This window comes from Loigolactobacillus rennini DSM 20253, from assembly GCF_001436505.1.
Taxonomy (GTDB): Bacteria; Bacillota; Bacilli; order Lactobacillales; family Lactobacillaceae; genus Loigolactobacillus; species Loigolactobacillus rennini.
Map to the genome: position 1 here is coordinate 1 of NZ_AYYI01000061.1, position 40,690 is coordinate 40,690.

35 protein-coding genes are annotated in these 40,690 nt (G+C 40.3%); 3 read left to right on the forward strand and 32 right to left on the reverse strand.

Annotated elements, in window-relative coordinates; all coding sequences use genetic code 11:
• Nucleotides 1-135: 135 nt before the first annotated feature.
• Genes cbpB through racE form a run of 3 tightly spaced genes read right to left on the reverse strand, consistent with a single transcriptional unit; the run spans nt 136 to nt 2,866 of the window.
• Entirely contained in the window at nt 136-618 is a 483-nt protein-coding gene (cbpB, locus tag FC24_RS07820) for a cyclic-di-AMP-binding protein CbpB (protein ID WP_057874335.1), read from the reverse strand.
• A gap of 57 nt (nt 619-675) precedes the next feature.
• Nucleotides 676-2,037, reverse strand: coding sequence for a ribonuclease PH (rph, locus tag FC24_RS07825; protein ID WP_057874336.1), 1,362 nt, complete (start codon nt 2,035-2,037; stop codon nt 676-678).
• Nucleotides 2,021-2,866: a glutamate racemase gene (racE, locus tag FC24_RS07830; RefSeq protein WP_057874337.1), complete on the reverse strand. Its 846-nt coding sequence runs from the start codon at nt 2,864-2,866 to the stop codon at nt 2,021-2,023. Before racE ends, rph begins: the two co-directional genes overlap by 17 nt.
• Before the next feature lie 199 nt (nt 2,867-3,065).
• On the opposite strand from racE, the gene FC24_RS07835 reads away from it, so the two are divergent.
• Complete coding sequence (locus FC24_RS07835) at nt 3,066-3,668, forward strand: DUF2507 domain-containing protein (RefSeq protein WP_057874338.1); 603 nt, start codon at nt 3,066-3,068, stop codon at nt 3,666-3,668.
• Nucleotides 3,669-3,796: 128 nt separating this feature from the next.
• Here the strand turns inward: FC24_RS07835 and trxA are convergent, their stop codons facing one another.
• The 29 genes from trxA to groES all read right to left on the reverse strand — a co-directional run bounded on the left by trxA (nt 3,797) and on the right by groES (nt 38,303).
• Nucleotides 3,797-4,117: a thioredoxin gene (gene trxA, locus FC24_RS07840; RefSeq protein WP_057874339.1), complete on the reverse strand. Its 321-nt coding sequence runs from the start codon at nt 4,115-4,117 to the stop codon at nt 3,797-3,799.
• Between the two features lie 103 nt (nt 4,118-4,220).
• Nucleotides 4,221-6,578 (reverse strand): endonuclease MutS2, encoded by a 2,358-nt coding sequence (locus FC24_RS07845; RefSeq protein WP_057874340.1) that lies wholly within the window; start codon nt 6,576-6,578, stop codon nt 4,221-4,223.
• A gap of 154 nt (nt 6,579-6,732) precedes the next feature.
• Nucleotides 6,733-7,266, reverse strand: a complete 534-nt coding sequence (locus FC24_RS07850; RefSeq protein ID WP_057874341.1) for a CvpA family protein — start codon at nt 7,264-7,266, stop codon at nt 6,733-6,735.
• A complete protein-coding gene (locus FC24_RS07855; protein WP_057874342.1) occupies nt 7,266-7,568 on the reverse strand; it encodes a cell division protein ZapA in 303 nt (100 codons plus the stop codon). The genes FC24_RS07850 and FC24_RS07855 overlap by 1 nt, the downstream gene beginning before the upstream one ends.
• Nucleotides 7,569-7,829: 261 nt before the next feature.
• Nucleotides 7,830-8,138: a DUF1292 domain-containing protein gene (locus FC24_RS07860; RefSeq protein ID WP_057874343.1), complete on the reverse strand. Its 309-nt coding sequence runs from the start codon at nt 8,136-8,138 to the stop codon at nt 7,830-7,832.
• A gap of 42 nt (nt 8,139-8,180) precedes the next feature.
• Nucleotides 8,181-8,615 carry a Holliday junction resolvase RuvX gene (gene ruvX, locus FC24_RS07865; RefSeq protein WP_057874344.1) on the reverse strand — a complete coding sequence of 145 codons (435 nt, stop codon included), beginning with the start codon at nt 8,613-8,615 and terminating at the stop codon, nt 8,181-8,183.
• Nucleotides 8,615-8,875 (reverse strand): IreB family regulatory phosphoprotein, encoded by a 261-nt coding sequence (locus FC24_RS07870; protein ID WP_057874345.1) that lies wholly within the window; start codon nt 8,873-8,875, stop codon nt 8,615-8,617. Before FC24_RS07870 ends, ruvX begins: the two co-directional genes overlap by 1 nt.
• A gap of 114 nt (nt 8,876-8,989) precedes the next feature.
• Nucleotides 8,990-11,635 carry an alanine--tRNA ligase gene (alaS, locus tag FC24_RS07875; RefSeq protein WP_057874346.1) on the reverse strand — a complete coding sequence of 882 codons (2,646 nt, stop codon included), beginning with the start codon at nt 11,633-11,635 and terminating at the stop codon, nt 8,990-8,992.
• Between the two features lie 316 nt (nt 11,636-11,951).
• On the reverse strand, nt 11,952-13,292 hold the full coding sequence (locus FC24_RS07880; protein ID WP_057874347.1) for a DEAD/DEAH box helicase: 1,341 nt from the start codon (nt 13,290-13,292) through the stop codon (nt 11,952-11,954).
• A gap of 11 nt (nt 13,293-13,303) precedes the next feature.
• The gene (locus tag FC24_RS07885; RefSeq protein WP_057874348.1) at nt 13,304-14,257 is read right to left on the reverse strand and encodes a DHH family phosphoesterase; all 954 of its coding nucleotides are present in this window, start codon (nt 14,255-14,257) and stop codon (nt 13,304-13,306) included.
• Nucleotides 14,258-14,259: 2 nt separating this feature from the next.
• On the reverse strand, nt 14,260-15,573 hold the full coding sequence (locus FC24_RS07890; protein ID WP_057874349.1) for a DRTGG domain-containing protein: 1,314 nt from the start codon (nt 15,571-15,573) through the stop codon (nt 14,260-14,262).
• Nucleotides 15,574-15,654: 81 nt separating this feature from the next.
• Nucleotides 15,655-16,791 carry a DNA polymerase IV gene (gene dinB, locus FC24_RS07895; RefSeq protein WP_057874350.1) on the reverse strand — a complete coding sequence of 379 codons (1,137 nt, stop codon included), beginning with the start codon at nt 16,789-16,791 and terminating at the stop codon, nt 15,655-15,657.
• A gap of 196 nt (nt 16,792-16,987) precedes the next feature.
• Nucleotides 16,988-18,478 carry a glucose-6-phosphate dehydrogenase gene (gene zwf / locus FC24_RS07900; RefSeq protein WP_057874351.1) on the reverse strand — a complete coding sequence of 497 codons (1,491 nt, stop codon included), beginning with the start codon at nt 18,476-18,478 and terminating at the stop codon, nt 16,988-16,990.
• A 330-nt stretch (nt 18,479-18,808) separates the two neighbouring features.
• Nucleotides 18,809-21,430, reverse strand: coding sequence for a bifunctional acetaldehyde-CoA/alcohol dehydrogenase (adhE, locus tag FC24_RS07905; protein WP_420805255.1), 2,622 nt, complete (start codon nt 21,428-21,430; stop codon nt 18,809-18,811).
• A 318-nt stretch (nt 21,431-21,748) separates the two neighbouring features.
• The gene (gene yajC, locus FC24_RS07910; RefSeq protein ID WP_057874353.1) at nt 21,749-22,183 is read right to left on the reverse strand and encodes a preprotein translocase subunit YajC; all 435 of its coding nucleotides are present in this window, start codon (nt 22,181-22,183) and stop codon (nt 21,749-21,751) included.
• 76 nt (nt 22,184-22,259) lie between these two features.
• Nucleotides 22,260-23,402: a tRNA guanosine(34) transglycosylase Tgt gene (tgt, locus tag FC24_RS07915; RefSeq protein WP_057874354.1), complete on the reverse strand. Its 1,143-nt coding sequence runs from the start codon at nt 23,400-23,402 to the stop codon at nt 22,260-22,262.
• A 449-nt stretch (nt 23,403-23,851) separates the two neighbouring features.
• Nucleotides 23,852-24,886 (reverse strand): tRNA preQ1(34) S-adenosylmethionine ribosyltransferase-isomerase QueA, encoded by a 1,035-nt coding sequence (gene queA, locus FC24_RS07920; protein WP_057874355.1) that lies wholly within the window; start codon nt 24,884-24,886, stop codon nt 23,852-23,854.
• Nucleotides 24,887-24,908: 22 nt separating this feature from the next.
• Nucleotides 24,909-25,919 (reverse strand): Holliday junction branch migration DNA helicase RuvB, encoded by a 1,011-nt coding sequence (gene ruvB, locus FC24_RS07925; RefSeq protein ID WP_057874356.1) that lies wholly within the window; start codon nt 25,917-25,919, stop codon nt 24,909-24,911.
• Between the two features lie 24 nt (nt 25,920-25,943).
• Nucleotides 25,944-26,552, reverse strand: a complete 609-nt coding sequence (gene ruvA / locus FC24_RS07930) for a Holliday junction branch migration protein RuvA (protein ID WP_057874357.1) — start codon at nt 26,550-26,552, stop codon at nt 25,944-25,946.
• 91 nt (nt 26,553-26,643) lie between these two features.
• Nucleotides 26,644-26,961 carry a DMT family transporter gene (locus tag FC24_RS07935; protein WP_057874358.1) on the reverse strand — a complete coding sequence of 106 codons (318 nt, stop codon included), beginning with the start codon at nt 26,959-26,961 and terminating at the stop codon, nt 26,644-26,646.
• A 5-nt stretch (nt 26,962-26,966) separates the two neighbouring features.
• Nucleotides 26,967-27,290 (reverse strand): DMT family transporter, encoded by a 324-nt coding sequence (locus tag FC24_RS07940; protein WP_275453139.1) that lies wholly within the window; start codon nt 27,288-27,290, stop codon nt 26,967-26,969.
• A gap of 94 nt (nt 27,291-27,384) precedes the next feature.
• Nucleotides 27,385-27,957, reverse strand: coding sequence for a Maf family protein (locus FC24_RS07945; RefSeq protein ID WP_057874360.1), 573 nt, complete (start codon nt 27,955-27,957; stop codon nt 27,385-27,387).
• On the reverse strand, nt 27,954-29,840 hold the full coding sequence (gene mutL / locus FC24_RS07950; RefSeq protein WP_057874361.1) for a DNA mismatch repair endonuclease MutL: 1,887 nt from the start codon (nt 29,838-29,840) through the stop codon (nt 27,954-27,956). The genes FC24_RS07945 and mutL overlap by 4 nt, the downstream gene beginning before the upstream one ends.
• A 21-nt stretch (nt 29,841-29,861) precedes the next feature.
• Entirely contained in the window at nt 29,862-32,516 is a 2,655-nt protein-coding gene (mutS, locus tag FC24_RS07955) for a DNA mismatch repair protein MutS (protein ID WP_057874362.1), read from the reverse strand.
• Nucleotides 32,473-32,889: a YlbF family regulator gene (locus FC24_RS07960; RefSeq protein ID WP_057874363.1), complete on the reverse strand. Its 417-nt coding sequence runs from the start codon at nt 32,887-32,889 to the stop codon at nt 32,473-32,475. Before FC24_RS07960 ends, mutS begins: the two co-directional genes overlap by 44 nt.
• A gap of 12 nt (nt 32,890-32,901) precedes the next feature.
• Nucleotides 32,902-33,711, reverse strand: coding sequence for a TIGR00282 family metallophosphoesterase (locus FC24_RS07965; protein WP_057874364.1), 810 nt, complete (start codon nt 33,709-33,711; stop codon nt 32,902-32,904).
• 160 nt (nt 33,712-33,871) lie between these two features.
• The gene (locus FC24_RS07970; RefSeq protein WP_057874365.1) at nt 33,872-35,698 is read right to left on the reverse strand and encodes an APC family permease; all 1,827 of its coding nucleotides are present in this window, start codon (nt 35,696-35,698) and stop codon (nt 33,872-33,874) included.
• 515 nt (nt 35,699-36,213) lie between these two features.
• Nucleotides 36,214-37,869, reverse strand: coding sequence for a chaperonin GroEL (gene groL / locus FC24_RS07975; RefSeq protein WP_057874366.1), 1,656 nt, complete (start codon nt 37,867-37,869; stop codon nt 36,214-36,216).
• Between the two features lie 149 nt (nt 37,870-38,018).
• On the reverse strand, nt 38,019-38,303 hold the full coding sequence (gene groES / locus FC24_RS07980) for a co-chaperone GroES (RefSeq protein ID WP_057874367.1): 285 nt from the start codon (nt 38,301-38,303) through the stop codon (nt 38,019-38,021).
• A 191-nt stretch (nt 38,304-38,494) separates the two neighbouring features.
• Between groES and FC24_RS07985 the strand changes: the two genes are divergently transcribed.
• Both FC24_RS07985 and FC24_RS07990 read left to right on the forward strand, forming a co-directional pair.
• Nucleotides 38,495-39,130, forward strand: a complete 636-nt coding sequence (locus FC24_RS07985) for a CPBP family intramembrane glutamic endopeptidase (protein ID WP_057874368.1) — start codon at nt 38,495-38,497, stop codon at nt 39,128-39,130.
• A 128-nt stretch (nt 39,131-39,258) separates the two neighbouring features.
• A complete protein-coding gene (locus tag FC24_RS07990) occupies nt 39,259-40,599 on the forward strand; it encodes a glucose-6-phosphate isomerase (RefSeq protein WP_057874369.1) in 1,341 nt (446 codons plus the stop codon).
• Nucleotides 40,600-40,690: the final 91 nt, after the last annotated feature.

Sequence of the window (40,690 nt, forward strand, 5' to 3'; positions counted from 1 at the left end):
ATCTGCCATCAATAATAGATAAATCTATTACCAACAACAGATATTGTAGAGCCAAAAATGGTATCGCCTCTATTTTTGATTACAACAATATTGATAAACTAACTGAATTTCTTGTTTTACACTAAAGACGTTAGATTAGTTCGTTTTCTTATCACGTGCGACAATATTTGGATAGATATCTTCAAAATTATGCACTAAATAATTAACGCTTTTCATCACTTCACGTCGCGTTACAATTCCGGTAAAATCTCCCTCACTACTGACAACAGGTAAAAATGGATTATCCACTAACAAATGGAGAATCAATTCAATATCATACGGATTTTCGACTGTCGGAACATCGCGCTCACAAACATCCCCTACAGTTAACGCGTTAATCCGATTTAAATCAAAATCATCTTTTCCCATCATTGCTTCTGTAATCATCGCTAGCGAAATTAATCCCACAAACTTAGAGTCATTAGCCAGTACAGGAATTCGGGCATAATGAATTTTAGTTAACATCAAAAAAGCATGGTTTAAATTATTATCAACCTGCACGTTTGCAACTTTTTCAGCAGGAATCAGAAAATGTGCTTTGTTTTGTAGTAAACCATTCAAAATTGGTTGACTTATCATGAGTTCCTCCTCAAATCAGGGCTTAATGCGATTGGATAAATCGCAAGCCACACGCAACTAAGACTGACTTAACCAATCACGCCAGACTTTTTCTAATTGTCGCAAAGCATTTCCCCGGTGACTAATTTTATTCTTTTGTGCTTCAGTAAGTTCCGCTAAGCTTTTACCTAGTTCTGGTACATAAAACAACGGATCATAGCCGAAGCCATTCTCGCCCCGCGGAATTCCTAAAATATACCCGTTAACTTCCCCTGACACAACCAAATCTTGCTTAGGCTGATCGGGTTTAGCAAACACTAATGTTGTATGAAAAGTTGCATTTCGCTTTTCACGGGGTGTATCGCTGAGCTCATACAATAATTTAGCATTATTAGCCGCATCATTATGATCACCAGCATAACGGGCCGAAAAAACGCCTGGTCGCCCATTTAAAGCGGCGACTTGCAAGCCAGAATCATCTGCTAATACTGGTAAATTCAATAAATGTGCAACAGTATCCGCTTTAAGCCGAGCATTTTCTTCAAATGTTCGCCCAGTTTCTTCAATCTTTGGTAGTTCAGGAAAATCACGTAACGTTTTAACTTGTATGCCTTCTGCAGCAAACATATCTTTAAATTCACGTGCTTTACCTAAATTACGAGTTGCAATGACAACTGTATTTCCAGCTAATGAACTTGTATCATAAGGTTGACTGAGTTGCTTAAACTGGTACTGTTGTGCCGTAATCAACTGCTCAATCCCTTTTGTTCCTAAATATAATAAATCATTTAGTTGGCTTCCGGAAAACGTTGCTTCTTCCCCGGTTCCCTGCAACTCGACAAAATCACCTGCTGCTGTCATCACAATATTCATATCTACTAAAGCTTGCTGGTCTTCCGACGCATCTAAATCTAAAACCGGTCCTATTTTTGATAACATGCCAACGCTAATTGCAGCAAGATCTGTTTTTAAAGGGTTTTGCGAAACTATCTTTTTAGTCACTAATTTAGCTAAAGCGATTTTTAAAGCTAAAAATGCCCCTGTGATGCTAGCAGTGCGAGTGCCGCCATCTGCTTGGAGCACATCACAATCCACTACAATGGTACGCGGTCCCAGTCGATTTAAATCAACTACGGCACGTAACGATCGCCCGATTAATCGCTGGATCTCGATGGTGCGACCATCTTGATGACCTTTGGTCGCTTCTCTTCGATTGCGCTGGGGCGTTGCTCGCGGCAACATACTATATTCCGCATAAATCCAGCCCTTATCTTGATCTTGTAAAAACGGGGGCTGGGTTTCGGACACCGTTGCATTACAAATCACTTTGGTTTCACCCAAAATCATTAAAACCGAGCCTTCAGGATTTTTTAAATAATTAGGAATCATTTTGAAGGGACGTAATTCATTGGTCTTCCGCGCATTATTTCTTGTTTTCATCTTTAACCTCACTGTATGTCATTAATTCAGGCAACGCAATGTGACGAACATCTAAAGCAGTTAATTTCAACCAATCATCTGCAATTTCCTGAAACATTTCAGTATTGCCAGTAGTATAAAACTCATGATGTGGCTGCCGTGTTGGTGCTGCCAAATGATTATAGTTCAGCAATGCCGATACTTGGTTAATGGTTTCCCGGCTAGGATCCACTAATTTAACTTGCGCCCCCATTTTATTTTGAATTAATGGCCGCAATAGCGGGTAGTGAGTACAGCCTAAAATTAATGTATCCAGCGGAACTTTATCAAATGGTGCCAATGATTCAGCTACAACTTTTTTTGCTACCGCAGTTTTATATTCATTACTTTCAACCAAGGAGACAAACTTAGGGCAAGCTAAACCGGTTACTTGGGTGTTAGGTGCCTGCTGTTTAATTGCCTGTTGATAAGCACGACTTTTAATCGTCCCTTCGGTGCCAATGACACCGATATGATGATTTTTTGTGGTTTTGATTGCAGCTTGACTGCCTGCTAAAATGACTCCGACCACAGGAATCGTTAATGCAGCCTGAATTTCTGGCAAAGCCGCTGCAGTTGCTGTATTACAAGCAATCACGATCATCTTAACGTGTTTACTACGTAAAAAATTCGTCATTTGCCAAGTAAACGCCTTAACTTGTTCAGTTGGCCGTGGTCCGTAGGGCATACGAGCCGTATCGCCAATATAAATGATTTGTTCATTGGGTAGCTGGCGTAGTGCTTCCTTGGCGACAGTTAAGCCACCTACCCCTGAATCCATAAAGCCAATACCTTGCTTGACATTCACCATTTATCTCTTCTTCTTTCTATAAAAATTAAACGTTGCTTTAATTTCTAACTCATACCCATATCTAGATTTTCACCTTTTTTTTACTTAAGTTCAAGTTAAACGTAATTGTTAGTCAATTTTTAAGAATTGCTGCACAACTATCCAAATCTGCTATGATTTTGCTATAATGAATGGGAAAACAAATGAGGTGATTGGGCTTATGGCAAAAAATTATTATGACAGTTTATTACACGCGGTTACGCAGCCAGAAACGTTAGGTTACGAATTATTGCGTGATATTTTATTACCTGATCTCCTAGGCCAAGAAGCGCCGGGTATTTTATATTGGGCTGGTAAAGACCTTGCCCGCCGCTTACCTTTACAGAAATTAGCGGATCTGCCTACTTTTTTTGAACAATTTAACTTTGGCCACTTAACGCTTAGCCAGCAAACTAAAAATCGCTATATTTACCGACTAGCTGGTGGACAAGTTAAACAACGCCAAAAGGCTTTTGCACAGGCTGATTTCCAACTTGAAGCTGGTTTTCTTGCACAACAAACACAACAAATTACGCAAGCAGTTGCAGAAGGGCAATTACAACCTGAACGGGATGCAATAACTATCATTATCCAAACTGATCAAACTGACCGTCCAGCCGATTCATCAACTGGACAACCGATTCAACTTCATCATTTTGGTGAAGCAACCAGATCCCAATCAAAAGCACCCACTGCTAAAACGCCTAAGAAAACTTCAACACCGGTTTCAGAACTCATGCCTAAGCGAACAGAACGACACCGCCGTTCTTGGTTTCGGCGTTAACGTTCCTCTCAATTATCATAACGGTATTTTGACCAATAAAATGGACCACCAAACAGTTTTTAAGCTGCCTGGTGGTCCAAACTTTTATTTAAAGTGTTGCATTAATACACTTAACAAAGTGATGCTACTTAATCTGTATACTGATCAAGTACTTGTTGTAATTGGTCTTTAGTGTGATAACCAACTAAAGTTTCAACAACTTGGCCATCTTTTTTAACCATTAATGTTGGAATACTCATAATCCCAAAGTTTTGTGCCGTTTCTGGGTTAGCGTCAACGTCCATTTTAGTAAACTTAACTTTGCTACCATAATTTTCGTCTTCATCTAACTGCTCAACAACAGGTGATTGCATCCGGCAAGGACCGCACCAAGTTGCCCAGAAATCAGTTAAAACAACGCCTTGGCCAGTTTCTTTATCAAAATTATTATCGGTGATCGCTTGTACCATAAAGTCATACCTCCTTTAATTGCTTATAGTCTAGCAGAAATCCCAGTGGACAACAACTAATTTGCTTACTAAAAATTAGTTGATCCATACTGATCAATAAAATTTATTTAAGCGTTACCACGGTTGCCCCATTGCCACCCGCATTTGCAGGGGCAAATTTAAATTTTTTAACTTGTCGATTAGTTTTAAGGTAATCGGTAATTCCCTGGCGCAAAGCACCAGTTCCTTTGCCATGCACAATGGTGACTTGCGCATAACCGGCTAGTAAGGCCGCATCAATATAACGATCCACATCTGCCAGTGCTTCTTCATAGCGCTCCCCACGTAAATCCAACGTGGGACTGACATGATTTCCCGTGTGAACAGTGGCAAATTGACGTCTAGGTTTAGGTTGTGCTTTAGGCGCAGTTTTTTCTAGATCACGGGTTGCAACTTTCATTTTTAAAATACCTAACTGAACTTCCCAATGATTTTTATCGAGTTGTTCTAATAAAACACCTTGTTGGCCGTAGGTTGTCACCAACACATCATCGCCAACTTTAAGTGCCTGCCGGCGCTTTTCATGTTGTAATACCTTGTTTTTAGCTAACGCTTTTTCCTGTTTCAAATTAGCTAAATTAGTTTTAGCCGCAATCAACTGATGCTCTTTGACACCATTTTTCTGATTCAGCTGTAACTGGCGCAATTGACGAATAATTTTGTCACTTTCCGTTTGGGCCCGACTGACAATTTGATTAGCCTTATCTTTTGCCTTATTCATTTGTTCTTGCCGAGCTGTGACAAATTCTTGACTAGCAGCAGCTAAATCCTGATGCAAAGTCGTCGCTTTAGCCAGCAGTGTCTGTGCTTGTGACCGGGCTTTTTCAGCAGCTTTACGTTGTGCTTCTAAATCGCTAATCATATTATTTAAATCCTGATCGTCAGCATTGATTAACTGCTTTGCCTGTGCCACGATCTGATCGGCCAAGCCTAATCGTGTCGCAATATCAAATGCATTCGATCGCCCTGGAACCCCAATTAACAACCTATAAGTTGGTTGCAGGGTTTTAACATCAAATTCCATGCTCGCATTAATCGTCTGTGGTCGGTTATAACCATAAGCTTTTAACTCAGGATAATGCGTGGTGGCCATGACATAACTATCCGTTGCACCTAATTGGTCTAAAATCGCAATTGCTAGAGCAGCTCCTTCTTGTGGATCCGTACCAGCACCTACTTCATCTAGCAACACTAAACTGTTTTGATCGACTTGTTTTAAAATGGTCACAATGTTCGACATGTGAGAAGAAAACGTACTCAGATTTTGTTCAATTGATTGTTCATCACCAATATCAGCAAAAATATTGTCAAAAACACCGACTTGACTTTCTTCCCGTGCTGGGATGAACAACCCGGCCTGGGCCATTAACTGCAGTAATCCCATAGTCTTTAACGTAATGGTTTTCCCACCTGTATTCGGGCCAGTGATAATCATTGCATGGTAATCTTCACCTAAGAAAATATCATTTGCAACAACCTTATCCGCATCAATTAAAGGATGCCGAGCCTGGCGCAAAGCAACATGATTGTCTAGGTTTAACAACGGCTCTGTTGCTTTTAGCGCTTTGGCATAACGCGCTTTGGCATTGATAAAGTCTAATTGGCCTAAAATTGTGGCATTTTGTTTGATTTCACCTTGGTAAGGGGCGATGGCTGCTGATAATTCTGCCAAAATTCGTTGAATTTCTTGTTGTTCTTGTACTTGTCGCTGACGCAACCGATTATTCAAACTTAAAACACTTTGTGGCTCAATAAATAATGTTAAACCACTTGCACTTTGGTCATGGACAACTCCGCCAAAATGCCCCCGATACTCTTGCTTCACAGGCAGTACATACCGATCATTACGAATTGTCACAATGGGTTCGCTTAAATATTTTGCGTTATTACCCCGTGTATAGGCAGTCATTTTAGCCCGAATATCGCCCTGTAATTGCTGAATGCCATCGCGAATCCCCCTCAGCTTAGTGGACGCATCATCGGTAATGTGCCCATCGCCTTCTACTGAAATCCGCAATCGCTTAGTTAGTTTAGGCAGTGTTACCAACTGTGCTTGAATTTGATCTACCTGACGCAAAGTGACTTCTTCATCCGCAAAGTCAACAAAAAAGCGGGTGACTTCATTAGCGGCACGTAAAACGCGACCAACCTCAGCTAATTCCTTGCCGTTTAAAACCGCCCCAATTGCCAATCGGTGTAAATGTGGTGCAATACTAGCTAATTCTGGAATTGGGATGGGCCCTTTCAACCTTAAAATATCCGCACCATCTTTGGTTTGATCAATCTGTTGCTGAATTTTTTGACTATCCGTCAAAGGCACTAACTGTTCAAGCTGAGCCTGCCCTAATGCAGATACCAAATAGCGTTTCAACGCTTGTTTAATTTTAGCAAATTCTAGAATCTCTAAAATTTTTGTATTCAAAGTAAACCTCCCTAACAACCTAACCTTTACTCACAAATTCTAAATGAGTTTGGGTAAATAATAGGGCTGTACTAGACAGCAAACATCTGCACAACCCTTACGATTTTATAAAAACGATCAATTTTATGTTTAAAATCTGTTACTGACATTGTCATTAAATGGCCTGCAACCACCAGTGCAAGGCAGGAATCGGTGTAAAATTCACCATTCCCTTGGCTAATAACGAGTGCCCCAATAATGCTTGAATACTTGGTGCTGGAATCAGTGCCAAAATTGTGAGGACTAAAAAGAATCCGACATACATTGTTATTAACCCAAGCACACCGCCTCCAACCGTACTTAATTGTCGTGGTAACGGATAAAACGTTAGATCTTGCAATAAAACACCAATAAACCGTGTCAATCCCCAACCAATAAATAACACGAATAAAAAAGCCACTGCAGCATAAAAAGCTGCATCTAACTTCAATCCAGTCTTTTGACTAAAAAAGACAAAACGGCTAGTTTCAGTAGCCGATTGATAAGGAACTAGCAGGGTCAGACCAGGGGCAATTTTTAAGTAACTCAATCGAGCAATAATAAAAGCAAGCAAAAAACCTAACGTGTAAACTGCTTGCATAGCCAAACCTCGACGCGTCCCCATATAATAAGCATAAGCTAAAAATATGATAATTATGATAGTTAGCATTAGTTTCCTCTTTGCTTTTCATCAGAATCATCTGATGCTGATGATTGTTGCTTTAACTGTTTATTTTCTTTTTCAAGCTGTTCAATCGTTGCTTGTTGTTTCAACTGGTCTGAGACAGTATTGATTGCAAGCAAAATTGCTGCTTGTTCGTCATCCAAGTTAGGCACTAAAGACTTAATCTGTTTTAGTTGCTCATTGACCAGCTGAGTAACCGCCTGAATGTGCGCATCAGTGGCATCTCCAATGATAATGTAAGACTTACCATCAATGACGACTTTAAACCGCCGTTTTTGCTCTGCCATCAAACGCTCCTCCTCACCAAAACACTGTTTAACTGCTTAGCATTATAACATAACCCAAGCTAGCGCAAAATAATTCAACGCCTATTATTTTAGCATGAAAAAATGTAAATAAACAGCACTTTAATTAATCATTAACCTTTTACAGGTACATTACTATCAATTCATCCAATTAAAGCCATCAAAAAAGCGAACATTCTATTTACCATAGAATATTCGCTCACAATTAGCATCAAACCAGTCATTCAATTAGCATGGGATGTTTTAGGCTTGTTCATCATCAGCCAAAAAAGTATTGAGCACTTCTTCAACCATATCCCATTCCTTATCTGATTCAATTGGATAAAGGTCCCCTTCTGCTGGATCACCTTTATCGCCAGTTTTATATGAAAAAGCCTGAATATCCACTTCTTCATCTTCAGCAGCACTGGCCGGATAAAGTAAGACATAAGATTTGCCGTAATCTTCAGAATCAAAGGTAAACAAGATTTCGTACAATTCCTCATTGCCATCCTCATCAACCAGTGTAATCTGGCGTTCATCTTCATTTTCGGGTTGTTGTTTATCGACCATATTTATTCTCCTACTTTAATTTGACAATTATTGAGCAGTGACTTAGTCTCTAGCACGTTGTGCTTCACGATCCAAAAAATTTTGTAAAATCATCACTGCTGCCAATTTATCAATCACTTGCTTGCGCTTTTTTCTGGAAGCATCAGCTTGGTCAACTAGCATCCGTTCAGCTTCAACTGTAGTTAAGCGCTCATCAATAAAATGGACTGGTAATGCAAATGTTGCGGTTAACAAACGGCCATAAGCCTGTGCTGCCTCTGCACGGGGACCAATTGTATTATTCATATTTTTAGGCAAACCAACAACAAAATCTGTTACCGTATACTGATCAACCAGCGTTTTGACCCGTTCAATTCCAAACCGTTTTTGCGCTTCATCAATCTGAATAATTTCTAAGCCTTGTGCTGTCCAGCCAAACGGATCACTCACTGCGACACCAACGGTTTTAGAACCGACATCTAATCCTAAATAACGCATTATTGCGCATCCCGATTAAGATAATGCCGCACTAGTTCTTCGATGATTTCGTCACGCTCATGTTTACGAATTAAATTACGCGCATCGTTATACCGGGGAATATACGCTGGATCACCGGATAATAAATAACCAACAATTTGGTTAATCGGGTTATACCCTTTTTCTTCCAATGCTTGATAAACAGTTTCTAACGTTTGCTGCACATTTTTAGGCTGCTCGCGACCAAATTCAAAATTAACTGTTTTATCTGATGAACTCACCTCAAACACCTCATCCTTCTCACAAAAGCTTTATGTGCCTGATAATTAAGATTACCAAGTAAAGCGCTACGACTTCAAGATACATTCTACTAGAAAAGCGCACTAGTTACAATTTTATTTTTCTGCTAAAAACTGACTAGCTGCCTGCAATGCCGCTGGTAAGCCAGCTGGATTCTTACCACCAGCCTGAGCCATGTCTGGACGACCACCGCCGCCACCGCCAACTTTTGCAGCAATTGCTTTAATCAAATCACCAGCTTTAATTCCTTTTGTAATCCCAGCTTTTGAGACAGCAGCAATTAAATTAACTTTTTTTCCACCAATGACAGTTCCTAAAACTAAAACATCCGAAAGTTGTTCTTGTTTCCACTTATCTGCTAATTGTCGCAACTGTGTCATGTCCGCACCTTTTACTGGTGCGGCAATTAAAGTAATGTCATTGATAGTTTGAACTTCTTGAAAAATATTTGCTGCTTGTTGCTGAGCAGTTTTGGCTTGTAGTTGTTCAATTTGTTTTTTGCTTTGCTTTAACTCAGTTTGTAATTGATCAACTTTGCTGACGACTTTTGACAATTGTGGTGCTTTAATCAAATCTGCAATTTGCTGCAACCATTGTTCTCGCTGCTGCAAATAATCAAAAGCTGCTTTAGAGGTGACCGCTTCAATCCGCCGTACACCAGCACCAATACCAGTTTCATTGGTAATCTTAAATAATCCTAACTCGGCCGTGTTTTTAGCGTGCGTGCCACCATCGAACTCACGTGAATAATCCCCAATTGAAACAACTCGTACTTGTTTACCATACTTTTCTTTGAAAATTGCAATGGCACCCATCTTTTTAGCTGAATCAATGTCTGTAATTATCCAATTAATTGGCAGTGCAGCCCAAATTTTTTGATTAATAATCGTTTCTAATTGATTGAGTTGTTCTGGCGTTGTTTGTCCAGCGTGTGTAAAATCAAAGCGAAGATAATCTGGCTCCACTAAGGATCCGGCTTGGTGAACGTGTTCGCCCAACACATCGCGTAACGCTTGGTCCAACAAATGGGTTGCAGTATGATTACGCGAAACATCCCGCCGGAAAGTCGGATCAACTTTTAATTGATAAAATTGGCCCTTAACTAGCGGCGCTAAAACTTTAACTGTATGCAAATTTTGACCATTAGGAGCATGTTGTACATCAGTTACTCGGGCAACCAGATTGCTTTGATCATCTAAAATTTGACCATGATCGGCAACTTGTCCACCCATTTCGGCATAAAATGGTGTTTCATCAAATATCAATTGTGCTTCACCAGTTTTAACTTGGGCCACTAATTGATCATCTGCAACAATTAATTCCAGCTTTGCCTGCTTTTTAGTTAAGTGCTCCCAGCCAATAAACTTACTTGCAACTTTAACATCTAGTAAAAGACCATGTTGTACGCCCATGCCATTATTTTGACTACGCGCAGCCCGAGCCCGTTGTTTTTGCTTTTGCATTTCTTCATTAAAACCAGCTTGGTCTACCGTTAAACCAGCATCAGCAGCATATTCTTTAGTCAACTCAAATGGAAAACCAAAAGTGTCAAACAGCATAAATACAGTCTTGCCAGTCAGTACATTTTGGTTAGCTTTTTTAGCAGCTTTAATCTGCTTATCCAATAATTTCAAGCCATCATTTAACGTGTGATTAAAGCGGTCTTCTTCAGCTTTAATTACTTTTGCAATGTAAGCTTTTTGCTTTAAGATTTCTGGGTAATAACTTGCCATAATTTTCCCGACAACAGGCACTAATTGATACAAAAATGGTTGATCGATTCCTAATTTTTTGCCATGGACCGTTGCACGCCGGATTAAACGCCGTAAAACATAACCACGCCCCACATTAGAAGGTAACGCACCATCTGAAATTGCGAAGGTCACTGCACGCGCATGGTCAGCAATTACCTTAAATGACACATCTGTTTGCCGATTTTTACCATAATGCTTATTTGCACTTAATTTTTCTGTTGCCTGAATAATTGGCAAGAACAAATCTGTTTCAAAATTTGTTTTAGTCTGCTGTACAACTGACACTAAACGTTCCAATCCCATGCCAGTATCAATGTTTTTATGTGGTAAAGGTGCGTAAGTGCCATCTGGTTTATGGTTGAATTCAGAGAACACAATGTTCCAAACTTCTAAATAGCGTTCATTTTCACCACCAGGATAATTTTCAGGATCATCTGGTGCAACATTATTAAATGCTTGTCCACGATCATAAAAAATCTCTGAGTCTGGGCCACTAGGGCCTTCCCCGATGTCCCAAAAATTGCCTTCATCTTCTAAAATATGATCCGATTGAACGCCTGCTTGCTGCCAAAGCTTTTTAGCTGCTGTGTCCTTAGGATACACGGTTACGTAGAGCTTTTCCGGATCAAAAGCCATCCATTTTGGACTGGTCATAAATTCCCAGGCCCAGTTGATCGCTTCTTTTTTAAAATAATCACCAACTGAAAAATTACCTAACATTTCAAATAGCGTTTGATGACGTGCTGTTTTACCAACATTTTCAATATCATTAGTCCGAATACTCTTTTGCGAACTGGCTAAGCGTGGATTCTTCGGGACTACCCGACCTTCAAAATATTTCTTCATCGTTGCAACACCAGAATTAATCCACAACAAAGTGGGATCAGCTTCTGGAATCAACGAGGCAGAAGGCTCAATGGAATGTCCCTTTTCTTTAAAGAAATCAAGAAACATTTGCCGAATTTGACTACTACTTAACTTTTTCATGTGTGACCCCTTTTTCTTGATACAACAAAATTAATATAAAAAACACCGCTGCCACTCAAGGACGCCTTAGCGCGGTACCACCTTGATTGCAACGATGTCTCGTTTCCTCTTAAACTCGATAACGCAGAGTTTGCGATCGCAACCGGTAGCATCAGCGGCACCAGCAACAATGTGCTCACAGTCAAAGGCACATTTCCCTGCAGAAGCTAAATCACCACGATATATCCGGTCTGATGTTTTCTGAAATCATTATAGCGAGCCAGCAACAGACTGTCAACTGCTTAGGCCCCTGGACTACCTACCAAGGCAAAGCTTACTAGCGTTTATTTTTACGCCGCTGTTCTTGCAAACTTTGACGGTGTTGCCGCCGCTGCTTTTGCTGGCTATCTTTTTTGATTGCACTATGAATGCGTTTTTTATAACCTGGTTTATGCTGCTTTTTTTGCTTTTTAACCATTCCCACCATATCTGGTGACAATGTCTTTTTCGTTTGTTGTCGTTTAAACCGCCGATTACGGTCATAGCCATCGACCAATTGCCCTCCTTTCAACCGTTTGGGTTGGAAAGTGATGCCTAATTTCTCAAGATCAGCAATGGCCCCTTCTTGTCCAGGCTCATAAATGGTAATGGCAATCCCAGATAAACCATTACGGCCAGTACGACCAACTCGGTGAATGAAAAATTCCTGATCCTTTGGCAATTCCGTGTTGATCACGTGAGAAATGCCTTGAATATCGATCCCACGTGCTGCCAAATCCGTTGCCACAATGTATTGAAACTCTAAATGTTTAATCTGACGCATTGTTCTTTTACGTTCTCGTGGTGTCAGTTCACCAGAAATTTTAGCCACTTTAAGTCCTTGAGTGCTTAAATAATCCGCAATTTCGTCAACCCGCTGTTTAGTGTTGGCAAAAATCAACTCTAAATATGGATTAGTGCTTTTAGCTAGCCGGTAAATCAAATGGTTCTTATCCCGACCGCGCGTGGAAATTAGCCAATTTTTAATGGTGGGGCTGATCACCGAAGCGGGTTTTAATTTTTCAACCACCGGATGTTTCATATATTTACGTAAAAATGGCTCTAACTTTTGCGGGATAGTCGCTGAAAATACGAGCATCTGCAATTCCTCAGAAAAAGTTGCAGCAATTTTATCAACTTCATTTAAAAAGCCCATGTCCATTGTCATGTCTGCTTCATCCACAACAAAGGTCGTCGCAGTAAAACTTTTTAATGCCTGACTATTAATTAAATCTAAAATTCGTCCTGGTGTCCCAATTACAATTTGTGGCTGATGATGATGTAGTTTATCAACTTGGCGTTGTTTATCCGTACCACCCACATAACAATGGACATGAATCGCATCAGGACTAAAATCAGCAATTTGCTTAGCCGCTTGATAAAGTTGTGTTGCTAATTCCCGACTAGGAGCTGTAATTACTACCTGAACTGCTTCATTTTTAGGGTCAAGACGATTGAAAATGGGCAGTAAGAAAGCGTGGGTTTTCCCACTACCAGTTTCTGACTGACCGATAACACTTTTACCTGCCATAACTAAAGGAATTAATTTTTGTTGAATCGGAGTCGGTTGTCGAAAATGTTGTTTGTCTAGTGCCTGCAAAATGTACGGCTTTAACTTAAATGCTTTAAATGTTGTCATAATAACCTCTTTTATTTACTCTTTTGCACAATTTGATCAAGCTGATGAATGATAGTTTCAATCTCGGTTTGACTGTAAGCACGAGCACCACTCGCCAATTCATGGCCCCCGCCTGCATGGGCTTTTGCTAACTGATTGATCACTGGTGCGTTTGAACGCAAATGTACCCGGTAATTATCGGGCGCTTGTTCAACAAAAATGCTCCAAGCGCTAACCCCAGAAATACGCCCTGGTAGCGACACAATAGCATGCGCTTGCGCAACACTGATTTGCAACTTGTTTAAAGTGTCAGCGGTCAAAACAATGTAAGCCGCACCACTAGGCAAAATCGTGATGTTTTGTAACACATAGGCCGACAAACGCGCTTGTTGCGGTGATAACGTATTTAATTGTTGGTTAATCTGCGTTGGATCAAAATCAGCCTTAACTAATTCAGCAGCAACATTTAGCGTATGCGCGCTAGTATTAGCATACATGAATCGACCGGTATCCCCCACAATGCCTGCATACAATAAACGGGCTGCACTAGCTGGTAATTGCCAATCAGCAGCTGCTTGTAGTAAGTCAAAAATTAATTCTGAGGTGCTGGACGCTTGTGGGTCCACTAACTGAACATCACCATAGGCATCATCGTTAGGATGGTGGTCAATTTTAATCAATTTTTCACCCGTATTAAACCGTTGATCATCGATCCTAGGGGTATTAGCCGTATCTGTCACAATGACCAAAGCACCTTGATAAGTTTGGTCTGTAATCTGATCCATTTGGTTAAGCCAATCTAAATCAGCAGTGGGGTGACCAACAACGTAAACTTTTTTGTCAGGAAAATTAGCCCGAATAATTTCCGCCAGACCACCTTGGGCTCCAAGTGCATCTGGATCCGCATTTTCGTGACGATGAATGATAATCACATTAAATTGTTGAATTTGTTGAATGATTTGCTGTTGCTGTGCATTTTTTTGCATGGTTATTTCCCCCGGTATCCTTCCAAAAGTTGACAAATTACAATTGCTTTAGCTACTAAACCGCCTGCTTGATGAATGTTGACATCTAACTTAGCAGAGTGTCGGCCGCTTTCCATTACTAGTGGCGTAATGGTTAATTTTGTGTCCAATTGAATGAGGCGCAAATAATGCAAGTCGACTTGATCAATGGTCGCTTGGCGTTTTAATTTGGCAACTGTTAAACGTTGACAAGCACTCACAACTAGTTCGCTGAGTACACCTAATGAAATTGTCCCAATCTGGTTAATCATCTGCGGTGTCACCACAGTTTGAAACATACCTGGATTGACCTCATTCATTTTACTAACCATTTGATCAGAAAATGTATCTTGTAGTTTTAGCGTCCCATGGCCTTCATCTAAAGCTGCCATTACATCTTGACGACTGACAATTCCTAGCAGGTGTAACCGCCGATCAACAACTGGAATTAATTCATAACCATCGTAAACCATCATGTGGCTAACGCTAGCTAAACTTGTAGACTCCGTTACACTTGCAGGTGTCGGTGTCATGACTTTATCTAATGTGGTCTGTCCACTGTAATCTAAAATATCTTTGCTAGTCACAATACCTACCAGCTGCTGGCTTTGTGTAATGACAGGGAAGCGTGAATGACTAGTCTGGCGGTTAAGTCGCTTATAATCGGCAACCGTTTGACGACTATATAAAAAACGGGTTTGTGAAACTGGAATATAAATATCTGCTACTGTTGCGATTTTATGCTTAATGGCCTGATCTGCCAAGGCTCGGTTAATCAAAGTCGCCACTGTATAAGTATCAAATGGCGTCATTAAAACAGGCAGCGCTTTTTGATCCGCTAGTTGAATGATCTCCGGTGCTGCACCTAAATCCCCAGTAATCAATACGGCAGCATCATGTTCCAATGCTAAGCGTTGGATTTCTTTTCGGTTACCCACGATTAAAAGGGAATTTTGTGTAATGTAAGGGACCATTCGATCACCGGTCATTGCACCAATTAAAAAGCGATGCAAACTTTTACCTAAACCAGCTTTACCACCTAAAACAACCCCATTTATTATTTGTAATAAAGCATGATAAGTTAAAGTTTCAATTTGAGCAGCAGGAATTTGATCAATTCGAATGGTGCCAACACGCTCAATAGTCGAAACTAAACCGCGCGTTTCAGCCGTCTTAATTGCTTGATAGGCAGTACCTTCGCTAATTGAAAGTTCTCGTGCTAATCCGCGAACAGAAATTTTCTTACCAATCGGTAATTTTTTGATGTAGCGTACGCCTTTTTCCCGTTTTGATGCCATGAATTTTCCTCCATCACTTGTGACCATCCACGTTAGTCGAATCTCAGTATACTGGTTTTAACTTTAAATTACAAAGCAAGCTTAACGCTGGTTTGATGATTTAAACAACGGTAGACGAATTTCTTCAAACGCAATGGGATTTAACGTTGTAAGTGTAATTCCTAATAATCTGATTCCCTTGCTCAGATCACCGCTATCTTGCCACAGTTGCTGTGCATAACGATTAATTGACCTTTCATCAGCAATGTAATCATTTAAGGTTAATCGCTTGGTCACCGTTTCAAAATCCCGATTACGGGTTTTTAAAACAATCGTTTTACCATGTAACTGTGCTTTAGCTAAATTAGCAGCAACCCCTTTGGCCAAACGGCGCAATTCAGCTTGGACCTGTTCTTCAGTCATTAATGGCTGCCCAAAGGTTTCCTCACGGCCAACTGATTTACGCTGCCGCTGATATTCCACCGGCCGTAAATCTACGCCATGTGCGTGCCGATACAATTGATCTCCCATTTTACCAAAGCGTTGAATCAAAGTCAGTTCCGTTAATTTTTGTAAATCAGCACCGGTATAAATATCTAATTCGTGTAATTTCGGAACCGTTTTCTTCCCCACACCATGAAATTTTTCAATGGGAAGATCATGTAAAAACGCTAAAGCTTGTTTAGGCATAATTACGGTTGTCCCCGCTGGCTTACGGTAATCTGATGCCATTTTAGCCAAAAATTTATTGTAGGAGATACCAGTAGAACTGGTTAACTGTGTTAATTGTTTAATTTGTTTTTGAATGCGCCGGGCCAACATTACGGCACTAGCCAGATCAGCTTTATTTGCTGTAACATCCAGATAAGCTTCATCTAAGGCAACATATTCGATAACATCAGTATATTGTTTAAAAATTTGGTGAACTTGTTGCGAAACTTGCCGGTAAAGCGTAAAATCCGGCCGTTTAAAAATTGCTTTAGGGCAAAGCGCCAGTGCTTTTTGTGCAGCCATTGCCGAGTGAACGCCAAAGCGGCGCGCCGAATAATTAGCTGTTGTCACCACCCCTTTACCACCAGTATCACTAGGGTCCCGAGCGATGATCAAAGGCTTCCCGACAAATTCTGGATGCTCCCGTTCCTCAATGGATGCATAAAAAGCATCCATATCAACATGAATAATCTTGCGCGAAAAATCATTGGTTAACGGAATTTGTAAAAGACCTAAGTTTGCCGTCATACTGGCACCCCCTTTTACATTTAACTTCATTATAACGCAAGGAACATGCATTCGCCTACCAGCGGCAGAACTCACTAGACACAAAAAAACAGTGAATAATTCTTTATCTGAACCATTCACTGCTTTTAACACTATTAAATGCGATTAAATTAAAAATAACTTGGCCAAATCTTTTCCTCAAAGTTGGCGCATTAATTTATTTAGGTTGAGCAGAAAATATCCAATGGCGTCCATCTCGCGCAAGCAATTCATCAGCTGCTTTAGGACCCATAGAACCACTGGCATAATTAGGAAAATCTGTCGGCGTATTTTCAGACCAAACTTTTTCAACCACGTCAGCGAATTTCCAAGTTTGTGATAACTCGTCCCAATGGGTAAAATTGGTGGAATCACCATTCATTGCGTCTAATAATAAGCGTTCATAAGCTTCTGGGCTATTACCCGTAGCTGCGGCACTATGCCGGAAATTAAGGTCAACTGGCCGCGTCGCAAAACCTTGGCCTAACCTTTTAGCATTGACTCGCAAGCTAAAACCTTCTGTGGGTTCGATAAAAATCGTCAAAATATTATGACCTAATTTATTATCATCCTGAGCAGCTTTGAAAATATTGGTGGGTAATTGTTTGTACACAATATCGACCCGCGTTTCTTTTTTAGCTAATCTTTTTCCGGTGCGAACATAAAACGGCACACCCGCCCAACGATAATTTTCAAATTCCATTTTACCTGCTACGTAGGTTTCTGTTTTAGAGTCAGAAGCAACATTATTGGCCTCTCGATAACCCTCTAAACGTTGACCATCAATCACTGCAGGACCATATTGGCCACGAACAAAATTATGCTGTGCTTCTTCAGGCGTATCAATGTGCAAACTGCGTAAGACTTTAATTTTTTCATGACGGATATCCCGGGCTGAAAAAGAAACCGGCGGCTCCATTGCTAATAACGTGGCAATCTGTGAAATATGGTTTTGCACCATGTCACGCATCGCTCCAGCACTTTCATAATAGCCAGCACGTTCTTCAACACCTAAAGCTTCACTTAACGTAATCTGAATATTATCAATGTAGCGGTTATTCCATAATGATTCGATGATATTATTTCCAAAGCGGATTGCTGCAATGTTTTGCACCATTTCTTTACCTAAATAATGATCAATCCGATAAATCTGATCTTCTTCAAAAGACGCTCGGATTTGCTGGTTTAACTCAGCTGCACTTTCATAATCATGACCAAATGGCTTTTCAATAATTAGACGGTTAAATCCTGCAGTTGTCAGTATTTGTTCAGACTTAAGGTGTTTGGCAATCGTTCCAAAGAAGTTGGGTGACATTGCAAGGTAATAAATACGGTTATGCTGCAACTGATACTTTTGATCTAAAGTATCTGCTAATTTTTTTAATACAGTATAATGTGCTGCGTTGGTCACGTCATGGGATTGGTAATAAAAATGACCAGCAAACTCAGCAATTTGTTCATCCGTTGCTTGAATATCATTTAAAGAATCAACCACAATCTGCCGATAATAATCATTTTCCCAAGGCCGTCGTGCTGTCCCAATGACCGCAAAATGCCGGCTTAAATACCCTTTTTGGTACAGGCGGAACAAAGAAGGATAAAGTTTGCGCCGGGCCAAATCACCTGAGCCACCAAAAATAATAAATAAAGCTACTTTTTCGTTTTGCATGCCTGACACCACTTCCATTATGTTTTAAAACTCAACTTAATCATTTCACACTTATCATTGGGGCTAACCACCGTTACACCCAGCACATGACATCTGGATGCACCAAGCAAATATGTTAGTTAGTCCATCTCCATGACACTTTATAATTGTACCTATTCACTACAGTAACAGCAAGTTAACAAGCTTAAAATTCTCAATTACTCAGTTAAATTTAAATAAATTCAAACCTTTTTGATTAAAGAAATAGCCAAACGGTTCTGAAGACACCGTTTGGCTTAAATTTATCAATTTAAATTAAAGCAAAAAAACAAAATTTTATTAAACAAGCCATTATTTTTCAACGCCTTGACCATCCCATTCACGGCGCATAATCGTCTCAAGCTCACTAATCAACGGCTCACGTGGATTAGTTGGTGTGCATTGATCTTCGTATGCTAATACTGCCAAATGACCCACAACTTTTTCAAAGTGTTTGTGTGCAACACCGTTAGCCTGTAAACTCAATTTCACTCCCACTGAATGTGCTAGTTCAATAAAGCGTGCAACCAATGCTTCCTTCAATGCTTCATCATTATCACCCTTTAAACCAAGGTAGCGCGCGATGGTTGCATAGTCTGCCAAAGCAGTATAATGCGAATATTTAGGCCAGATCGCGATTTTGGTTGGTAATGTTGCGTTGTAACGGACCACCTGTGGATAGGTGATGGCAATTGCTAATCCATGCGCTAAATGAAACTCGCCACCTAACTTATGTGCAATCGCATGATTAACACCTAAATACGAACTGGCAAAGGCCATGCCGGCCATTGTTGCTGCATCATGCATTTTCTGTCGGGCTTGACGATTACCTTCATAAGAGGCTTTTAAGTTATCAAATGCTAGTTTCAATGCCTGAAGTGCCCAGCCTCTAGTATAGTCAGATGACATAACAGAAACATAAGCCTCAGTTGCATGAGTAATCGTGTCTAAACCAGTCCAAGCAACTGTTCGTGGTGGCAATGTTTCAACAAATTGTGAATCAACAATCGCAACGTCAGGCTGCATCGCATAATCCGTAATCGGATACTTAATTTGTGTCTCAGCATCAGTGATAACCGCATATGGTGTCACTTCAGAACCTGTTCCTGAGGTTGTTGGGATGCCAATATATTTTGCTTTATTAGGAATTGGCAGCCGATATGCACGTTTCCGAATATCCAAGAATTTTTGTTTTGCTGCAAAAAACGACGTTTCTGGATGCTCGTACAATAGCCACATAAACTTAGCTGCATCCAATGCTGATCCACCACCAAGTGCGATAATCGCATCAGGATTAAAAGCCCGCATTCGGGTAACACCAGCATCAACAGTAGTCGTTGCAGGATCCGCTTCTACTTCAGAAAATATCGCGATTTCAATGTGATTCGGTCGCTGGTGTAAAACATCAAGCACACGATCAACATAGCCTAGTTTAACCATACCGGGATCACACACTAAAAATACACGGTTGATGTCGTGCATATGTGCTAAATAGCGTAGTGAATTACGTTCAAAATAAACTTTTGGTGGCAATTTAACCCACTGAATATTATTACGTCGTTTAGCAATAGTTTTAATGTTAATCAAATCTTTATCCGTTACATTATGCGACACCGAATTTTTACCATAAGATCCTGTTCCCAAAGTCAAGGACGGCGTCATATTATTATAAAGGTTTCCAATACCACCTAAAGCTGAGGGCGAATTCACTAAGATCCGACAAGCTAGCATTTGTGTCCCAAATGCGCTAACCAGTTGATCATCTCGAGTGTGAATGGCAGCAGTGTGACCTAAACCGCCAAATTTCAATAATGCTTTGGCTTGCTTAAAGGCTTGCGCATGGTCGGCTGCTTTATAAAGTGACAGCACCGGTGACAATTTCTCTTGTGACAACGGATAATTCGGTCCAATTCCGTCAATTTCAGCAATCAATACTTTAGTATCTTTTGGTACTGTAATACCAGCTAACTGTGCAATGGCATAGGCAGATTTCCCAGCAATTGGGCCTTTGACGCCGCCGCGTTTCGCGTCGAACATCGCTGCTGCTAAGGTAGCTTGTTCCGCTTCTTTGACAAAATAACAATTCCAGTCATTAAATTCTTTTTTTACCGCTCCATAGATCGCATCATCTACAATCACACTATTTTCAGCCGCACAAACCATGCCATTATCAAATGTTTTTGATAAAACAATATCATTAACTGCTTGTTTAATGTCAGCCGTTTTTTCAATGTAGGCTGGCCCATTTCCGGAACCCACTCCCAAAGCTGGATTTCCACTAGAATAAGCTGCCTTAACCATGCTGGGCCCACCGGTCGCTAAAATGGTTGCAATATCAGGATGATGCATCAACGCATTAGTTGCTTCAATACTGGGCTGACTGATCCACTGAATACAATTTGCTGGGGCTCCTGCATTAATTGCTGCTGCTTGAATAATTTCTGCCGTACGGACACAAGCTTTTTGTGCTTGTGGATGAAACCCAAAAATAATCGTGTTCCGTCCTTTTAGTGCCAATAATGTTTTAAAAATAACGGTCGAGGTCGGATTAGTCACTGGCGTCACACCGGCAATAATTCCTAAAGGTTCTGCAATTTGCATTATTTGTTCTTCATCGTCGTCTCGGATGATACCCACTGTTTTATCATGACGAATACTGTTCCAAACAAATTCACTGGCATAGATATTTTTAATCGCCTTATCCTCAACAACCCCACGATGCGTTTCTGCTACTGCCATTTTAGCTAATTCCATATGGTGATCTAACGCTGCCAATGCAATGGCTTCACAAATTTGATCAACTTGCTTTTGTGAAAATCCGTTCATATTAACTAACGCCTGCTGCGACCGTTGGACTAGTCGCGCGATCATAGGTTTAACAGATTCTGATTTTGACTCGGTTTTCACCGTTGTTGTCGCCGTTTTTAACATCATGCAAACCCCATTCTTATTGTTAATTATTTCACAATTAAATCTTACTATATCTCTTCTTTATTGTAAAGCATTTTCATTACATGATATAAAAACTTCATTAAAGCGTTTTCATAATAAACATCGCTATAGTTTCATGAAAAAATGTGCTCATATTTTGAAATATTATTGTGATTTATTGAACAAAATCGGCAAATAAAAAAGCATTAAACTAATCTTAATTAGTTTAATGCAAATACTAGTGGTACAAAAGTGTTAAGTAAGAAGTCATTACCGGTACTAGCAATAAACTAACCAACTGCACTTTTATTTACCATTAGATTATGCTTGTGATTTGTCGTCAGACTTTGCTTCTTCACTAGTTGCAGAAGATGCAGGTTCTGTTGCAGCAGAGTCAGAAGAATCCGATTCTGCTTCACTAGTTGCAGGAGCAGCACTATCGACTGTTGTGGCTGCACTAGCGCCTTTTTTAGCCACCCGTCCAATTGCACGGATATCAAAAGTTAAATAGACGCCTTCAATATCTAATTCAACAGTGTGGGCTTGTTCGTCAATCCGACTGATAACACCATGTAAACCGCCAATGGTGACGACAGCGTCACCTGGCCGCATGGCACCCATCATTTCCTTCTTCTTTTGTTGTGCTTTCCGTTGTGGCCGGATCATCATAAAATACATCAGGCCAAACAAAATCACAATCATCAAAATCGAAGTCAGGCCACCACCTGCATTAGCAGCGATTAAAAAGTCATTCATTAACTGGACACCTCAATCATTATTATAGATTCCCTTATATAGGGTAACAGACTTAACTCGAGACTTCCAGATGTAACTAGAAATTACGGGCATTTTTTTGGTTAAAACCGTACTGTTCAAAGAAATGCGCTCGAAAATCCAACAAATTATCCATCCTGATGGCTTGCCGGACTTGTTGCATTAAATGCAACAAGAAATATAAATTATGGTAGCTAGTCAAGTGAATGCCAAAAATTTCATTGGCTTTAATCAAATGTCGAATGTAAGCACGACTATAATTACGGCACGCATAACAATCACAGTTATCATCTAAGGGGCCAAAATCATGCGCATAGCGAGCATTTTTAACTACTAACCGACCATGACTAGTCATGACAGTGCCATTACGGGCAATCCGCGTCGGTAAAACACAGTCAAACATATCAACTCCCCGTAATGCACCATCGATTAATGCATCTGCTGAGCCAACTCCCATTAAATAACGTGGTTTATTTTCAGGTAGTAAGGGGGTGGTAAACTCTAGCACGTGATTCATTTCTGCTTTTGATTCCCCCACTGATAAACCACCGATCGAATAACCCGGAAAATCCATGCTAACTAGATCACGGGCGCTTTGAACGCGTAAATCCTTAAAACCAGCCCCTTGAACAATACCAAATAAGCCTTGCGTATCAGGATGACGGTGCGCCTTCAGGCCACGTTCTGCCCAACGACTAGTGCGAGCCACAGAATGGCGGACATAATCATAACTTTGAAAAAATGGTGGACATTCATCTAAACTCATCATAATGTCTGGGCCCAAATCATTTTCTATTTGGATCGCCTTTTCTGGCGACAAAAACATTTTTGCACCGTTTAAATGATTTTTGAAATGAACGCCTTCTTCTGTAATATCCCGCATTTTTGCTAGCGAAAAAACTTGAAAGCCACCAGAATCGGTTAAAATACCTTGCGGCCAATTCATAAATTGATGCAGTCCACCAGCTTCTTTGACAATTTGTTCCCCCGGTCGTAGCCACATATGATAAGTATTAGCCAAAATAATGGTTGCTCCCATTTTTGCTAGTTCTTCCGGGGCCATAGTCTTAACGCTCGCATTTGTTCCTACTGGCATGAACATCGGTGTTGGAAAGGTGCCATGCGGCGTGATAATTTCACCTAAACGAGCACCAGTATGTTTTTCTTTTTTAATAAGGTGATATTGAATTGCTGGTTTCATAAATACTCCTTCATTAGCGTTCAAATTTAATTTAAACTGACTGTCATATTTTACCATCTAAGCTTAAAAGTACAAGTCCAGCAGTTTATCCGCTGATTAATTTTAAGAGACAAAGCTAGGTTCGAAAAAAGTTTGTCTATCTGCTAGTAATTAGTTTTGTAAGCGCTTTGAAAATATGTTAAAATTCATTTGTGGTGTATTGCCAGTACAAGTGTCAAGGTTACGTTTAGAAAGTCACTTGATGATTTCAAATAGATAACTGTTAACGTATTTCTCCATTAGCTTGTGATGATTTTACGTGTTTGATGTACACTTGATTATTATCTAAGTACAATTGAAAGACATGATGTCAGACCCACGTAATGTTACCATTGCGTTTTAGTAAAAATCTTGTACTGGCTTACCACATGAAAACGCCGTGACAGTCGTCACGGCGTTTTTTTAATTAACTATTTTATAAACATTGCGTCTCCAAAGCTAAAGAAACGATACCGTTCTTTAATCGCATGTTGGTAGGCATGTAAAATTTGATCGCGGCCTGTAAATGCTGCAACTAACATTACTAATGTAGATTTTGGTAAATGAAAGTTTGTAATAAACGCATCCACCACACGCCATTGATAGCCAGGTTTAATAAAAATATCTGTCCAGCCACTATCTGGCTTAATCTGACCATCAAATTTAGTGCCTATGGTTTCTAAGGTCCGAATTGAAGTTGTTCCGGTAGCAATAATCCGACCACCATTTTGACGTACTTGGTTTAAAGTTGCGGCAGCTTCAGGTGTCAGCCGGTAAAACTCACTGTGCATTTTATGTTCGTCGATATTATCCTCTAATACTGGTCGAAACGTCCCTAAACCAACATGAAGCGTTAAGTAAACTAATTTAACTCCCTTAGCCTGTACTTTATCTAGCAATGCCTTGGTCCAATGTAAACCAGCAGTAGGTGCTGCTGCCGAACCACTTTCTTTAGCGTAAACTGTTTGATACATTTCTGGATTATCCAATTTAGCCTTGATGTAAGGTGGTAATGGTGTCTCGCCTAATTGTTCCAAAATTTCCATAAAAATACCATTATAATGAAATTCAATTAAACGGCCCCCATGATCTAATTCCTTAATCACGGTTGCTTTTAGTTGACCATCACCAAAAACCAGCTCTGTTCCAACTTTAGCCCGACGCGCTGGTTTCATCAATGTTTCCCACTGATCACCTTCCGTATTATTCAGCAATAATACTTCCTCGTGGCCGCCCGTAGCTGGTTTAACACCGTATAACCGCGCTGGCATCACCCGGGTGTCATTCATCACTACAGCATCTCCAGCGTGCAACTGATCTAAAATATCATAAAAATGTTTATCCTGTAGTCGCCCAGTCTGATGATCCAAAACTAGCAGACGCGACGCATCACGCTCTTTCAACGGTGTTTGGGCAATAAGTTCTTGCGGTAAATCATAATCAAAATCTTCCAAGGTCAATCCCATTTGGCAGGTTCCTTTCAACTATTTAATTCTTAGTTTTAAATGGTATCCCTAAATGGGCATAAGCCTGCGGTGTTACCACACGCCCACGGGGGGTCCGCTTAAGAAAACCAATTTGTAATAAATATGGTTCATACATCTCTTCGATGGTGTCTGTTTCTTCACCAACATTAGCAGCAATAGTGCTTAACCCAACAGGGCCGCCACCATAAAATTTAATCATAGTACGCAGTAATTTTTGGTCAATGTAATCCAAACCATGACTATCAACCTGCAATAATTTTAGTGCTTTATGGATGATAGGCAAGTCAATCTTACTTTGTTCTGCCACCTGTGCAAAGTCACGGATTCGTTTCAATAATCGATTGGCTACCCGGGGTGTTCCCCGCGAACGACGGGCAATTTCATGCGCTCCTGCTGGTAAAATAGCAGTGTGAAAAATATCTGCTGAACGCAGCACAATTTCAGTTAAATCTTTTTCCGTGTAATAAGCCATATGGGCAACAATGCCAAATCGATCACGTAACGGTGCAGATAATAAACCAGCCCGAGTGGTGGCCCCAATTAACGTAAATGGGGGTAACGGAAAATGTACGGGATGCGCAGTCGGCCCTTGTCCAATAACAATATCAACAAAAAAATCTTCCATTGCTGAATAAAGCATTTCTTCAACAATTTTAGGTAAGCGGTGAATCTCATCAATGAACAGGACGTCCCCAGGATGCAATTCATTTAAAATTGCCACTAAATCACCGGGGCGCTCAATGGCTGGCCCGCTAGTTGTTCGGATCGATACCCCTAATTCATTAGCAATAACCATAGCTAAAGTGGTTTTACCTAAACCAGGCGGGCCATAAAGCAAAACATGATCTAAAGATTCTTCACGCTTTTGCGCCGCGGCAATGTAAACTTGCAATTCATTTTTAACCTTATCTTGGCCGATATATTGTGCTAAACGTTGTGGTCGCAAGGACTTTTCAATTCCCGCTTCACCATCATCCGCCGTTTCTGGTGAAATGACACGTTTATCCGCCATAAATACACCTCCAATCATAAAAAATTATCGTTTCATCAATAAGCGTAATGCCTCACTGAGATAGGCATCTGTGCTATCTGCATTGAATTTTTTCAGAGCAGGCGTAATGGCCTTAATCTCACGTGCTTTATAACCTAACGCCTGTAAAGCCGCGACACTTTCCGTTAGATTTTCATCTTGATCAGCTGTATCTGGTTGTGATGATTGGTCTGAATCTGGTTGCTGATCCGTTAAATCATCCACTTTCCCCTTCAAATCCAGAGCAATTTGCTGTGCTGTTTTCTTACCAACACCTGGAAATTTAGTTAAGTAGCCGATATCATTAGTTTGAATCGCCTTGATTAAACCAGCATGATCATTATTAGCTAAAATTGCTAAGGCAGATTTAGGGCCAATCCCAGAGACTTTTAACAGTTTAACAAATAATTGTTTTTCTGCTAAATTGAGGAAGCCAAACAACGTCACACCATTTTCGCTAACCGCTTGGTAAACGTAGATTTTACGCTTTTTGTTACCATCAATTTGCAAACGGAAAGGATTTGCAAATTGGACTTTATAACCGATGCCAGCCACTTCTAAAACAACATAAAACGGGCAAACATAAGTCACTTGCCCCACTAAATATTCGTACATTTGCTCGTCTCCAAATCATTTTATATGAGTACACCTGTTCGTATTGTACCATAATGGCTCAGATTGAAAAGCTGTCAATCAGCTTAGCGACTTAAGCACCAAATAATCTCAACCCAATGACGCCAAACAAAATGCACCCGATAAAAACAAATTTTAATGGCTGCCGATCCTCGCCTAAAAAGAAGATACCGTATAACACTGAACTAATTGCGCCGATGCCAGTCCAAACCGCATAGGCTACACTTAATGCAATGGTCTTAGTAACGATTGCCAATAAAATGAGACTAATTGCCATACTGGCAAATGAAAATAAATTATACCACTTTTTGCCACTAGAAATTGCCTTTTGCAAAAAGCCAATAAATCCCAGCTCACAAAAACCTGCAATAATCAATAGCAACCAAGCCATCCGCATCACTTCCCTTTAGCCGGCTGTTCAATTAATTTCAAACCGATAATACCGATTAATAATAAAAGCAAAGCACTAATTTTACCGACAGAAATTGTTTCGTTTAAAAATAACATACCAACAGTTGCTGTTCCTGCAGTGCCAATTCCAGTAAAAATAGCGTAGGTAGTCCCAATGTCGAATTGCTTCAACGCAATATTGAGTAAATAAAAACTTAAAATTATCAACACGATTGTTATGATAGTCGGGCCCAAACGCGTAAAACCTTGACTAGCCTTTAATGCCGCTGCCCAGCCCACTTCCAATAAGCCGGCAACAAGTAATGCCATGTAAGCCACGTTATCAACTTCTCCTTTATAAAAAAGGGCCTAGAATGTTAAACGCATTCTAGAACCATCTAGTAATTCAATTGTTAACAACCACTTAATCTAAATAAAGCTGTTCACCTGCTAGTAGCTGACTGACAACTGCAATTGGCAAGCCCATAATATTATAAAAATCACCTTGGATTGCTTTTACTAAAAGACCACCATAGCCTTGAATCCCATAAGCACCTGCTTTATCCCGATATTCACCCGTGGCTAAATAACGCTCAATCTGCGTTAACGTAAGCGGATAGAACGTGACATCTGTCCGTACAACTTTTTGTTCAGGTGATTGCTGTGGCTGTTTTAGCCATAAAGCAGTATAAACTTGATGCGTTTGGTTTTGCAATTGTTGCAAAGTAGCCCGTGCAGCAGACCGACTCTTGGGCTTTCCAAAAATTTGTTGCTGAAAACTAACAACCGTATCAGCACTGAGAATCGTTGCCGTAGCAGATTGCTTTGCAGCAACCGCTTCGCCTTTACGTGCTGCCAAAACCGCAACGTGTTTTGCAGGTGGTAACGGCTGATCGATGTGTTCTGAAACCGCGGCTGGTATACTAATAAAATCTGATGTTACCCGCTTAAGTAAAGCTTGCCGCCGTGGCGAGCTGGATGCAAGAATCAAATTCATCCCATTTCCCCCCTTAAACTAGTATGGCTTTCTTGAATACGACGAAACATTTTTTCAAGGTCTTGATTGGTAAAATGAACTAATACTGGCCGACCATGGGGGCAATTAAATGGATTTTCACATTCAGGTAGCCGCTTTAGCAATGCCTTAGCTTGCTGTTGATCTAAATGATGGTTAGCCTTAATTGCCCGTTTACAACTCATCATAATTGCTGTTTTTTCACGAAATTTCGCTACAGTAATCTTTTGATCGTTTAAAATGTAGTCGATCATCTCGCGCACGGTTGCTTCTTCTTGTCCTGCTTTAAACCAAGCAGGATGACTGCGTAAAACAAAACTATTTTGTCCAAAAGGAGCTAAATTCAAGCCTAGTTGCTGCAACAAAGCTTGCTTTTCCCGCAAAATAATTGCATCACTAGCGGGATAATCCAACACCAACGGCACTAATAAATTTTGTTGATCTGCACTAACATCGCCAATTTTTTGCCGGTAATATTCATAATTTACTCGCTCTTGTGCGGCGTGCTGATCAACAATGTAAAGTCCTGTACTCCCCTGCGCTAACAAGTAAGTACCATGCAGTTGACCGATATAATCAAGTTGGGGAAAACGTTCTTTTTTTGTTCTGGCTTGACTAAAATCAACAGTTGCTGCTTGTGCCGCCCCAAAAGGTGCCCCTACTTGTTCATTTTGGTATTTTGTATCCCAAGCAGCCAAACTTGTCTGGTTGCTAAAGTTAGTGATCGGTTCACTAGCAGTAGTGTCTGCAGCAGTTTCAGCAATTTGGCTCACTGCTGAAGTTGCCGCAGCTGCGCTAGCTTTATTCAAAGCCATTTGCAACTGATCTGCCTTTTCTACTTGGCGCCGCGAATGCAAATTTTCATTAGCATCAGGAATCAAATTTTCTTGTGCAATCCGTTGATAAATTGTCTGCTGAATAAAGTCCCCTAATTCAGACTCTTTACTTAAGCGCACTTCTTGCTTGGCTGGATGTACATTGACATCCACCAATAATGGATCCATATCAATGGCCAACACTACCACTGGAAAACGGCCAACCATCAATTTAGAACCATAACCAGCGATAATTGCTTTATTGAGCTGAAAATTTTTAATGTAACGACCGTTGATCAATACAGTGATATAACGGCGCGAAGATCGCGTTAATTCTGGCAGTGAAATAAAACCATGCAACTTAAAATCTAAATTTTCTGCCCGCACGGCTAACATTTTTTTAGCATTATTGACGCCGTAAACACCCGCAATTGTTTGCTGCAAATGTCCATTACCAGCTGTTTTAAACAACAAATGCCCATTGTGAGCCAATGAAAATGCAACCTCAGGGTGGCTAAGCGCCAACCGGTTGACGATATCACTGATGTTAGCTAATTCAGTTGCAGGTGATTTAACGTATTTTAATCGTGCTGGTGTGTTAAAAAAAAGGTCCTTAACGGTAACGGTTGTTCCCTTGCGCACCGTACTTACCTTTTGATCAACCACTTGTCCGCCACGAAGATGAACGCGTTGACCAACTAGCCCAGCTGATGTTTCCAAAATAACATCAGCAACTGAAGCAATACTAGGTAAAGCTTCACCACGAAACCCTAACGAATGGACTTTAAATAAATCCTTCCGGTTATGAATTTTACTGGTTGCATGACGTTTAAACGCATTCAGCACATCATCAGCAGCAATACCATCACCATCATCAATCACTTGGATTGTCTTTAATCCCGCTTCCGAAACATGAACATCAATTTGGCGACTATGGGCATCTAGTGCATTTTCGACTAATTCTTTTACCACCGAAGCTGGGCGTTCAATCACTTCCCCAGCAGAAATTTGATTAGCCAATACTTCAGCTAACTCATGAATTTTTGCCATAGTCAACCTTCCTTTCGCTGGTTATAATCGTTTTTGCCATTTATATAGCGTGTTCATCACATCCATCGGCGTCATGCTCATTAAATTCAGCCCTTTGAGTTCAGCCAATACTTTCAACTCTTTAGTTGAAGCTGATTTAGGTTGATAATCAAACAATGCCAACTGCTGATCAGCTTCTGGTTTTTCTTGCTTTTCTAATGCAGTTGTCTTTTTTTCTTTTAGCGTTGGAGACTGCTCCGCAATTTTTTCGGTTGCAGGTTCTTGTGACGCTGCAGTTGTAATCGACGCACCTTGACTGCGCTTTTCTAAGTCAGTCAAAATGGTGGTAGCCCGTTTTAATAAATTATCCGGTAAGCCGGCTAATTTAGCCACGTGAATCCCATAAGATTTATCTGCCGCTCCAGGTAACATTTTATGCAGAAAAACTAATGCGCCATTTTTTTCCACTGCTCCGACATGAACGTTACGTAACTGTGGTAAATCTGTTGCTAAAGCAGTCAACTCATGGTAGTGCGTGGAAAATAAGGTCTTTGCGTGGACATGATCGTGTAAATATTCAATGATCGCTTGAGCTAACGCCATCCCATCATAAGTAGCAGTTCCACGGCCAATTTCATCAAATAAAATTAAGCTATTTTCCGTTGCATGCGCTAAAGCTGTATTTGATTCCATCATTTCCACCATAAAAGTACTTTGTCCAGAAATCAAATCATCTGTTGCCCCGATCCGCGTAAAAATCTGGTCAAAGACGGGCAATTTAGCTTTAGTCGCGGGAATAAAGCAACCAATTTGTGCCATGATCACAATTAACGCTAATTGCCGCATGTAAGTACTCTTACCAGACATATTCGGTCCGGTAATTAACAAAATGGTATTATCCTTTTTCATTTGAACATCGTTAGGAATGTACTTTTGCTCACCTAACACTTTTTCAACCACGGGATGCCGGCCAGCAGTAATTTCTAAATCATGGCCCTTAGTTAAAGTGGGCCGAACATAATGATAGTTTTCACTGATAACGGCAAAGCTTTGCAAAACATCCAAAGCAGCGACACCTTTTGCTAAACGTTGCAGCCGGTGGATCTGTGCTTTAACTTGCTCACGGATTTTAATGAACAAATCATATTCTAAAGCAGTCGATTTTTCCTGTGCTTCTAAAATTAATGCTTCTTTTTCTTTTAATTCTGGCGTACTGAAACGTTCAGCATTGGTTAAAGTTTGTTTGCGTTGGTACCGATCTTCTGGTAAAGCAGCTAAATTCGCTTTAGTGACTTCAATGTAATAACCAAAAACATGATTAAACCCGATTTTCAAATTATGAATACCCGTTGCCTTGCGTTCTTTAGCCTGCAATTGGGCAATCCACTGCTTGCCATTTTTCATTGCGTCCCGGTAATCATCTAATTGCTTATTGTAATGCGATTTAATCACATTACCATCTTTTACCGAAATCGGCGGATCATCATTAATCGCTGCTGTAATCAGGTCGGCGACATCATTGACAGGATCTAAGTGTTCAATCACATCATCAAAAGTCCCATCATTGATGTCCGTTAAAATTGCCTTCAATTTAGGAATTTGTAGTAACGAACTCTTTAACTGAATTAAATCTCTGCCGTTGACGCTGCCAAACGCAACACGACCGGCTAGCCGTTCCAAATCGTAAACTTTAGTCAATTCGTCTTGTAAACTAGAACGCTCAAAAAAATGATCCATTAAACTGGCCACTTTATTTTGCCGTTGTTTAATTTGGGGCGCATTAATTAACGGCCGATCCAACCACTGCTTTAATAAGCGGCCACCCATTGCGGTTTTAGTTTCATCCAATAGCCACAATAATGTACCGCTTTTTTGCCCTGTTCGAATTGAAGTCGTCAACTCTAAATTATTTTTTGCATAATGATCCATCTTCAGAAATTGTGACGGCTCATACTCTTCTGCGATCTGTAAATGCGCTAAGCTACGTTTTTGCGTCACTGTCAGGTACATCAGCAACTGTTCAACTACTTTAACCTCGGTTAAATCTGTTAACCGTTGCGTGACAAAAGATAACTCTGCTCGCGCATCTACTTGATCCTGATAAGAAATTAAAATTCCTAGTTTGCTTAGGACAGTTAAAAATTTGGCCGAAACTTGATGATTAGCCACTAATTCTTTAGTATGCAGGCTCATCACTTCATTGATCACTGCTTCTGTTCCAGTTAACCGACTCACTTTTAATTCACCTGTCGATAAATCTGTATAAGCAAAGCCATATTGTTGTGGTTTCACTTCAACTAAAGCTGTCAAATAATTATTGCTTTTAGCAGTGGCCGCTTTTTGTTCCATAATGGTTCCTGGCGTGATTAACTGAATCACCTCACGTTTGACCATTCCCACTGCTTTGCGTGGGTCTTCCATCTGCTCGCAAATAGCAACTTTATAGCCTTTATCAACTAAAATATCAATGTAATTTTGCGCCGCATGGTGCGGAACACCACACATTGGAATCGGTTCAGCTGCACTTTTATTTCGCGCAGTTAAAGTCAATTCTAACAATTGTGCGCCTTTAATAGCATCATCATAAAACAATTCATAAAAATCACCAATGCGGTAGAATAAAAACGCATCAGGGTAATCCTTCTTAATCGCGTTATATTGGGCCATCATTGGTGTTGCTTTGGTCTTTTGTGGCACCGTCAGTTCTTCCTTTCTCAATTAACGCATCGACTTGTTGTTGTAACTCCGTAGTGACCATTTCTAGCGTGTCGTTAGCATCTGCCAAAGCCTGGCGATAAGTTTGGGTTAGCGGATGCTGATCTAATTTTTGCTGCAATTGATCCGCAGTTTGTCTAGCTTTGTTTGCTGCTTTAGGTTTTTGATAGTAATCATCATTAACGATGGCTTTTTGCGCTTGTTTTAAATCAGTCTGTAATTGGGCCAATTGCGCATTTTGCTTCACTTGGCGCGCAATTTTTTGGTACCGTTTGATAGTGTCATCTTCCTGCAACAAGTGGCACAACCGCGCTAATTCTTGCTGGCTTTGTTGATCTAAGTGTGTTTGTGCCATGAGTCTGTCACCTCAATCATCAAAACTAAACGGGTGGTCGGCATTAATGACAACTGGCATAATTTTACGCGCATGACCGTTTAAATCATCTAAGTCAACAACACAACCGCCTAAAACGCCACGACCATTATCTTTAATCACATAACGCGTAGGTAATTGCGTCAAAAAGCGCTCGATGCTTTTTTCAGACTGAACGCCTAATACAGCATCATACGCACCGGTCATGCCAGCATCCGTTAAATAAGCTGTCCCTTGCGGCAACACACGAGCATCATTGGTTTGTACATGGGTATGTGTTCCAATAACTGCAGAAACCCGACCATCTAAATACCAAGCAAATGCTTCTTTTTCCGCTGTGGTTTCTGCATGAAAATCAATAAAAATCAGCTTAGTCTCTTGTGTAATCTGTGCTAATAACTGATCCGCTTTATGAAACGGATTATCCAATGTCTGTCCCATCAGCGCATTACCCTGCAAATTAATGACGGCTAGTTTTAATTGATTCACTTGGACATACACTTGACCTAAACCGGGCGTGGTCGGCGATGGAAAGTTAGCCGGGCGAACTAATTTTTTAGCTGAATCAATAAATTCAAAAATATCCCGGTTGTCCCAAACATGATTACCCATAGTAATCACATCAGCACCAGCTTGTAAAAATTCTTTATAAATTTTACCGGTAATCCCACGACCACCAGCGGCATTTTCGCCATTTACAATGGTGACTTGAGGCCGGTACCGGCTTTTTAACTTTGGCAAATAAGCCGTCAACATCTGACGACCACGTGACCCCATAACATCCCCAACAAATAAAATCCGCATGTTACGCCTCTTTTCAAAAAGTTAGCTACATTGTACCATTTTTCAGCCCCAAATAACTAGCGTGGTTTAAACACTTTACTCACCTAAGATGGGTTTTAAACTATGCCATGACAAAAACGATCATAAAACAAACTGCATTGTTTTATGACCGTTCAAAAATTTATTTAGTTAAATGGTAACTATACGTGGCTAAAATGATATTTTGTCGCGTCGCTAAAGCGGCACGCAAGCGAAAACTGCTTTGGTTGTGCAAAATATTTTGCCAAGGCTTTTTAGGAATAAATTGCGGAATCAAAATCGTAGTGGTGTAATTACGCTTTTTAGCATTTTTGGCCACAATATCCGCAAAACGGACTACTGGACGAGCGATGGAACGATAGGAAGAATGAACATCGACAAAACGAATGTCTGGAAAATCGACTTTAAATTCTGCTTCCGTCTTCCGTTCCTTACCAGGATTTTCATCCATGGAAACGTGCATCGCAATTACATAATCACCGATTGACCGGGCATAATTAAGTGCACCGGCCGTCACTTGTGTCACATTGCTGACCAAAACAATCACTGTGCTGCCATCATAATCATGAAAATTAACTTCTTCGACCAAGCGTAGTTGCGCCGCGACTTTTTTATAATGATCATGAATTTTATAGAAAATAAACAACATAATCGGCATGATAATAAAGTATGGCCAAACACCATTCAAATGATACATCAATAGAAAAATGAAGATAGCAAATGAAATTAATGCACCGGTGAAATTAGCTATACTGCGACCAATCCAGCCTTGTGGCCGCTCATGCCACCATTTACGGATCATCCCAGATTGCGATAATGTAAACGGCACAAACACACCAGTTGCATACAATGGAATTAAGCGTTGCGTACTACCATTAAAAATAAAGATTAAAATAATTGATCCTAACGCTAACGTGATGATGCCGTTAGAATACCCTAAGCGATCACCACGATCCATATACATATGTGGCATAAATTTATCTTTTGCCAAATTATAGGCTAAAATTGGAAAAGCCGAAAACCCTGTGTTTGCAGCCAAAGCTAAAATTAAAGCCGTCGAAAATTGTAACAAATAATAAACAACACCCTGGCCGAAAATATGCCGGCCCAACTGAGCGAGTACCGTGATTTTTAACTGTGGAGTGATGCCAAAATACCAGTTTAGGAAAGTAATGCCTGCAAAGAAGAAACCTAGAATCAAGCCCATAATCGCTAACGTTGCAGCAGCATTCTTTGCTTTTGGCTTCTTAAAAAACGGAACCGCATTACTGATTGCTTCAACCCCGGTCAATGATGATGATCCTGAAGAAAAAGCCCGTAAAATCAAGCCGACAGTCACACCTGGAACAGCAGCTCCCACTAACGATGTCGCATGAAAAGCGCGGGCTCCTGTCGCAATTTCTACTAGTCCAGTAATAATCATAATGGTAATCATCACGACAAATAGGTATACCGGAACCATTAAAAATGAAGCCGAATCACGTAATCCGCGTAAATTCATCGCCGTGATTAAAATAACGATTAAAATGGATAATCCCACTTGATGCCCGTACAATGCCGGCACAGCTGAAGTAATCGCCTCAGTACCCGCAGATACAGAAACGGCAACCGTCAGCATGTAATCAACCAACAGCGAACCGCCGGCGATTAGCCCAGGATAAGTTCCCAAATTTTCACTGGAAACCACATATGCGCCACCGCCTTGTGGATAAGCATGAATGATTTGCCGGTAGGACAAAATCAAAGAGAACAATAAAATCAGTACAAAAGCGGCAATTGGTAATGAAAACCAAATAGCCGCTGCTGATAAGGTGACTAAAACGGTAACGATTTGTTCTGTTCCGTAAGCAACTGATGATAGTGCATCTGATGACAACAATGCCAGTGCTTTAAGTTTTCCTAACTGCTGGCCGCCTTCTTCAGAGGATTTAAGCGGTCTTCCAATGAAGAAACGTTTTAACTGCTGCATGACAAATACTCCTTTTCGCGATTCATTAAAGCCGCTACTAAACCATAATTAACAGTGACTTTGCAACCCTCAATTCTAAAACATAGTCAAATACTGCTAGGTGCTACAGTAACAACTTTAGCATTTAGTTATGTTTTAGCAGAATCTATAATAGCATTTAACTAACCTAAATAAAAGCCATTTTTACTTTAAATTTAAAATAGTTTTTCACCTTAAGTTCATCAGTTAAAAATCAAGTTAAATGCCTAGTCAATTCCCATCGCGCTTTTAAAAATTTAATTCCTAATTTGAATAACAGAAGTCATTCTACGCCATTCATGCTTGAGATTCTACCTTATTTTAAAATCTGCTAAAAAACTTGTTTTGCTTTTTAATCATTTGCTTAATTAACACTTTTCCCCCACTTTATTTTGGCAACGTATTACTTATTTTGAGCATACAAAAAGGACCGCGGCAAAATTGCCGCAGTCCTTTTAAAATGTGTGCTTAATGTTAGCCGATTTAGGTAAAGCAGCTTACATCATGCCGCTGCCCATACCTGGGGCCATACCGCCGCCAGCACCACCGGCACCAGCGCCTGCACCGCCACCAGCATTGTCTGGTTCAGGCTTGTCTGCAACCACTGCTTCAGTCGTTAAGAGTAAGGAAGAAACAGAAGCCGCATTTTGTAAGGCAGAACGAGTTACTTTAGTTGGGTCAATAATTCCAGCTTCGATCATGTTTTCCCATTTGCCATTTGCTGCATTGTAACCAACCTCAGGATCCATGGTCTTCATGTGTTCAACAACCACAGAGCCTTCAACACCAGCATTTTCTGCAATTTGACGGACTGGTTCTTCTAATGCACGCAAAACAATGTTGATCCCAGTTTGAACGTCGCCATCTTCTTTAAGGTCAGCAACTGCCTTTAAGATATTAATCAAAGCAGTACCGCCACCAGCGACATAACCTTCTTCAACGGCTGCACGCGTTGCGTTCAAAGCATCTTCAATCCGGTATTTTTGTTCTTTCAATTCAGTTTCAGTTGCTGCACCAACACGAACCACTGCAACACCGCCAGCTAATTTAGCTAAACGTTCTTGTAATTTTTCCCGATCAAAGTCAGAAGTTGTTTCAGCAATTTGTGCTTTGATTTCGGAAACCCGGTTGTTGATGGCATCTTTATCGCCAGCGCCTTCAACGATTGTGGTGTTATCTTTAGTAACTGTTACTTTACCAGCTTGACCTAATTGACTGATATCTGTATCTTTCAATTCTAAGCCTAAGTCAGAAGTAATTAAAGTCGCACCAGTCAAAGCTGCAATGTCTTCTAGTTGTGCTTTCCGCCGGTCACCAAAACCAGGTGCCTTAACCGCAACAACATTGAAAGTACCACGAATCTTGTTTAAAACAAGGGTTGGTAAAGCTTCACCTTCAACATCGTCAGCAATGATCAACAATGCTTTACCTTGTTCAACAATCTTTTGTAATAATGGCAAAATTTCTTGAATGTTTGAAATCTTCTTATCTGTTACTAAGATGTAAGGATTATCTAAATCTGCTTCCATCTTTTCATTGTCAGTGACCATGTATTGAGATAAGTATCCACGATCAAATTGCATCCCTTCAACAACATCTAAAGAAGTGTCGATTCCTTTAGATTCTTCAACTGTGATGACGCCATCGTTGCCAACTTTTTCCATGGCATCTGCAATTAATTTACCAACTTCTTTATTGCTGGAAGAAACCGCCGCAATTTGGGCAATATCACTTTTGCCGTCAACTTTATGCGAGATTTTGTGTAATTGATCAACCGCTGCTTTAGTGGCTTTTTCAATACCGTCACGAATGCCAACTGGGTTAGCACCGGCAGTAACGTTCTTCATCCCTTCACGGACAATTGCTTGCGCTAAAACAGTTGCAGTAGTTGTCCCGTCACCAGCATTGTCATTCGTCTTAGAAGCAACTTCAGCAACTAATTTCGCACCCATGTTTTCAAAACGATCTTCTAATTCGATATCTTTTGCAATGGTAACACCGTCATTTGTAATTGTCGGTGAACCGTAAGATTTTTCCAAAACAACGTTACGGCCTTTTGGTCCTAAAGTTGTTTTAACAGTATCAGCTAATTTGTCGACACCCTGAAGCATGGATGAACGTGCACTTTCAGAAAATTTTAATTCTTTAGCCATTATTTATTTCACCTCATAAATTGTTTTTTAGGGAAAATGTTAAAAAAGATAACGCATCATTGATGAAAACAGCATTGACACCTATGATTAAACGTAAACCATTTCTAACAATCAGACAAAAATTGTCTAAACTTTAATTATTGATTACACTAATCAACAGTGGCAATAAGATCCTTTTCATGTAAAACAAGATAATCATTGCCATCATAATTAACGTTAGTTCCAGCATATTTATCGAACATCACGTTGTCACCTTTTTTAACGGTTAAAGGTTGAACAGCGCCGTTTTTATCCTTCATGCCAGGTCCGACGGCAACGACTTCACCAGTAGTTGGTTTTTCTTTAGCGTTGGATGCTAATACAATGCCACCAACGGTTTTTTCTTCTTCATCTGCTACTGCTACAATGACACGATCGCCTAATGGTTTTAACACGTGTAATCCCTCCATTTTACATTAATCGATTTTAGCACTCTTAGCAGCTAAGTGCTAATCACAATATTTATAATAACATGTTCGGTTGGGAATGCAAGTTTTCTGTCTAAAAATATTTTCAGCTTTTCTTTTACCCTAAAAAACGCTACGCTATTATCAACGACACGATTAATCAACAAAGGAGTTTCTACATGACACTTAAGAAGAATGTCATTGCGACATTGGTCACTTACCTTATTATTTATTTGTTTCCAGCCTTATTGAATACCGTCGTTCATTTAGGTAGCAAAATTTACTGGGTACAAACGCTCGACTATATTATCGGCGCCTGTCTTTTATGTTATTTTTATTGGCGCACTAATCAACAAGCACCATTAGAAAAAAGGCATTTATCAAAGACTATGTTATTCAAATGGGGAATAATTGGATTTGCCGCTGCTTTAGTGGCCCAATATTTAGCCAGCATGCTTAATTTGTTGATTTTTCATTCTTTACCAAGCTCTGCTAATACGGCAACAATTTTAGCGGTCATTCATCACTACCCATTCTATTTATTGGCAACTGTCATTGCTGCCCCAATCATGGAGGAACTGGTTTTTCGGCGCGCAATTTTTGGAACCTTAACACCGCTTACGGGAAAAATTGGTGCTGCTTTAATCGCTAGTGTGATGTTTGCATTGGCGCATGCCGACGGCCACCTTTTAGTCTACACAAGTATCGGATTGGTTTTTTGTTACCTTTATCAGAAAACTGGTCGTATTCAGACTTCAATGATCAGCCACATTTTAATGAATGCAGTCGTGATCGGTGCTAATTTACTAGCTTAAATGGCAACTTTTTTCACGCACTAAAATTAATTCAATTAAGCCCTTACAAGACACAATGAACTTGCAATTCAGTTAAAAAGCGGATAAAGTTATTCTGATAGTGACTATATTAAGGGAGGCTATTTTTAATGGCACATATTACATTTGACGACTCTGCCGTGCGCCAATTTGTCCATGAAAATGAATTAAATGAGTTACAGCCGATGGTGACTGCTGCCCATCAAGAATTAGTTGACGGAACTGGTGCTGAATCACAAATGCGTGATTGGCTGCATCTACCGCACGATTATGACAAAAAAGAATTTGCACAAATCAAAGCTGCTGCTAAAAAGATCCAAAATGATTCTGAAGTTTTTGTTGCAATTGGCATCGGTGGTTCCTATTTAGGTGCCCGCGCTGCCATTGATTTCTTGAGCAGTACTTTTTATAACATGGCACCTGATCGTAAAGTCCCACAAGTATTTTTTGCTGGTAATTCGATCAGCTCCTCTTATTTACACGACTTATTAGAAGTAATCGGCGACCGTGATTTTTCAATCAACGTAATTTCAAAATCTGGTACAACTACGGAACCTTCCATTGCTTTCCGGGTTTTCAAAGAAAAGTTAATTGCTAAATATGGTGAAGCAGGTGCTAAAGAACGGATCTACGCAACCACTGATAAAGCACATGGTGCCTTGAAACAAGAAGCAGATGCTGAAGGCTACCAAAGCTTTGTCATCCCAGATGGTACTGGTGGCCGGTTCACTGTCTTAACACCAGTTGGTTTATTACCGATTGCCGTTGCTGGTGGCGACATTGATCAATTGATGCAAGGTGCAGCAGCTGCTGAAGATGCTTACAGCGATCCAGACGTCACTAAAAACGACGCTTACAAATACGCTGCGTTGCGTAACATTTTATACCGTAAAGGCTACACCACTGAACTGTTAGAGAACTACGAACCAACCTTGCAATACTTCTCTGAATGGTGGAAACAATTAATGGGTGAATCAGAAGGCAAAGATCAAAAAGGAATCTATCCTTCTTCTGCCAACTTTACTACTGATTTACACTCATTAGGCCAATACATTCAAGAAGGCCGGCGCAACTTGATGGAAACTGTAGTTAAAGTTGACAAGCCAACCCATGATTTAACTGTTCCTGTTGAAGACGAAAACCTAGATGGTTTAGCTTATTTACAAGGCAAATCCATCGACTTCATCAATACTAAAGCTTACCAAGGGGTTGTCTTAGCCCATAATGATGGCGGCGTTCCAGTCATGAGCGTTCACATCCCGCAACAAGATGCTTATACCCTAGGTTATTTAATTTACTTCTTTGAACGTGCCGTTGCTGTTTCAGGTTACTTAAATGGCATTAATCCATTCAACCAACCTGGTGTTGAAGCATACAAGAAAAACATGTTTGCATTACTAGGTAAACCTGGCTTTGAAAAGCTTAGCAAAGAATTAAACGAGCGGTTGTAAGCTTACCGCCAAAAAAGCCTGCCAACCATTCTGGTTATAAAGTGAACCCCTAACGTTGGACAACTAAATCCAACGTTAGGGGTTTTACTAT

What these genes read in the sequence shown, in the direction of transcription:
- FC24_RS07885 (WP_057874348.1), bottom strand. Translation starts at nt 14,257, where the DNA reads ATGCAAAAAAATGCACAGCAACAGCAAATCATTCAACAAATTCAACAA.
- FC24_RS07880 (WP_057874347.1), bottom strand. Translation starts at nt 13,292, where the DNA reads ATGACAACATTTAAAGCATTTAAGTTAAAGCCGTACATTTTGCAGGCA.
- FC24_RS07855 (WP_057874342.1), bottom strand. Translation starts at nt 7,568, where the DNA reads ATGGCAGAGCAAAAACGGCGGTTTAAAGTCGTCATTGATGGTAAGTCT.
- FC24_RS07940 (WP_275453139.1), bottom strand. Translation starts at nt 27,290, where the DNA reads ATGGCATTACTTGTTGCCGGCTTATTGGAAGTGGGCTGGGCAGCGGCA.
- FC24_RS07965 (WP_057874364.1), bottom strand. Translation starts at nt 33,711, where the DNA reads ATGCGGATTTTATTTGTTGGGGATGTTATGGGGTCACGTGGTCGTCAG.
- FC24_RS07850 (WP_057874341.1), bottom strand. Translation starts at nt 7,266, where the DNA reads ATGCTAACTATCATAATTATCATATTTTTAGCTTATGCTTATTATATG.
- ruvX (WP_057874344.1), bottom strand. Translation starts at nt 8,615, where the DNA reads ATGCGTTATTTAGGATTAGATGTCGGTTCTAAAACCGTTGGTGTCGCA.
- FC24_RS07960 (WP_057874363.1), bottom strand. Translation starts at nt 32,889, where the DNA reads ATGGCACAAACACACTTAGATCAACAAAGCCAGCAAGAATTAGCGCGG.
- trxA (WP_057874339.1), bottom strand. Translation starts at nt 4,117, where the DNA reads ATGGTACAAGCGATCACCGATAATAATTTTGATAAAGAAACTGGCCAA.
- FC24_RS07935 (WP_057874358.1), bottom strand. Translation starts at nt 26,961, where the DNA reads ATGGCTTGGTTGCTATTGATTATTGCAGGTTTTTGTGAGCTGGGATTT.
- alaS (WP_057874346.1), bottom strand. Translation starts at nt 11,635, where the DNA reads ATGAAAAAGTTAAGTAGTAGTCAAATTCGGCAAATGTTTCTTGATTTC.
- racE (WP_057874337.1), bottom strand. Translation starts at nt 2,866, where the DNA reads ATGGTGAATGTCAAGCAAGGTATTGGCTTTATGGATTCAGGGGTAGGT.
- cbpB (WP_057874335.1), bottom strand. Translation starts at nt 618, where the DNA reads ATGATAAGTCAACCAATTTTGAATGGTTTACTACAAAACAAAGCACAT.
- FC24_RS07890 (WP_057874349.1), bottom strand. Translation starts at nt 15,573, where the DNA reads ATGGCATCAAAACGGGAAAAAGGCGTACGCTACATCAAAAAATTACCG.
- FC24_RS07860 (WP_057874343.1), bottom strand. Translation starts at nt 8,138, where the DNA reads ATGGTCGATAAACAACAACCCGAAAATGAAGATGAACGCCAGATTACA.
- dinB (WP_057874350.1), bottom strand. Translation starts at nt 16,791, where the DNA reads ATGACGGCAAACTTAGGTCTTTTACAAATTCCGTTAACCAATGATTTT.
- yajC (WP_057874353.1), bottom strand. Translation starts at nt 22,183, where the DNA reads ATGAATGACTTTTTAATCGCTGCTAATGCAGGTGGTGGCCTGACTTCG.
- ruvA (WP_057874357.1), bottom strand. Translation starts at nt 26,552, where the DNA reads ATGTACGAATATTTAGTGGGGCAAGTGACTTATGTTTGCCCGTTTTAT.
- FC24_RS07970 (WP_057874365.1), bottom strand. Translation starts at nt 35,698, where the DNA reads ATGCAGCAGTTAAAACGTTTCTTCATTGGAAGACCGCTTAAATCCTCT.
- rph (WP_057874336.1), bottom strand. Translation starts at nt 2,037, where the DNA reads ATGAAAACAAGAAATAATGCGCGGAAGACCAATGAATTACGTCCCTTC.
- FC24_RS07835 (WP_057874338.1), top strand. Translation starts at nt 3,066, where the DNA reads ATGGCAAAAAATTATTATGACAGTTTATTACACGCGGTTACGCAGCCA.
- adhE (WP_420805255.1), bottom strand. Translation starts at nt 21,430, where the DNA reads ATGATGTTAAAAACGGCGACAACAACGGTGAAAACCGAGTCAAAATCA.
- groL (WP_057874366.1), bottom strand. Translation starts at nt 37,869, where the DNA reads ATGGCTAAAGAATTAAAATTTTCTGAAAGTGCACGTTCATCCATGCTT.
- ruvB (WP_057874356.1), bottom strand. Translation starts at nt 25,919, where the DNA reads ATGGCGGATAAACGTGTCATTTCACCAGAAACGGCGGATGATGGTGAA.
- tgt (WP_057874354.1), bottom strand. Translation starts at nt 23,402, where the DNA reads ATGAAACCAGCAATTCAATATCACCTTATTAAAAAAGAAAAACATACT.
- mutL (WP_057874361.1), bottom strand. Translation starts at nt 29,840, where the DNA reads ATGGCAAAAATTCATGAGTTAGCTGAAGTATTGGCTAATCAAATTTCT.
- FC24_RS07990 (WP_057874369.1), top strand. Translation starts at nt 39,259, where the DNA reads ATGGCACATATTACATTTGACGACTCTGCCGTGCGCCAATTTGTCCAT.
- FC24_RS07985 (WP_057874368.1), top strand. Translation starts at nt 38,495, where the DNA reads ATGACACTTAAGAAGAATGTCATTGCGACATTGGTCACTTACCTTATT.
- queA (WP_057874355.1), bottom strand. Translation starts at nt 24,886, where the DNA reads ATGGGATTGACCTTGGAAGATTTTGATTATGATTTACCGCAAGAACTT.
- FC24_RS07945 (WP_057874360.1), bottom strand. Translation starts at nt 27,957, where the DNA reads ATGAATTTGATTCTTGCATCCAGCTCGCCACGGCGGCAAGCTTTACTT.
- zwf (WP_057874351.1), bottom strand. Translation starts at nt 18,478, where the DNA reads ATGCAAAACGAAAAAGTAGCTTTATTTATTATTTTTGGTGGCTCAGGT.